The following is a 56,535-nucleotide window of genomic DNA, read 5'->3' as shown; positions in this document are numbered from 1 at the left end:
CTCGGACCTCATCGATGAGTGCGTTAACTTGTGGAGCAAGCCCCGGCTGCTCCTGGTAAGGCGCTTGCTTACCCCACCGCCGTTCGTACAGTTCACCCCAACGGTCGATAAGTTCAAGTACGCCGACCAGGCGTTCATGCGCGAGAGCATCGTTCATGGTCGCGAGCCTACAGCGGCGGTATGACATACAGAGGGCTTCAGGCCGCCCCGGCTCGATCAATCGCCGCCATCTGATGGCTCAACGAGAGCGGGGTGCTGGAGATGTGGTACGAGACGCACCTACTCGTCGGCGCTATTACGCGTCGCCCACTCTTCCAACCCCGTCAACATGGTAAGGGCTGCATCGAATAGGGTCTTTATAGCTGCGGGCCCTCGTAGATGACCGAAGATCCGTTCCAAAAACTTCTCGTAGTCGGACCCCTTCCTGTGGGCGGTAGCCTTAGAGCGCACTTCCTGCAGATTGCGCAAGAATTTAATATCCCGCTCGACATATGGATAACCTTCTTGTTCCAGCCAACGCCTCAGCTTGGAGATGCCTTTTTCGTTGGCGGTTGTGTTGATCAGCAGTTCCTCGATCTTCGCTTCGTTGATGGCATCCACCATCAGTTGAGTCAAGATACGGATGCTTGCCTCGAACTCGGCCTGAGAGTCATTCAAGGGGAGGCGAAGTCGCTGAAGTAGACCGGCGTCGGCCTCTTCTGGCTTGCGGAACAAGTGCCAACCGTAGCTCTCGTGCCAACTCCTTCGGAGCGAGATATACCTGGATCGGACTTGTAGATCCCGTGCGGAGGGCTCGACAAACTGTCCCAGGAAAGCGCGACGAATAAACGTCTCGCTAGCGGGGGAGTCTGGCGTCACATTATAGCTTCGCCAGTAGTCCCTTTCCTGTTTAGGTAGGTCACGTCCGAGGTCGCCCAGGAAAACGACAACGCTGGTTTCGGCGCTGTTGTCCAGTCGCAAGCTCCATAGCGAAGCGCATGTAAGGTTTCCATCAGCTACCGTGTACAACTCCGGCTGCTCATAGTACTTCTGGAGCAGCTCGCGCCTGAAGTGAACTGGAGTGAGGTAATTCGGGGAGTCGGGATTGGCGCCGAAGTAATTGGCTAGAGCGTCAGGATTACATGTGTATTGAATGTCATCCCCTACCTCATTTACCCCGATGATGAACTCTGGGTAGTAATCGTCTGCTTCTTCGTAAGGCCAGATTCCCGCCTTTTCGATGGGAGGCGAAGGAAGGACGCGTGTACCGAGGTAGCGAGTGAAGACGCGGCCGGCGAGACCATTGTCTGCAAACCTGGTCGCTCGCAATACGTCCGATGTCCAGTCCTGCTGCTTCGGAGATTTCTCATTCTCAACCCCAAAGCGTACGGAGTCTACGAATAAGAGCATATCTAGCTGGCGGGCGGCCTGATACTGTCGGAGCAGTTTAGTTCGGACCTCTACCTTGCGATTTCCGTCTAGTTTGATTGCGACGGAGGACGTGCCGTCATCGTGGGGTTGCATAAACTGCGAGGTCAGCTCGTCCCAATATAGATTGTGGTAGAGTCGGAACTGTTCGGCCACTTCAAGTGTCGAAGGTACGACGCCGTAGTACTCCCGCACCAGGATTAGTGGTTCGAAGTCGCCCGCCATGCTGCCGGGAAAATAGGTGGTTTTCCATTCGTCTCCTTCGTAATATTGGGAGAATCCAGGACGAAAGTCGCCTTTGGTGATGTTCCAACCGGGCTCGCTGACGACTAGTGGTCGTTTCGATGGTGGAGCGAAAGCGCAATAGATTCCTCCGTTGGAGTCTTCGGATCGCCAGTTTTCGTATACTGTCGTCCAGGCTCCATGATCGAGGGCTATAAACCGCGCGTGTATGTCCTCTTGCTCCAAGGTCATGCTCTTATCGTCCCTCTCCGCATGGCTACTGCTGCAGTCACCCGCTCAGCCGCTGTCATGGGCGGTTCGTGCTCCCAAACCCGAATAACCAGCCAGCCTGCTTCGGTGAGTACACGATCGGTGTCTCGGTCGCGGGCTTGGTTATCGGCGATCTTTCTGTTCCAGAATTCGCTGTTCCGTTGGGATGCCCTATGGTGCTCGGGGCATCCGTGCCAGAAGCAGCCGTCGGAGAAGACCGCTATCTTGGCACCTCTGAACACTATGTCCGCGCGTCGCCTGAACCCATCGATAGGCGCGACATCGACGCGGTAGCGCAAGCCGAGACTGTGGATGGCCTTGCGCAGGGCGACTTCCGGCTTGGTATCCTTTCCGCGGTTTCCTCGCATTGAGGCGCGGATGGCGGGCGAGCTCGCCCAGGATTCGGCTGGCATCGAATCATCTGGCGTATGCACGAATCCTTTGGAAATGGCGATCTCCCAAGCTACGGCGAGATTGTGCGCTCTGGTCGCTTCTTCCACCTCGCCGAGATATTCCACCTGGGTCTTGCCGGCGTTCGACCATCGCAGGTACGCACGGATGCGGCGTGTACGCCGTCGGAGCTTCAGCTCGACCGATGCCCTGGCGGTTCTGCCGTCACCGAGATCGACCACGCGCCGGTTCGGGCCGCCTGCCGCACGGTCCTGCTCCTTGGTGCGTGCGGATCGGGGCAAGTCAGGCTTACAGCGCCAGGCGCTGTCGGGCGGGCATTCCTTCTTCCAACGACCTAATTCCTGTCCTTTGGCCGGGCTCATGTCGGCTTCTCTGCCTCGTCGAGGATCTTCGCGACAGCCTCAGCGAAGGCATGTCCAAGTAGCACAGGGACGGCGTTGCCGAGTTGCCGCATCTTCTCTCCGCGGGACCCGGCGAGGGTCCAGGCGTCGGGGAAGGTCATCACCCGGGCGGTTTCGCGCACGGACATGTAACGATGGGACCCGTCGTCGAGCGCTACCACCGACTCCCCACCTGGCACTCCGTGAACGCCTGCCTTCACCGTCTTCGCGGGGCGGTCCAGTTCGTTAGGGGTGTGGCCTTTGTAGATCCGAGCGTCCGGCCAGCCGACATGATCGGTGAACCCGCCGAGGAATCGCTCCTTGCGGTCGAGGTACTCGATCGGAATGGGTGGGAGCGTTCTCTGCCCGTCGATGCCTTTGACGGCGTCCCTGAGCGTCCGCCAAGCCGGTTTCTGGTCCACCACCGAAGGGAGTGTCTGTTGCGGAAGTCTCTCCATGACCCTCTCCCGGACCTTCCGAGGGACTTCTGGATGCCTGTCCCAGTATGTTCCGTCGGCCATGGACGCGTACAAACTGGCTTCGGAGAACTTTGGCTTCACCAATTCTTCGAATCTCTTCATGTCCACGCCCAAGTCTCGACGGAATGCGACGAGGATGACTCGATTTCTGACTTGAGGGACTCCGTAGTCGGCCGCGTTGACCGCGAAGTGCTGAACGTCGTACCGCTCGTCCGCCAGGCCGCCGTCCTTGTCAATCAGCTCACGCAGTCGCGTGTCGTGCTCATGCCACGAACTGCCTTCCCGGCGCTGTTCGAACGGCAGCGTGAGCTCTCTCTTGATGTACTCGAAGTAAGGTACGAACGATTGGCGTAGGAGTCCCCTCACGTTTTCGCAGATGACGACCTTGGGCCTCATTTCCCGTACGGCCCTGAACATATGAGGGAAGCCGTTGCGGTGATCCTCGTCCCCGCGGCCGGTTCCGCCCAGGCTGAACGGCTGGCAGGGCGGACCTCCCGCGAGTACGTCGACCAGGCCGACGAGATGGTCGAATTCGGCTTTCGCCACGTCGCCGCGTAGAAGCGGCGGCCTCTCCCCGGGGGTGGGGATGGGAGGCCGCTCTCCTTCGATGTCATACGGTTTGGCGCCGTTGGCGACGAGGGTCTCGCACGCCCACTTGGCGAACTCGTTCAAGAGCAAGGGTCTGAAGCCGGCGCGTGCGACGGCCATCGCCAGCCCTCCGCCGCCCGCGAACAGTTCGACGCTCGTTCTGTCCTGATTGGCGGAATCCAGCAGCTCAGACATTGCCAAAGTGTACCGCGGAGTTGATGATCCAAGCCACCTCCCGCCGAGTGGAAATCGAAAACGGTGTCGAACCTGGGGTGTGGCGGAGGACGCCGATGGCCCGGCACCGGCTCGCGCGTCCCTCGAGGTCAGGTGGTGGGACAGGCTCCTGGGGCGCAGACGTGCCGGATGGTCATAGCGCCATGCTGAAGTCGCAGGACTACCGCCAATTCGCAGCCCAGGATCATGCCCTGTTCACCGACCTCGAGTCGTAGGCTGGACATCTGCGCGGCGGATGTGACCCTTCTGAAGACGATCTGTCGGCCGCTGCCTTGGAGCGTGAAGCTCTTCTCCATCGGTGCCTGGCGTAGTCCCAGTTGCCAGGTGATCCATGGGCTGATGATTATCCCGCTTCCCCTCACCACGTCTTTGTCCACGGTGAGGCGGAATGCCAGCAGGCCCAGTTCCTCGTCGTGGACGGCGTTGTCGGGGCGCCGCGGTTCCTTCTCCTCCGTGCTGAGCGCGCCATGTTCGACGAGGCCGATCCGTCCGTCGGGGGTGAGGCCGATTCGGGAGCTGATCAGGCATTGCTGGACTCGGGAGTAGCTGACGGGGTAGCGGCGGCGTACTTCGTTCGTCAGCTCGCGGCGCGGTAAGGGGCCCAGGTCGGCCAAGACCTGGATCATCACGTCTAGGGCGTTGGTGTGCTCGCTGACGCCATCGAGAGGCCAGTCCGTGAGCGCCCACGTGCCTTCGGGGCGGACCTGACGGAACCGGTTATCCCGCCGAAGCGCTTCGGCCGTCGCGTGCGAATTCAGCGCGATGGCTTCGGCGATCGCCTCCGCTCGTCTCGGTTCGCCCTGGTCCGCAAGCCAGAGGTAAGCGGCGTCCCTCTTCTTGGCGGTCCTCCGGACCCAGGCACCTGACTCGTCCAGTACCAGCGGGCTCTTGCCGGCGGACATGATCGAGTCGACGTCGAGGGACTCGGGGAGTCCGATGTTCGCCGCGTGGTCACGCAGCTCGTCCTTCCTGCACGGGGCTTCTTCCGCCAGCTCACGCAGGAGACCGTCCAATGCCTCAGGGCTGAGCGACCAGTGGTCGGTGAGTTCCTCCGACCACGCCTTGGGATGGCATAGGCCTTCCGCCATCAGTAATGACGCGCGTACGAGCCCGCTGTCGTCGCGGAGGGTCTCTGACAGGTAGTCGTCGGAGACAGCGGCCCGTGTCTCCAGGAGTTCGAAGATTTCCGTGGCCCACTCAGGTGCCGCGCACCGCGCCTTCTCGGACAGCTGACACTGGGCGTTCTTGATGACCTGCCGGGCTCTCTCGCAGCTGACACCGTACGCGCGACCGATGGAGTCGAGCGTACGGTTCTTCGCTCGCATCGTGAGCATGTCCCGTGAGCGCTGGTCGAGCGTTCGCCAAACGTCAACCAGCCAGTCGCCTTCCAGCGATTCGTCGCCTGTCTTCTCCATCAGAGATCGTCCACGTGAACGATCTCCAGGTGGCAGCGCGCGCCGATACGGCGGTCCGCCGCCCGCTCGTCGGCCGGAATGGGCTTCTCGAAAGAACCCACCACGCACAGCACCCATGGCCTGGCATCCCCGGATGCCTCAGCCTTTATCGCGACCCAGACGAGGTGCTTGAGCTGTCCGGAAGGCGCCCACGCGAAGTGGCGCTCATCCTCTCCGCGCCGGATGAGCACGCGCAGCGGCTTGATCTTTCGGCTCTCCGGAACGACCTCCCAGTTGGGCCCCAAGGCCCGTGCCACAAGATCTCTCGCCCCCGCAGCCGGGTTCTCGACGTATTGAGCGTACTTGCCGACTCCGTACCGGGCGCGAGCGTATTCCTTCATGGGCCCGTCCTTGATCCAGACGCGGGCCTTCTCGTTGCTCAGGAACTCGCGGAGGCGACCGCCCACCTCCGGGTCGTCCATCCACTGGCTGTAGGCCGCGCTGCGCTGGTCTCCGGTCAGGTATGACCAGCCGAGCGCCTCGGCGTCGGCGAACAGCTTCTTAGCGATCTTGTCTTCGAGGTCTTTGCTCATGGCCATGTTGGGGGGTCCTATCATTCGGGAAATTGGAGGCGTACTTCGTCGGCGGCGGTCTCGAGGCTGGCCGCGTCCTGGATCCAGTGGTCAAGCAATGTGCCCGCGGTCTCGTCGCTGAACTCGATCCGGGATCCATGGGGGAGGCGCATCCGAAGGTCTTCGTGTTCGATGGCCTCCAGCGTGCGCCGCAGGTCCAAAGTTGCCGCGACACGGCGGATATCGGTCACGAAGTCCAGAACCTTGAGGGCTCTCTTGCCTGGGCTGAGCCGCAGCCCACGGCCGAGTTGCTGGACGAAGATCCGTCGGCTGTGTGTCACCCGGAGGAATGCGATCAGATTGACGTCCGGAACGTCGACGCCCTCGTTGAACACGTCGACGCAGGTGATGATCGGAACCCGTCCGAGCCGGAACTCGTTCAGGAGGATCTGACGGCGCTGGCGGGCAAGGCCGCTGTGGAGGTATGAAGCCCGCCGCCAGGCCCCGTCGGCGGTGGCCAGTATGGTGGCCATCCGCTCCGCGTGCTCGATCGTCTGGCAGAACAGGATCGCCCGAGGGTCGGGGGTCTCCCGCCAAGCCTCCCGTAGCTGCTCGATGATCTCCTCGTCCCGCTGGGGGAGGAACAGCGTCTTGTTCAGCTCCTTGATCGAATAACCATGCTTGCTGCTGTCACGGACGGCCTCCCAGTCGAGGTTGTCCACGAACAGCCGGTAGTCGACCGCGGAAAGGTAGCCAGCGGCCATTCCCTCCGCGATCCCCATCGTGAAGCTCGGCCGACCGAACCTCGCGGTGATGTCGAACTTGTCCCCTCTCCAAGGCGTCGCCGTCACCCCGAACTGGCCGGCCTCGCCGCACAGGTCGAGCAACTCGGCGAAACGCCCGTTCTCGCCCACATGATGCGTCTCGTCGATCATCACGAGACCCGGAGACCATCCGGCGCGGACCGCGCCGAGCACCGACTCCACGGTGCCGACCAGGACGCCGTCCAACGACGCCGGCTTCGTGTCTCCCGTCAGTAGGCGCGTGGGAACCTTCTTGTCGAGGTGGCGCCATAGTGCTCGTTCGAGCTGCTCCACCAATTCCTTCATGTGCGCGGCTACCAGCACGCGGGTGCCGGGCTTGGCTTCCAGGAGGCGGCGGATCACTTCCCCGCCCACCACTGTCTTACCGAGGCCGGTGGCGAGCACGAGCAGCGCGCGGCCGGTATTCGACAGGTCCGCCCACACGGCGTCCGCCGCCTTGAGCTGGTAGTCCCGAAGGGCGTATTCCGTTGGGACCCGGTCGGGCATCCTTTCCCAGATCGCGGCCAGAGTGGGACCGTCCCACACCGTGATCTTGATACCGACCGATTCGAGGGCGCGCCGTCGCTCCTCCGCGGAGCGGTTCAGTCCGAGATTTGTCACAAGGACCGCGCGATCAGCCTTATAGCGAGTCCGGGCACGCTCGATGTCGTCGACTCCGCTGCGATCGATCGCTTTCCTGCTCGACCACTTGCATTGGAAGACCCACTGCTCCCGGTCCCTCACAGCCAGGAGATCAGCGCCTTGGTCGTTCGCGCCGTCCACCACGCGGACGTCCACGAATCCCAGGTGCCACAGTGCCCTTTCCATGGCGTGGGGGAGCCCGCTGGGTCCGCCATCGAGGAGTGTCCGCGCTGACAGAAAACCGCCGCTCATGTCTCGCTGGCGATCTCGTCGGAGAGCAGCTTGATGCTCAAGCGGGTCCGTAGCAACTGCTGAGGACCAGGATCGGCGGCGTTGAAGCTGACCAGGGTGGCGATGTCGGTCAGGTACCCGACCACCTTGGCGAGGCTGAGCCGGCGCGCCGACATCGACGACACCGAGGCGTATGGCCCGACGAACACGTTGCCGTCCATGAACGCTTCCGGCCACGACTCCAGAAGTTTCACCGTGAACAAGGGCGGGGCGTACAGGAGGAACTCGCTGGTCTCGCCCAGCTTCCCGGTCAGACCGACCTGGCCGTTGGCGATCATCTCGTTCTCGGTCGCGGTGAGTTCGTCCGGGGATAGGTATTGGTAAGCGCGCGCCGGATCGACGTCGACTCTGCTGGCCATCCGGACCCGCAAGTCAGTCAGCAGCTCTCTCGCCTGGCCAGCGACGACGTCGGCCTTCAGTGCGTGATCAGGAAGGCATCCCGCACGAAGATCGGCGACCAACTGGGCGTGTGTCAGCCCGGTCTCCGCCTTCACCTTCAGGATCGTGGCTAGCTCGACGAGCAACAGGTCGACTGGCTCGACTCCGAGCTTGGCGAAGATCTCGTGGTTGCCGTCGATGAAGGCGGTCGCCTTGCCGCCCGCGCCCTGGACCACGAGCACCGGGGTGGGGGATCCCTGGTCGTCGACCAGCAGACCGGTTTCCAAAAGCTTGGTCTCGACGTGCAGGAAGCCCACCCTTGGAGATCCGAAGTCCCGGGACAACTCGGGCATAGGCCGGGAGTCCGCCCGATACCGTGCCAAGCGATCCTGCGTGGTCTCCTTCTCGGTCGCGGGAGGGTTCCCGTCGCGCGAACCGCTCACGTCGCCGTCTTCGGGCTTGGAGGCGGGAGGCTGCGCGCCGTTCGGGGTGACGCCGAGCGCGTCGAGCACGGCCGCCTCATCCGCTTGGATGGGGGAGTTGTTCTGAGCGATGTCGAGCTTGGCCTTCTTCCCCTGCGCGTCGTGCGCGACCACAGCGTCCCACCAGAGCTGATCACTCTGGTACTCGGCGTCCCCCCGGTGGAACAAGTCCGCCCAACGCCGAGTGGTGTCATGGATCGGCCGGGTACCGTCACCGGGAACCAAGCAACGACGTCCCGCGTCATTGCGCCGGTAGCCCTTGAACAGCTTGGCGAGCGGGCTCGGGTTCTCAAGATATCCCAGGCGCTTGGCCTTATCGGGCTGAAGAGGACCCGGACCCCTGAGGTAGTCCACGGCGGCCCTCCAGCTGCGGTCCCCGTACTCGAACGCGTTCTTCTGGTAGGTGACCGGAACGTGGTCGAGGTGGATCTCCCCGATGATTCGACCACCCTGATGTGCCATCTCGACCGGGTACTCGATGTCGACCAGCCCCTGCGGATCGTTGGGGTTGGACCATTCGAACAATCGCTTGTCCCACTGAAGAATCTTGCGGCCGTTCCTCAAGAAGTCGATGCCGTACTCGCGCTTGTGGAGGTGCCGCTGGATGCCCAGCCATCCGTGGATACGGCGCTCGCGCAGCGTCAGTCGCTCGCCATCGCACTGCTCGCACTTGCCCTTGTTCGGGACCTGCCAGTTCCCGCAGTCAGCGCAGGCTTCTGCGGGCTCGAACCGCTCATCGATCTCGATGTATGCCGGGATCTTCTCCGAAGACGCCCCGCTCCCGTAGATCACGTATCGGTCGTCGCCCCAGCGGCAGTGCCGCCGCGGCTTGACCTTCTGCCCGCCCACCCACAGCTCGTAGCCCTTGTTCTCCAGGATGTAGGAGTACGTGCGACCGAGCGTGGTGCGCAGATTGGCCGCGTTCCTGCGCAGCCAGTCCGCCCTCTCGGCGTGGAGCCGCGAAATCTCGATTTTGGTTCCGTGCTCGTTCGGGTCGGCCTTGGGCTCGATGATGTCTTCGGCCTCGAAATCATCCTTGATCCGATCGAGGTCGATCTCGACCCCGATCCAATGAGGGTCGCCCGCCCGTGTCGTGAGAACCCTGGTACGTCGGCCCAAACGCGCGGTGCTGACGTTGAACCCCATCCCGAACAGGCCCAGCTTGTCGAACCGGTCGTTGTTCGACCAGCCAGCCCGAACGGCCAGCTCCAGTTCCTCATAGCTCATCCCGCGACCGGTGTCCTGGATGACCACCTTCGCCTCGTGGGACTTCGCGCCAAGGGACGGCAAGCTCACGCTCACCTTGAAACCGCCAGCCCATGGCACCCCGGACTTCCTGATTTCCGTGAAGTCATCGAAAGCGTTGTCCACGAGCTCGGCGATGCACTGCCACTCATCGAACTCGATCTCGCCCAGCATCTTCAAGATGCGCGACGAAGGAGTGATCTTCAATATTCCTCCGTACCCGAATCCGCCAGCAGACGCGTCGAACTGGACGAGGCACCAACCTCGCCGCAGCATGATGGCGCGCCCCTTGACGCACTGTTGATCACTTAACGACCCAGGGTACGTCGGGATGACGTCTCGATGGCCTGAAACTTGCATATCTGTTCGATATGTGTTATGAGCGAGGTTCGAGGATGCTGACAGGTGTGACTCCCGCGGGAGAAGCCCGGCTTGCGGATCATCTAAGGGCCTCCCGTCGAGTATCAGTTGGGGGACTGGTGCGCCGGCTACCGTGTGCGGCACGACGGTCGGTACGGAGGGCGTGAATGTGTCGACGACGGGTGAAAACAAGTTTTCACCCGTCGTCAGCCGTGGTATCGCAGGCTGGGTGCTCGTCTACCGCAGAACGGGGAGCAGGAGAGCCGGGGGCGGGTTGGACTGATCACCGGGCGGGTGAGGGGTTGGGCGCAGACCCGGCAGCACCCCTCCGGGATGACTGGCGTGAGCTCGGCCAGGAGGTCGTCGACGGCGGGCAGTTGGTCGGGCAGAGGGGTCGTCGTCGGCCCGGCATCCGGGATGGCCAGCAGCTTCTCGAACGCCGCGCGCAGCTCGGCGAGGTCTCGCCGGCAGGCGCCGAGGAGCGCGAGGTAATCCTCGATCGGCCAGGGGATCAGGGCCCCGACGCGGGTCATGTACACCCCGACCCGGTCGATGCGGTACCGGTCGCTGTAGTCCATCAGGGTGTAGCCGAGAAGCTGCAGGATCATCGGTAGCGGGAACTGGTGGATCCTGCGGGTGTTCTTGAACTCCAGCAGCAGGCCGTCGACGATCAGGTCGGCATCCGCGGCGATGTGGGCGCTGCCGTCAAACGTGGCCCCCGGCAGGCGTTCGAGAACATCCGGGCTGGCAAGGGCGGGGTGCATGTACTGCGCGAGAACCCGGCGCGGGCTGGATCTCGCACGGCCCGTCCCGCTGGGCGTGATCTCGCATCCCGAGGGCGGCCGCGTCATGATCGGGATCAACCTCGGCCGCATGCCCGGCTGGGTCGGTCTGGTGACGATTGACTGTACGGGAGGGTTGGCCCGGAGGATCTTGAGGACCCTGCTCGACCACCTCCACGATCGCGGCATCCAACCGGTCCGGCTGGTGTCGGGAACATCTCCCCTAGCTGGGACCCTGACGTTCTCCCAAGACGAAATGCTGGCCCACGACGTCGCCGACCTGGTGAAACGGATCGCGACTGAGCTCGAGAACATCGGTGGCGAGCCCGGAGAAGACTTCGCGTGACGGCCGTTGACACCCTGACGCTGCTGCTCGGCCTGGCCGTCGGAGCGATCATCGCTCTCCTCGCCGGTATCGTCACCTGGTGGCAGAACCATCGCTGCCCGGGCCATCCTCGGCGGTGGACTCGCGTTCGCTGGGACCTTCACCCTGTGGCTTATCGCTGTCCAGACCTACACCTGATCACCCCGGGCGGCTGAGACGGCCTGTCAGCGGACTGGCGACCGGCTCACGCGAATGTGATCGCTCAGCGACCCCCTGAAGCGGTTCCTGCACTGATCGGCCGATGCCGGGACTGTACAAATAACGACAGACCCGCCCAGCGCCTCCGCGCCACTCGGGTGGCGTCGTCACGGGGTGTGTCCGCTCCTCATTTCGTGTACACGGGGAGGTTGCAGGAGTCCCAGCCGATTTCGCTGATGATCCGGTGTCCGACGCACAGCTTGAATACCTTGATCCAGCTGACGTATGTCCGGTCGCTGCTGCATCCCCCTTGTGGGGCTACCACGGTGTAGATGGTGGGACCGACCAGTTTGTCCGTCGCGAAGTCGACCTTGAACCGTAGAGTGTCGTGGTTGTCGAGATCGCAAACGGTGATGCTTCTGCGGTCGGCGGCAACCGTGGCCTTGCCGGCGTTGCCGTAGTGGTCGCTCCATGGGCCGGTTGCTGCCAGGGCCGGGGCGGCAGCCAAGGTGACGAGGGCGACAGTGACGACCACTGCGGTGGTCCGGCGAAACATGGAGACCTCCTCAACGATGGGGAGCACGGCACCACGTCCGGCGACTTTCAGTAATATAACGCACACGCTAAGTGAAGAAGTAGATAGTCGACTCGCAGCTGTAGCCATCGCTTCACTGTGTGAGCGAATCAGGGAGCATTCCATGAGGATCCGCCCAACCCCTGCTCCTCAACGCCCAAGCCCCGCGGGTGCCGTGGAGGACGGGGCCGGCTTTCTGTCCGAGCCGGCTGCGCGCAGGCTGCCCATGCCGGTTCGCCAGCGCCGGCCGGCCCTCGCCGGGCTCGCTGTTTTGCTCATATTGGGTGGCGCGCTGGCCACTACCTTGCTCGTCGTACGTAGCGGCAACCGGGTCGCCGCAATCCGGCTGAGCCAGCAGATCGGTGCGGGGCAGCCGCTCAGTCTGGCCGCGATGGAGGAAGTGCAGCTCGCCGATACCGGGATCGATTACCTGCCTTGGTCGCAGCGGGAGCACTATGCCCAGTACTTCGCCCCGGTCAGCCTCCTGCCAGGAACGGTGCTGACCGAGTCGATGGCCATCGCGTCCAGCCCGGAGCTCGGGGCGGGCACGGCCCGTGTCGGCTTGGCGCTCAAGCCCGGCCAGTTCCCCAGCGACTTGAAGGCTGGCTACCGGGTGCAGGTCATCCACGCACCGGTTCAGGGCTCCTCCGAAGGGCGATACCGGGTACTGGCACCCAGTGCACGGATCGACAGCGTCGAAGCCCCGACCGCAGGCGGGCCGTCCGGCATGGTCACGGTGATCGTGGACAGCACCGTCTCCCCGGCCGTCGCCGCCTACGCCTCCGTCGGCGAGATCGTCCTGGCGGAACTCCCTGCGGCGCGCTGAACCCGGCGCCCATCAGGGGCCATCGCCGCCCGCTTCCCGTCGTCGGCGCCTGGGCCGGCTCGCCACAAGCGCATTTGCAAGCATGGGACGATATGCCCGAATAATTACGCTAGGGCGAGATAAATTGCTTGTGTCTTAATGGCCGGGGCCTGCGCCTCATTGTGGCCCATTTGAGGTAAAGAGGGTACATGTAATCAGTCTCCGGAGCTGGCTCGCAAGAGTCGGAATCTGCTACTAGACCTCCGCGACGCTCCGTATTAATCTGACTACTCCACGCAGTTATTTCCTCTCGACCTGCGAGGAATCTCATGTGGCGACGGTATGCGTCCTGTGGCTCCCGGACAGTTGCAGCTGTGCTGCTCGTTACGATCGCCGCATGCCAGTCCGGCTCAGAGAATGCCGATCCGCCATCTAGTCCGGCGCCTTCGCCCAATTCCGAGGCCCCGTCGGGTGACCCTCGGGAGTCGGTGAAGGAAGCCGTTATGACTGCCTATCGGGGCATGTGGCGAGACTTCGTCTCGGCAGCGCAGGCCGCGGACTGGGATGCTGCTCAGCTCGAGGAGCACGCGACCGGGGACGCCCTGATCATTCTGCGGCACGGCCTGTGGCTTGCCGACCAGAAAAGGCAGGTGATCAAAGGTGAACCCATTCTCGATCCCCAGATCACCTCTCTTGTACCCGAGTCGAAACCGACCAAGGCCAAGATCACCGATTGCGTGGATGACACCAGGTTCGTGGTGCACACGAGATCAGGGGAACCCGCGAGGGGGGCAGCGCCTGCCGGTCGGCACAAGACCACTGCGGAACTCACCCTGCGTAAGGACGTCTGGTACGTCACCGGCTTCGTGCTGAGGGAGGCGGGGACATGCTGACGCGCAACTTTGTCCTTGTCGCGGCAGCCTGTGCCGCTCTAGCGACCTTTCCAGATAGCGCCGCATTAGCGGATGGTGATGACGGGGGTACCAGCGCGTTCATCACCTGCGGTTCCAAAGGCGGACCAGGCTGCGCGACCGAGGCTCGACGCTGGTGGAAGGCACCTCCCACGCTCGGAGGACCCCGCGGCGGCGGCCGGGGTGGTGGCGGCGGTTTACGGGCCGGATCAGCGCCGCACTGCACGTCGGCACCTGCGAATCCCCCTGCAGGAGCGATGGACAGCGGACGTTGGATGATGATCACGTGCCCTGGCCAGCCCGGAATGGTGGTTCACGACGCCGGTCCGGCGGACACCCCCGGACAGGGAAGGCGCCGACGAGCCGTTCATCACTCCTCTGGCGGTGGCCTTGATGGCGAGAAGTCGCTTCGTCCTTCCGGCCCTTAAGATCAACTCATCGCCCCGGCCGGTAGACCCACAACTGGTCCGGCTGCCCATCTGGTTGGCGATCTCGCCCGCTACCTGGCACGCCTACACGTCCACCGCCTCGGCCGGTGGGATCACCGCGACCGCCACCGCGACGCCGCTGCGCGTCACCTGGATCATGGGGGACGGGACGACGGTTACCTGCAGGGGACCCGGTACGACCTACCGGGACGGCAAGAATGATCCACGGCGACCGTCTCCCACATGCGGCCACACCTATATGGAATCGAGCGCGCAGGCGCCCAACGCCAGATACCGGGTGACGGCGACGATCACGTGGAGCATCACCTGGACCGCTCTGGGGCAGAGCGGCGCCCTTCCGTCCCTGACCACCTCCGCGGCCGCGAGCTTCCGCGTTGCCGAGTCGCAAGCGATCGTCACGTCTTGAACAGGGGAACCAGTGGCCACGACAACGGTCAAGCCGGTGCGTCCGGCAACCGGAACACCAAAGAGGCGGCGTAGTACGGGACGAGTGCTTTTCGGCGGCCTCCTGGTAATGGCGTGCGCGTTCGGCTCCGCGGCGATCACCTTACGGACCGAGAGTCCCGAAGGGGCGTTAGCCGTGCAGACGGATCTGCCTGTCGGCCATACACTCACGGCTGCGGACCTGCGTCCCGTCAAGGGATCCGTGGATGCGAAGGTCATTCCACCCGGTCGCGCCAAGACCGTGATCGGCAGGACGCTCAGGGTTCCGGTGGTCGCGGGCACATTGCTTACGGAGGGGAACGTCGGCGATCCGGCCTACCCTCAGCCGGGCCAGGCTGTGATCGGAGTCGCGGTCAAGCCGGGCCAGTACCCACCCGACCTCGCCTCTGGCGATCGCGTCGCTGTAGCCGTCGTCCCGGGTGAACCGGTCGCGGACGTCAAGGTCAACACGGTGATCGTGGTCGCGGTGGTGACCCGGGTCCGCCATTCGGAGCAGCCGCAGAATCCGGCCGTCGTGACGCTCCTGCTCGCCAAGAGCGACGCCGAGAAGATCACTGGGCCAGCCGCGCAGGGCCTCGTCAGCGTGATGCAGATCTCCCCGGAGGAGCCATGACCGTGATCGGCGTGGCCTCGATGAAGAACTCGCCGGGCGTGACCACGTTCGCGCTCGCGCTTGCCGCCACCTGGCCGGCCGGCGAGGTGGTCCTTGCGGAACTGGACGCCTCTGGCGGCGACCTGGCAGGGCACTTCCGGCTCCAACCCGACCCCGGCATCGCGTCACTGGCCACCGAGCTCCGCCGCAACCAGGAGCCGGACGTGCTGTTCAAACACACACAGGCTCTGCCCAGGGGCCTTCGCGTCATCACCGCTCCGGTCAGGCAGGACCAGGCGCACGCGGCTCTGTCGGCATTGACGGTCACGCTTCCGGATGTCCTCAAGAAGCTGTCTCCCGACATCACCATCATCGCCGACCTGGGCCGGCTCACGGGTACTTCGAAGCAGCTCGCCGCGAGCGCGGACCGAGTCCTCGTCCTGGCGCGTCCCAGGCTGACCGAGCTCGCGCACCTCCAGGACCTGGGGGACGCCGTCCCGCACGCTGAGGTCGTCCTGGTCGGCCGCGGCACCTATCCCCCTCGGGAGGTCACCCAGGCCATCGGGCTCGGTATCCGGGCTCACATCGCCCATGACCCGGCGGCCCACGCGTTCCTCGAAGGACGGCGGCAACGGACCCGCGTGGTCAGGGCCGCCCGCCGGATCGGCCTGGCCCTGTCGGAGGTCGCTCCGCTGGAGGCGTCCCTATGAACGAGATCATCAGGCAACTACGTGCCGAGGTCGCCGACCAGCTCGCCGCGCGCAGCCAGGCGGACGAGGAGAGCGGCCGCCCGCCGATGACCCCCCAGGACCGTAAGGAGTACGGCAGAGAGCTGCTCACTGACGCTCTGGACGCCTACACCCGCCAGGCCATCGAAACAGGCCGTCCACCGCTGGACCCCGGCACCGAGGCGCTTGTCGCACGAGCTGTGGAGAACGCGCTGTTCGGCTTGGGCGGATTCCAGCCGTTGCTCGATGACCCTGAGATCGAGAACATCAACGCCAACGCGTTTAACGACGTGCACGTCACCTACTCCGACGGCAGAGAGGAACAGGTCCACCCTGTCGCCGACTCGGACGAGGATCTGGCCGAACTCATCCGTACGGCCGCTGCTCTACTCGGGGTGGGGGAGAGGCGGTTCGACCCCGGCTCTCCCATCCTTTCCATGGAGTTGCCCGACGGCTCGCGCCTGTTCGCCGTGATGTCGGTCTCTCGACAGCCGGCGGTGTCGATCCGCCGCCACAGGCACCCTCGCGCGACGCTGCCAGAGTTGCGCAAGAACGGCAGCTTCGACGAGCGCATCGAAGACCTTCTTCGTGCCATCGTGCGTGCCCGCAAGAACATCGTCATCGTGGGAGCCACCGGCAGCGGGAAGACCACGCTGCTGCGCGGCCTGGCCTCGGAGATCCCGCGAGCCGAGCGGCTGGTCACCATCGAGGAGCACTTCGAACTCGGCCTCGACCGTGACAAGGACGCGCATGGCAACGTCCTCGCCCTGCAGGCCAGGCATGCAAACGTCGAGGGCCAAGGCCAGGTCACCCTCGCAGCCCTGGTACGGACGGCCCTCGGTATGTCCCCCGGGCGAGTGATCGTCGGCGAGGTTCGTGGCGATGAGGTCATCCCGATGCTCAACGCGATGAGCCAGGGCAACGACGGCTCCATGTGCACCCTGCACGCCAGCTCCAGCAAAGGCGCGTTCTCAAAACTCGCCTCCTACGCCGCCCAGTCCCCCGAGCGACTGCCGATGGAAGCCAGCGCCGTACTCGTCTCCGAGGCCGTGCACTTCGTGGTCCACATGGCCTTCGCTCCCGATGGCACGCGCGTGCTCTCAAGCATCCGGGAAGTCGTCGGCTGCGAGGGCATCTCCGTGACGTCCAACGAGATCTGCCGGCCGGGGCCCGAGCGTCGCGCGATGCGAGCCCACCCGCTACGGACGGAGACGGTCGACGAGCTCGAAGCCGCGGGTCTCAACGTCGAGGAGTGGTTCGCGTCATGACAGAGAAGGCGCTCCTCACGGCACTGATCGGAGTCGTAGCCGGCATTGGCATCCTCGTCGTCGCCTCGGGCCTCAAGCGGCGTGAGGTCGAAGCGAAGCGCCGCTTCCGTGCCAGTCCCCAGACGCTCGTACGGCTTGCCGCATGTGTCGGCGTCGCGATCCTGGCAGGCGCGATCACGCGATGGCCCGTCGGCGCGGCCCTGTCCGGCCTCGCCACCTGGTTCCTGCCGAAACTGCTGGGCCCCGACCGAGAGCACACACGCACCGTGGCGCGCATCGAGGCCATCGCCGCCTGGACCGAGATGCTCCGCGACATCCTCGCCGCCTCGGCAGGACTCCACCAGGCGATCAGCGCCACCGCACCGATCGCCCCCGAGGCCATCCGGCCCCAGGTCGCCGAGCTCGCCGCGCGAGTGGACCAGGGCGAGCGGCTATCGTCGGCGTTGAAGCAGCTTTCCGACGAGCTCGCCGATCCGACCGGTGACCTGGTGTGCGCCGCGCTGATCCTGGCCGCCAAACGCCAGGCCGGCCAACTCGGCGAGCTACTCGGCACCCTCGCGTCCGCCGCTCGGGCCCAGGCCGTGATGCGACTACGCGTGGCCGCCGCGCGCGCCCAGACCAGGTCGTCGGTGAGGACGATCGTCGCCGCCACCGTCGCCATGGTCGGCGGATTGATGCTGTTCAACCGCCACTTCCTCGTTCCCTACGACACCGCTCTTGGACAGGTCGTTCTGCTCGCCGCGGGACTCATCTTCGCGGGGTCGTTCTTCATGCTCCACAGGCTCAGCCAGGTGGGTGAACCGGCACGAATTCTGACGACCCTGCACGGGGGCGATGATTGATGGCGCTCGCATTGCTGCTCGGAGCGGGCATCGGCCTGGGCCTGCTCTCCATCGCTTTCGGTCTCCGGCCTGGTCGTCTCACCCTCGCTCAGGAGCTCCAGCGACTGCGGCACGGCACTCCGCCCAGGCCTACCGCCGATCCGGACGCGGGCTGGAGCGGGCGTCTGGGCGGCCCGTTCATCAAGCCGTTGGCAGCGCGTGGCCTGCCCGGTGCCCGCACTCGTCGCGATCTTGCCATCTGCGGTAAGTCCGTGGAGCGCTACCTCGGTGAGAAGGCCACTTCCGCGCTGATCTTCGCCTTGCTCGGTCCCTCGGCGTGCGCCGTAGTCCTCTTGAGCGGTATCCCCGTGCCGTGGCAGATCCCCGTCTGGTCCGTCGCCCTGCTAGGGATACTCGGCTTCTTCGTGCCCGATCTGGCGGTGAAGTCCCAGGCCGACGAGCGGCGAGCCGAGTTCCGTCACGCGCTGTCCGCCTTCCTAGACCTGGTCGTCATCTCACTCGCAGGTGGCCGCGGAGTCGATGGCGCGCTGGCCGACGCTTCCCAAGGCGGCGACGGATGGGCGTTCGTCCGTCTCCGCGGCGCTCTGCAAGCCGCGCACGCCGCGCGCCGTACGCCGTGGGCGGCGCTCGGACGGATGGGCGAGGAGTACGGCATACGGGAGCTGTCCGAACTGGCCGCCGCAGTCGGCCTTGCGGGGACCGAAGGCGCCCGGGTGCGCGAGTCACTCGCGGCCAAGGCGGCGTCCATCCGGGCCCACCAGCTGACGGAGATCGAGACCGTCGCCCAGAGGGCCACGGAACGAATGAGCCTGCCCGTGGTCGGCCTCTTCTTCGGCTTCCTGCTCTTCATCGGCTATCCGGCCGTCGCATCCGTGCTCGCCGGATTCTGAACCAAAGGAGGTAACGGTGATCCGACTCATCATCCTCTCCAACGCGATGAAGGAGTGGCTGCAGCAGTGCCGACACATCGCCCAGCAAAAGCCGGATCGGGGCAGTTTCACCACCGAGAGCGTGATCGTCACCGCGATCCTCGTAGGCATCGCGATCGCGGTCGGCGCCGTCCTGCTGGCCAAGGTCCTGGCGAAGGCGAAGTCCATCAACCTTGGATAGACCGCGGGGCCGTGACCACCGAGACGACCCTGGCGTTCCCGTTCGTCCTGCTGCTCATCTTGCTCGTCGCCCAGTTCGGCATCTGGCAGCATGCCACGCACGTGGCCCAGGTGACGGCCATGGAGGCCCTGGCGTCCACCCGTGTGTACGGAGCCGGCACCGGTGACGGCCAGGCGAAAGCGACGATGATGCTTGGCCGGCTCGGACGTTCGGTACTGCATGATGCCCACGTCTCGGTGTCTCGCACCACTGACGCCGCCCGCGTCGAAGTCCGCGGAGTCGCCGAAACCGTCGTACCGTTCCTGCGCCTTCCGGTGAGCTCGGTGGCCTACGGCCCGGTGGAGAAATTCAGAGGCGCTGGAGAGGGCCGATGAGCTCTGCGCGAGAAGACCGAGGAGCGTCAGCCGTCGAGCTGGTGCTTCTCACGCCGCTGTTGATCCTGCTGGCTCTCCTGACCGTCGCCACCGGGCGTCTGGTCGCGGCGCGGCTGGAGGTGAACAACGCCGCCCACCAGGCCGCGCGCGCAGCCTCGATCGCGCGCACTCCGGCCTCGGCTGCGGCGGCCGCTCGCTCGGCGGCCGAGGCGGCACTCAAAGGCAGGCGGGTCACATGCGTCGGACGCAGCGTGAACGTGGAACTCGGCTCCTTCCGCCCGGGCGGCAAGGTCACGGTGGCCGTCACGTGCCGGGTACGGCTGGCCGACGTGGCGATGGTCTGTGTCCCCGGCGGCACTGCTCTCACATCGAGGTTCGTCGTGCCGATCGACTACTGGAGGTCTCGGTGAGCGGATTCGTGGCTGGCATCGTCGGCGCGCTCCTCTTGCTCGCCGGCATCGTCGTGGATGGCGGCCTGGCGCTCGGAGCGCGGGTACGTGCTCTCAATGAAGCGCAGGAGGCGGCGCGGTCGGGAGCGCAGCAACTCGACCTCGCGGCGTACCGGCGCAACGGCACGGTGCGGTTGGACCGGGGACGCGCCCGTACCGCGGCGCTTCGATACATCGCCGCGACCTCTGACACCGCCACAGTGGAGGTCTCTGGCGACACGGTGACGGTCGTTGTCCACGCTGTCCAGCCTGCTCAGATTCTCCGCCTTGCCGGAGTGGGCGCCTTTCGGGTGTCCGGGCGAGCCACCGCGGCGGCGCAGCGTGGTGTGACGGGGGTGTTGAGATGAAGAACGTGCTGGATGCCTTCGGCCGAGCGATCAGAATGCTTGCCGTGGTGGCCGTGCTCGTGCTGACCGAGTTCGGCCTCCCCGCGATGCTGGTGCGGTTCGCTGGCTGGCCGCTTCCGGAGCATGTTCCCTCGTGGGACGGCATCGAGCACATGCTGGTGAATCCGATACCGGACGGTGCGCTGCTCAAGATCCTCGCCTGCCCGCTGTGGCTGCTCTGGGCGGCGTTCACGGTCGCATTGCTGGTCGAGATCGTGGCCGCCGTTCGAGGCGTGGAAATCCACGTTCCGATGCTCGGTCCGATGCAGGCCATGGCGGCAGGGCTGATTGGCTCGCTTGCTATCGCGGTCCTGCCGATCGGGGGAGGAGTTCTGTCCAGCCAGACACGGCCCTCTACGGCTCCGGTAGCCCTCGCCGTCGAGGAGATGGCGCAGGTATTTCCGCTCAGGGAGGCGTTGCCGGAGGCGTCGCGTCAGTCCGCGACCACAGAGCTTGTTCACATCGTCCAGCGGGGTGACACCCTGTCGAAGATCGCAGCGCACAAGCTTGGAAGCTCGCGCAGATGGGGCCGGATCTGGAGGCTCAACGCTCACAAGGTGCAGTCCGATGGGCAGGTCTTCACCGATCCCAACCGCATCATCCCCGGCTGGCGCCTCCGCCTGCCGACTACCTCGCCCCGTAGTGACGAGCCGACGACTAGCAAACGGTCACCCGGCGACACGCCGCCCCCACAGGAACGGCCATCGCCTGGCCCACCGTCGACGCCTGCCACTCCTGCCACTGTTAGCGCGCCGACGTCCGACACCTCATCGAACGCACAGACCTCCGCGCCAGAGGCGGCCTCGCAGGTGGTGGTCACCGTGGAACTCCCCTCCGGAGGACTGGTGTCCATGGCGTTCGCTGCGGGAATCAGCACCGCCTACGCGGCCTCGCGCTTCCATCGTCGCCGTCGAAGGATTTCACCTCCCGCATCGGCCGAGACGCCCGTCGAGCCAGAAGCAGGTCTCGAACCCGCCCCGACAGTCAAAGCTCTACGCCGTGCCCACCTGTGCACGTACGCAGACAAAGACCAGGAACCGCCGACCGACACCGACCTCATGCGAGCCGCTTTCTCCATCGACGTCCCGGACAAGTTGGTCATCGGACATCGTGAGGACCGGACCGGCGTCGAAATCCGTCCGGCCGGCCTGAGCATGGGGCTCACAGGCGCAGGGGCCAGGGACGCAGCTCGCGTGATCATCCTGGACGTGCTGCGCCAGGCTGACCGATTCCGATGCGAGGTCATCGTTAGCGCCCATGACGCCCAGGAACTCTTCGCAGCCTCCGCAGCAGAACTGGAGGCCGCAGCGAAGGCGGTACCAGGGCTGACGATCATCGAAACGGTCGGTATGGCCATCGACCGCTTCACCGAAACCCACTTCACCCGGAGCCGCATGCTGATCGAGCGCGGTGCGGACGACATCGAGACCGCTCGCCAGAACGATCCCGGCGAGGTCCTCCCCGCCGTCCTGCTCGTCGCCGAGATGACCGATGAGCTTTTCGACCGCGGCGTAGGCGCCATCCTGATGTCCGCCGACCGTAGCGGCATCGGAGCTCTCCTCCTCGGCGACTGGCCTTCGGGAACCACCTGCGAGGTGGACGAGGACGGCACCGTTCTCAGGGCCGAAGGTCCGATGGCGTCCGACCTCATCGGCGCACGCTTCTTCCACCTTCCCCTGGCGGACGGAGTCGACTGCCTTCGCCAACTCGCCGACGCGGGCGTGGAAGACAGTGCCGACAGTCAGCCGACCACTGATGACTCACCGAGCGACCGCGGGCCGATCACCTGGGACGGACCTACGCTGATCCGGGTATCGGTCCTGGGGCGACCTTTAATCCAAGCGAAGGGCCGTCGAGGGACGGTGCCAATGAGCGGGCTACAACTCCAGCTACTGGTCTTTCTCACCCTGCACCCCGAGGGTGCGACCCGCGACGAGATCTGTGCGGCCCTATGGCCAGACAAGGCCGTGGACGTAGGCGTCCACAACCCGCTCCGCCACCTGCGCGACACTCTCAGATCGGCCAGTGGATACGTGGACAAGGGACGCCGCGACGCGCCGTTCGTCAGCGCACACGGACGGACCTACCGCATCGACCCCGCTATGGTGAGCGTCGACCTATGGGACTTCGAGGCCGCCGTCAGTGAAGCCCGCACCGCCGGCGATCTTCCCTCTCGGCTCTCAGGTCTCACACGTGCCGCCAACCTTTGCCACGGTGTCCTGGCCGAAGGCCTCACCTGCGAGTGGATCGACGAGAAGCGCAATTTCCAGACCCGCACCCAGGTCGACGTACTGAGCCGGCTCGCCGAGCTCCGCGAGGAACAGGATCCTGAAGCGGCCCTAGAGATTCTCGAACGCATTCTCATCCTCGACCCGGATCCAGAGGAGACGTGGCGCCGCATCATCCGTCTACAGCTCCGCCTGGACCGCCGTGGCCAGGCCCGTAACACGGCGGCGTTGCTACAGAAACGCCTGCAGGAGATAGGTGTGAGCCCCACCCGTGAGACGGAGAGGCTGCTGTCCGAGTTTTGAGTCGCGGCATCCACCAACCCGCGCCCCTCAAGATGACAATGCGGCTGGATCAGAGCAGCTCAAGCAGGCGTTCTGCCTGGCGCTTCAATGTGCCATGGGGGTTACGCGAGGAGAAGGGGCCGTCAGGGCCGAGCATGCACATCCATGAGAAGGCGAACAGTCGCCGGAATTCCAGCACCCGGGTGCCCTCGCCGGTGGTCAGATCGATATGGGACAGCAAAGCCGGGCCGTCGAATGTCCCGTCGACCCGAGAGAGGTGCTCAATGACCTCCGCCAACTCGAAGGCACGGTCGCTGCGCCCGGAGTCCTCCCAGTCGACCAGCCGGACACGCTTTCCATCCCACAGGTAGTTCGCCAAATTCCCGTCGGACAACCCCAGGGTGGGGCTCACTGTTGCTCCGGCCAGATCCTCCAAACGAGAGGCCGTAATCCACTCCACTCCCGCCGCGTAGGCCTGGACCACTACCGGATCGGAGCCGAGATCAGGCCGCTCAGCTCGCATCCGCAATGCCTTTGCGACGGCCACCCGCGGATTCCACGGAGAAGGCGCCACGTCGGCCAGCACCGTCGATGGAACCGCCTCGTGCAGCGTCGTGATCGCCTCGGCCATCGCCGCTATCTGTTCCGATGTGATGGCGTGCCCACGAAGCGGAACGCCATCCAGGCGCGACATCACCACGACGGGCGGTTCCACGTCCAGATGGGCCTCGAGCGGCAACGGTGCCAGATCCGGCGCGTACTCCGCGAGCAGGGTAAGTGCGCGCCACTCCCGCTGATGCTCCCCCCTGCTCCACGATGTGTAGGTCTTGACGACCCGCTCGGGGTACATCTCGATGCCATGAGTGCTCGACTGGCCGGCCACCTTTACCTCCTGCTGACGCTTGCCCGGCGCCCTGTGATGGTGCCCGACGTTATCCCAGTCAGGGGTCGCGCAGAGCTGCATCGGCGTTCTTGCCTCTCCTGGCGTCCGAACAAGCTGCCTACTGCCGACTCGGATCAGTACTAGCACTTGTGGTTCGTGGTACGTGCACCTGATGGATACAAGTAGGCAGAAATGCCTGTAAGGACCCCTCTATAGCATTAGCGTAAATCCCATGGCTGATCTGCTGTCTATACCTAACTTGATCAAGTACGTCGGTGTTCTTGTCTCGATCGCTGGCATCTTCATCGCTACCCCAGCCGGGACCATCGTCATGTGGATTCGTGGACAGCGATGGACGAAGCAGCGCATTGGTGAGATTAAAAGCCTTACCGCGTGGATATTTCCTCGCAAGGGGACCAGCGCGACTATCCGTCAGAGCAGCGCCGCAGCCATCCTCATGCTGGGCGGACGCGGATCGGTCATTGCTGCAGGCAGCGCTTGGTCCTCGTCGGCACCTGTCAGCGAACGGGTCGAGAAGCTACATGAGTTCGTTACGGATCTTCAGCGTGGCCATAGTGATCTCAAGAAGGCGCTGCGGGACGAAGAGTCGAAGCGACGCGAGGACATCCGAAAGGTGAACGAGGCGCTTGCCGCGACCGCAGGTGATCTGCGCGAGCTCATAGCCCGCAATGAGAGAGATGCGGCGCGCATCGATGGGCGAGGCCTTCCTGTTCTCGGGCTGGGCATTTTGCTGACGAATCTCACCGAATTTCTTGGAGCGAACCTCCCCATCGCTTGCGGAACGACTCTCCTCAGTTGTTCCATCACTACATACGTGCTGCATCGCTCTGTGTGGATGGAAAGAGAAAAGGTGGCAACAGCGTAGGTTTGCGCCGCCCGTCCTGGTTACCAGGCTTGAGTCCTTGGTGTCGGGCCTTCTGCCTGTGCCAGCTCCTCATATAGCTCTTGGTAGCAGTTCGCCGCGGTAGTCCAGCTGTACGAGCGATGAGCGTGCCGGACGGCATTGGCGGCTCGTTGTGCCTGTTCTTCAGGATCGGTCAGGATCGTCGAAAGGGTTGCTGCGAGGTCTCGCTCGTCGTCGGGATTGACCGTCCATCCGTTGGCGCTTTCGCCTTGGCTGGTGATGATGCTAGCTGGGCCGCCGGTGTTGGTGGCGATCGGCGGGGTGCCGCAGGCTTGGGCCTCGATGTAGACCATGCCGAAGCTTTCGTTGACCGCTGGGGCCACCATGATGTCGGCGCAGTTGAGGCCTTGAGGTAGTTCGTCGTGGCCGCGCCAGCCGATGAAGTAGACGTGACGGTCGATGCCTAGGCGTTGGGCGGTGGTCTGAGGGTGCTCGCCTTCGGCCTCGCCCGGGTAGCCGCCCCAGAGGAGTAGGGCCGGCGTGGGGTTGGCCGTCTTCAGGACGGCGGCGAATGCCCGGAGCAAGATGTCGAGACGCTTCACCTTCTGGAAGCGGCCGACCCAGAGCAGTAGGGGGCGGAGTCGGCCGCTGTCGTCCGTCAGTCGCGCCAGGTCGGCCTCGGTGTAGCTGATGCTGCCCGGATCCTGATCCGGAGCCCACCCGCGAGGGTTCTCGACGAGCCAACGGCGCAGGTGAGCCATCCGCTGCTCGTCGGTGAGGTTCAGGGGGACGAAGCGGGTGGTGTCGACGCCGTTGGGGACCATGGTTACGTCGTCGCCCGCGATTCCCAGCAGACGGTCGACCTCGGTTCGGTCGCTCTCCGAGACCACGACGATGTGGCCCGCCTGCCGGGCGTACCGCTTCATCTGAACGCTCCAGAGGTCGGCGTACGGCCACAGCCGCCAGTCGGTCGCGTGAGCGAGTGCACGCTCCTCATCGGTGAGGTCGTCGAGGTCGCGCAGGAAGCGGTCGAGGATGGCCTGCTTGTGCTCGGGGACCGCGCAGGCCGCGCTGAGGGTGGTGAGCGGTGTGCCGAGGCGCGCCGCGAAGCGGCTGATGTGCTGGGCTTGGTCGAGCAGCTTGAGGTCTGTGCCATGGAGCGTGGTGATGACACGATGGCCTGGATAGGCGCGCCGGACCGAGGATTGCAGGTGACTCAGGTGGTGAACGTGCACCACATCCGGCCGAGGGCTGCGGTGCCGGCTCAGGTGCTCGTGCCACGCAAGGATCAGGTGCTGGATCGTCTCGGGAGCCACGGCGGTGAACATGCGATCCGGCGCTGTGGGGCCACGGTCTTCGTACGAGGGGTGGAACGGCGAATCCTGCCCGTCCATGCCGCTCGCGCCGCTCGCGTAGGCGGCCGCTGCGGCGTTGTAGTCCATGGCCGCGACGTCGAGGCCCGCGTAGAAGGTCGGGGCGTGGCCGAAGCCCCCGCTCTCACCGAGGGACCCGCACATGATGCGGGTGGTATGTCCTCGATCAGTGAGCTCTCGGTTGAGGTAGCGGATGACCTGGGCCGACCCGCCCCGTGGGAAGAACTGCACGACTGTGTCCACAGTGAGCATGAAGTGTCCTGAGGTATGTAGGCCGTCACCTACTGGTGACGGCGTGTGCGAAGGTCACGCTGGTGCCCGTACGTGCTGCCGTGAGGATCGCTTCTGTGGCTTCCACGGCGGCGACGCCCTGGCGGAGGGTGACGATGTCGTTGGGCAGGCCGAGCAGCGCGTCGCGGAACGCTTCGTGCTGGACGCGAAAGGGCTCCGCATACGGGACTTCGTAGGTTGTCCGTCGGCCGGGGACGTCTGAAAGGGAGCCGCTTGCCGCCGCGTCGCCGTCGATTTCGCCGTGTGCGTGGTAAGTGATCGTGCGGCTCAGTGCGTCGGCCGTTACGCAGCCCATGGCCGTGTGGACGATGACGATCCGCTCTTTGGACGGCGATACGCGGCTGACCTGGATGTCGGCGATCACGTCGTCGCCAAGACGGAGGACGGCTGTGGCAAGGTCCTCATGCGGGCCGCCCGTGACGTGGACGACCTGGGCGGCGACGGAGGTGATGTGGCGGCCGGTGAGCCAGGTCGCCAGGTCGACGTCGTGAATGGCCACGTCGGTCACCACGCCGACGTCCCGGATGCGGGCCGGGTAAGGGCTGTTGCGCCGGGTCGCCACCTGGTAGACGGACCCGTAGTCGCCGTTGCGGAGGCGTGCGCCGAGCTCTTGTACCGCCGCGTTGCGCCGCTCTGTGTGGCCGACCGCCGCGACAAGGCCGGCGCGGTCGAATGCTTCGGCGAGTCGTGTCGCCTCGGCCGAGGTCGAGGCAAGGGGTTTCTCGATTAAGGCGTGGACGCCCGCCGCCGCGAGCTCCAGGCTAATGCGCTCGTGCTCGGTGGTCGGCGTCGCCACAACGCAGTAGTCGACGCCGATCCGCACCAGTTCGCCGACGTCGGCGGCCGTCCGGAGGCCGTCGAAGGCGACGCGGCGCTCCGGATCGGTGTCGGCGACCGCGACCAGGTCCACACCGTCGAGCGAACTCAGGACCTTGACATGGACGCCGCCGGCCCAGCCCAAACCGATGACCGCGGCCCTGAGAGCTTTTGACATGGCTGCACCGCCCGTGTGAGTGACGAAAAAACTTCCGATGAGGTGGGGGGCACGTCAGGGACGCGTGACGGCGCCGTCGTTCCAGCTCGAGATCCGGTCGTCTTCGGCGTGCAGCCAGCCGGGGATGACCTCCGGATCGGCGCGCAGCCACTCGACGTAGCGGGCGATTCCACCCTCTGCCGTGATCGCGGGCTTCCACGCCAGCAACTCGGACATGCGGGTGATGTCCGCGCACCCGCCGAGAGGATCCTGGGCGGGACGTGGGGCATCGAGCAGTTTCACCTCCGGGAAGTGCGTCCGGACCAGCTCCGCGACGCGGCGCACGGAGGTCGTCCGGCCGGTCCCGAGGTTGACCGCCGCCTTGCTCGCTGCCTTGGCGATCAGTGCGAGGCAGATGCCGGTTGCGGCGTCGTCCACATGGAGGAAGTCCCGCACCTGGCGGCCGCCGTTGTTGAGGGGCAGCGGATCACCGATCATGGCGTACATCGCGAACTGGGCGATGACCCAGGAGTAGGCGCCCGGCTTGGGGATCTGACGTTCGCCGTAGACGCTGAAGGGCCGCACCACGGTGAAATCGACGCCGATCGCGTCCAGCAGGAAGCGGGTCTGCCACTCGCCCCAGGCCTTCGCCGCCGCGTACACATTGAGCGGGCTCATTGGCTGGTCCTCGGTGAAGGTCTGGATCGCGTCGCTCCCGGCCGTCCCGTGCCCATAGACCTGAGCGGAGGAAATGAACACGAGACGCCGTGCGTCACCGCCCTCGGCCACCGCCCGCAGGACCGTCTCGGTACCGGCGATGTTGGAGTGGAAGGCCGTTCCCGGGTCGCGCGTGCATCCGGCCACGGTCGAGTACGCGGCGGCGTGGATAACGTAGTCGCTGTCGCGCACGAGATCGCGGACGAGGTCTTCGTCGCAGACGTCGCCGACGCGCAGACATGGGTCGGCCTCGTCCACCCCCAGCACGTCACGCGTGGCACGGTCGTAGCCGCTGAGATCGTCGAGGACCGTGACGTACGCTCCGGCCGCGTCGAGCGTCCGCCGGAGCGCGGTGCCGATCAGCCCGGCACCGCCCGTGATCAGTACATGCCGGTCGGCAAGGGCGGAGAGCCGGTCGTCCATGGGTGACCTCCTTGGTTGTGAGTGAAGGGCATGACGCGCGAGGGACGCCGCGCGCCGATCGTCGAGGACGAGCTCAGGAGCAGATGAAGGACCCGGTGAACTTCGTGAGCGCGAAGTAGCCCTCGCGTGCGATGACGGCCTGCACTCGGGTTTGGGCCCGCTCGCGCAGCTCGCGGAAGAAGTCCTCGCCGAGATCACCCGGGTGGGAGGCCGCGCAGCAGTAGTTGTGTGCGGAGTAGAAGGCCAGGAACGCGTCCGCGTCCGCGAAGCGCAGTTGGTCTTGCCAGGTGCGCAGTTCGACGCCCGCGAAGTGCGAGTCCACGTACTCGTGGCCGTTGAGGATCGAGATCCGCGCCTTCGGCGTCGCCTTGAACAGACGCTCCGGCGCGCGCATCTCACGCAGGATCGCGAAGTGCAGGTCGTACATCTCCACCATCGAGTCCGGGCGGTCGGTGGTGAGCACGAACTTCCCGTCCGGGCGCAGCACACGGCGCACCTCCGCCAGGCAGCGATCGATGTCCGGGACGTAGTGCATCATGTACGTCGCGATCACTCGGTCGAAGGAGTCGTCGGCGAAGCAGGACAGGTCGTCGGCGCTGCCTTCGACCCACCGGCAGGGGGTGGCAACGCCCTTCAGACGCGCTTCGGCGGCCCGCAGCACGCCGGGCGCGATGTCCAGGCCGACGATGCTTCCCCCGGCGAGGTGGGGCCGCAGGTGTTCGAGGACGAAGCCGTTGCCGCAGCCGAGGTCGAGCAGCGCTTCCGTGCCGGACAACTCCAACTGCTCGGCGAGGTGGTCGACCAGCGAGCGAGGGTTCGTACGGAAGCGGTTGTGCGCGAGCTGCTTGCCGTCGAGCATGCGCGTGTCGGCGAAGAACACCTCGCGGGCGTCCTGCGCGGACAGCTCGAAGAACTCGTCGGGAATGACCTCGGCAGCAAGCCTGTCCACCTCGGGGGTACGGAAGTCCATGACTCTCCTTTCAAGAGGGGGCTGACGTGGGCGGAGATTGCGCGACGTCGGCCGACCATTTGGTGCCGACGTACTTGTGGGGCAGCAGCGTGGAGAGAGGAACGCGTCGGGCGATGCCGTCCATGGAGATGACCGCTGCCAGGTCCGGTGCATGGTCGAGCAGAAGCTCACGGCATAGGCCGCACGGAGGCACGATGCGCGCCGGCTCGTCCTCGGTGGGCTTGGGGAAGCGCACCGCGGCTACCGCCACCAGCGGAGCACGGGTGATCATGCGGGCGACCCCCAGCGCGACGGCCTCCGCGCAGACGGCCGCCCGGCCGACCATGGCGTCCAGGTGCAGGCCCAGATGGGTGGCCCCGTCCGCGTCCAGGAGCGCGGCACCGATCTGGTGACGGGCGAGGACGTAGCGTTCGGCGATCATCTCGTAGGCGGCGGCCACCAGCCGGCGGCTGCTCTCGTCCCGGCACAGGGCGCTTGGGTTGAAGTGCTTCTCAGCGTTCACGTCGGGCTGTCCACAGGAGCGAGAAAGTCTCGGTGGATCTGCGACTCCTGCGGGCCTCGCGACCCCTGATACTTGCCGGAATAGAGGACGACGTCACCTTGGGGTGTCCAGAAGGTGACCTGGCCGATCAGCAGGCCCGGGTAGATGCGGACCGGTTGGACGGCGTGGAGCTGGAGCGTCCATTGGTTGACCGAGCCGATGTCGATCAGGTCGGCGGTCACGTGCACGAATAGGCCGAGACGCGCGATACCGGAGCGGGCCCTGATGATGGGGACGTAGTGGTCGCTGCCCATGACCTCGGCCGTGTTCCCGAGGTAGATGCGGCCAGGCTCCAGAACCATCCCGTTCCTGGGGATGGTGAGCTCGCGAACGGGGTTGGGCCTGCGGACATCGAGCACCGACTCGGTGTAGACCTTCAGGGTGGCGCCGAGCCGGAAGTTGTAGCTGTTGGGGTTGACCTGCTCTGCGGAGAACGGCTTCAGGGTGATGCGGCCCGCCTCGCACTGCCGGACGATCTCCGGCCCGGTCAGAATCATTGCCGAGCTCCTTGAAAAGAGGGCCGGGAGCCCATGGTCAGCAGATCGGGGTAAGGGGTGACGGCCTCGGAGAATCGCCCGAAGTGGCCGTCGTACGGGCGCCGTTCGCCAGATGGCGCCCAGAAGGACACCTGGCCGACCACCATGCCGGCGTAGACACGGATGGGCTGGCAGACGACGAGCTCCAGCGTCCACCGGTGAATCGCGCCGAGGTTGCCGAGGTCGGCGGAGACCTGCAAGTAGACGCCGAGCCGTCCGAGAGAGGACCGGCCTATGAGGGACGGTACGTAGTGCTCACTGCCGATGCGCTCGACGGTCGTACCCAGATACACACGGCCTGGACGTAGAACGAATCCGTGGCCGGGAATCGCGACCTCGCGCGTCGAGTGATCGCCAAGTACATCGATCACCAGCCCGCGGTGAGTGCGTAGTGTCGGCCCCAGACGGTAGTTGTAGCTGTTGGGGTTGACCTGCTCGGCGGAGAAGGGCTCCAGGGTGATGCGGCCCGCTTCGCGCTGCCGGACGATCTCGGATCCTGTCAGGATCATGCCAGGACCTTCCGCGCGAACTCGGCCGCGCGGAGTCGTAGGTGCTCCAGGCTGTCGTCGTTCACGATCCGGTGAGATGGATCGCAGGTCGGCGCCACCTCCGTTGGGTGGTCCTCCGCGCCTGGCGACAGATCTCCGCGGATCTGCTTGCGGGCACGCCGGACGTCTTCCGGTGCCCACACCTCGACGAGTGTGAAACCCATGTCGAGCAGGGCGTCGACGTCGGGACCGCGCATGTCGTCGCACACCACCATGCCGTTGGGATGTTGCTCGGCCACCTGGGCGACGCGTCGGGCGAACGGGTCGGTCAACGCCCCCGGGTTGATGCGGCGCATGTGGTGCCCCAGGTCGTTGAGCAGCAGTCCGTCCTGTGCGCCGGGATCGGGGAGAGAACATCCCGCGAGCACGTGGATGAGGCCCTGTAGTGCGTACAGCGGAGCGGCCAGCTTGATAGGGACGACAGGCACGCCGGTGGCCGCGATTTCCCGGTACAGCAGCTCGCTGAACGTGGATTTGCCGGCTCCCGGTCGCCCGTACAGCGCGATTTTGATCATGATGCGGACCTCCTCTTCGGATCGGAACCGATCGGGGATGGGTGCGGATTGATGGAGCGAATCGGCGGGGCGGCGATGGGCTACCGGCCGATCTCGGCGAGAACGCGCTCGATGCGGTCGGCTGCGGCCATGACGTCGCTGACAGGGGCGATCCGTCCCGGCCAGGGAAAGTAGAAGCAACACTCTCCGGCCGCGTCGGTCGCCACGTAGACCGTCTCCGAGAGGACGGTGGCGGCCAGGTTGATCACGGTAAGGAACGGCGGCCTGCCGTCCCGGACGCGCAACTGCGCCGAGAAACGGCGGCTTTCGAGTTCGGTGGCAAGCTCCTGCAGCCAGGCCCCGGGCTTTTCCCCGTCGATCGTCACAACATTCCCCTCACTGGATCGGCGGGGGCTCGGGAAGGGGTGACACATCGGGATCGCGAACCAGACGGCCTTGCCATCCAGGCCCTCCTGAGTTGTGAAGGCGGTGACGCGGAAACCGCACCGCCCTTTCGTCAGCTCGGAGACGATGGCCAGCCCGCGTCCGTGTTCCGCTTCCGCGTCGGGCGCACGCATGACCGGGCTGACGAGGCTGCTGTCGACGACCTCGATGTAGAGCTCGTCCTGCCCGGAACGCACGACCAGCTCGAAGGGCCCGCGGCCGTGCGTCACCGCGTTTCCGGCCAGCTCGCTCACCATGAGGACCGCGTCCTCCACCAGATTCGGCAGTATGCGAAGACCGGTAAGCGTGCCACTGATCAGCCGTCTGGCCTGGGCCGCGGCGCGCGGGTCATCGCACAAGGGCCAGGCGGCGATGATCGTCGACTCCTGCCGGAGAAGGATTGCCACGACGCCTCCTTCGATGGTCTTGTCTCGGGGGCCTCAACCATCGCCGAATCGACGCACCGGTAGTAGCGAGAGCTCTCCGCCTACTGGTGCGGCGGATTCACATGTCAGGTGCGGCGAATCCACACTGGTGACGGCACACCTTGGCGGGGTTCGCTGTTTTACCGTCGGTATATGCCTGGTCACGATCTGGGTTGCGCCAGGAGGATCCGCGCGGAGCGGCCTGGCGTGCCCGTCAGTGTGCTCGCAGAGGCGATACGTTCCTGCTGCGGTCACTCACCTCTCAAGGCGTACCGCCTGGCCAGAGGGTGGACCATTGAGAAAGCCGTGGAGTCCTTCCATGAGATGTGCGCGCGCGAAGGGCTGGGCCCGCGCGGGCTGACCGACCGGTCGTGGATCGAGTGGGAGCAGGCACACCCGCCCAGCGCTGACTACCAGGACCTCCTGTGCCGCCTGTTCCTCACCGGGCCGGTGCGGCTCGGGTTCGCGCGCTCTTACTGCCCACCTGGCGAGCCCGATTCGCCACGGATCGACCAGCGAGCCCTAGTCACGGATGTGGCGCGCGAGTCCTTGGCGCACGCCGCCACCACCCAGCTCACGGACGTGAGCGCGGTGACCCTGGAGCACGCCCACCACGAGATCCGCCGCCTGGCGGCCGAGTACGTCTACGCCGACCCACTGCCGCTGTTTCACCGGATGCTCCAGCTACGTGGACAGATCTTCGCGCTCCTGGACGGTCGGACACGTCCTGGGGAGGCCGCTCAGCTCATGCTCTTCGCCGGCCAGCTCTGCGGTCTGCTCGCCAACGCGAGCCTTGACCTGGGTAACCCGGCGGCGGCGAAGACTCAGGCGAAAGCGGCATGGACCTATGCCTCCATCATCGACCACCATGCGTTGCGAGCGTGGGTGCGGGGCCTGCAGGCGATGATCGCTTATTGGGTCGGCTCTACCAGGGAGGCGCTGGATCTTGTGCGGGACGGTCAGCGGTACGCGCCTGGTGCCACCGCGTCCGCCCGCCTCGCCAGCATCGAAGCGCTCGTTTCGGCGGCGGCCGGGGCGGAGCCGGAGGCGCTGCGGGCGCTCAGCCGTGCCTGGGACCAGAAAGATGTCCGGGACGAGATCCATGACGACGTTGGCGGCGAGTTCGGCTTTGGCCGGGCCAAGCATTCCTATCTCGCCGCCAGCGCCTACATCCACCTGGGTGATCCTGCCCGTGCGATCGTGCTTGCGGAGCAGGCCATCAGGCTCTACCAATCGGGACCGCCGCACCTGCGCGCCTACGGAAACGAGGCGATCGCGTACTCGGACCTGGCCGTGGGGCATCTGCTCAACGGCGATCTGGACGCCGCCGCGATCGTGTTGACGACCATCTTGGAACTGCCCGAACACCACCGTATCGACGGCCTCGCTCAGCGGCTCGACGGCGTGCGCCGCCAGGTGAACGGCCAGTTGCGGTTCCGTGGTTGCACGCAAGCGCGTGCTCTTGTGGAGCGCATCGAGCAGTTCCACGTACCCTCACTCCCTCGCGAGCTGCCACGATGAAGGTTGTGTTAGCCGGGGAATCCACTTTGCACCGCCTCTGTCAGGCAGCCGGGCTTGACGGCCGAGACGCCCGGTTGATCCGGGTGTGCGCGAACGTCGTCTTCCACCTTCCGCACGCTGGTGCGGTGGCCCGTGTCTCCTCCGCGGAGACCCAGGCCCGAGCTCGGCGGACGGTCCGAGTGGCGCGCTGGCTCGACAGCATCGGGTTCCCCGCCGTACGACTCCATCCCGACGTTCCGGAGGCGATCGTCGCAGAGGGGCAGGTCGCCACCTTCTGGGAGTACTATCCTCAGCCGCCGCAATCGCCTGAAGCCATACGACTCGTGCCTCTCCTGCGACTCCTACACAGTGAGGCGCCGCCCTTCCCCCTGCCGGCCTGGGATCCGGTAGCCGACGCCCGCAACAGCCTGCAGGCGGCCAGCGCAGTGTTGCGCGGAGAGGACCGTCGCTTCCTGCTGGACTGGTGTGACCGGCTGGAGCAGGAACTGCCGTCGAACCAGTACGCCTTGCCGTACGGGCTCATCCACGGGGACGCCTGGGTCGGCAACCTTCTCTGGCGCGGTGAGGAGGTCGTCCTGTCCGACCTCGATCAGGTGTGCCACGGACCGCGCGAGTGGGATCTGGTCCCCACCGCGGTGAACACGCTGCGCTTCGGCCACCCGTCCACCGAGGAATTCCTGGCGGCCTATGGCTTCGACGTGACCGCCGCAGAGGCGTTCCTGGTGCTTCGCCAGGCTCGCGAATTGGTAATGCTGACCGGCGTCCTGCCCGCGCTGGCGAGCCGGCCATCCATCGCGCGGGAGTTCGGGCGCAGGATCGCCAACCTACGCGGGTTCGGTGACGATCGGTGGAGCCCTTACGAATAGCTGCGGGCTTACCTTGCGTGACGTAGCGTTGAAGTCGATCCCGTTTGGAGCCCCGACATGGCCAAGCCTGGACACGACGCCGAGTGCGCACAGCGCATCCGCATGCTCCGCCTGGCCCGTGCAGCGAATCCTCCGCCGATCACACTGCTTCACGCGATTGCGGCCGAGATCAGCCAGTGCTGTGGTCACCATTCGCTGAAGTGCTTCCGGCTGGCCAGCGGGTGGAGCAGCGCGGAAAAGGCCGTCCAAGCGATGCGCCGAATGTGCGACGAGCAAGGGCTCGGCTCCCGAGGACTGACCAAGCGATCGTGGCTCGACTGGGAGAGCGGGCATCGCCCTGGTGCGGACTACCTGGATCTGCTGTGCCGACTCTTCCGGACCGGCCCAGTGGAGCTGGGGTTCGCCACCGACTACACGCCAGGCCTGCGGACCACAGCCCCCGCGTTGGAACGAGAGCTGATCATGAGTGCTGCCAGCGAGTCGAGTGACCACGCCGCCGAAACCGAAGCCGCCGCCATCGGCCCGAACGCCCTGGAACAGCTCAGCGAAGACGTCACCCGGCTGGCTCGGGCCTACGTTCACGCGCCGCCGCTACCTCTCTTCGGAGAACTCACCCGGGTCCGGAACCGCGTGTACCGCCTGATCGACCGCACACGCCGCCCCGCACAGCAACGCGATCTGTACCTGGTGGCCGGCCAGGTATGCGGCCTATTGGGAAGCGCGAGCTTCGACCTGGGCTATGCGTACGCGGCGTCGGAGCAGGCCCGGGCAGCACGTGTATACGGCGAGGTCATCGGCCACAACGAACTCACCGCATGGGCGGACGGGTTGCTGGCCTGCGTGGAATTCTGGGCAGGCCGCCCCGCCCAGGCGCTGCAACTGGTCGAGCGCGGCCTCACGATCGCCCCCGAAGGCACGACCCGTGTCCGACTACTCAGCATCGCCGCACGGGCCTCCGCTCTGCTGGGAGACGTCGATGGCACCCGCCAGGCAATCCTTGATGCTCAGGATGCCCGGGGACCCCAAACTGAACTGCACGACGGCGTGGGCGGGGAGTTCGGCTTCGATGGGGCGCGACAGTCCTTCTGCGCCGGTTCCTCCTACTTGAGCGTGGGACTGGGTATGGAAGCAGCGGCAGAGTGCGAACGAGCACTAGCTCTATATCGTAGTGCCCCCGCCGAGCACCGCTGGTACGCCGCCGAGGCGAGCACGTCAGTCGATCTCGCTGCTGCCCGACTACTCGCCGGAGACATCGACGGAGTGACCGAGGCTCTGACGCCAGTGTTCCCCCTCTCACCGGACAGGCGTGTGGAAGGCATCCTGAAGCGGGTAAAAGCGATCCGCAATTCGCTCGCCACCATCTCGGCCCAGGATACGACCGCACTGATGGACATGATCGAAGGCTTCACCATCGAAACCGCCGCGTACGGTCTGCCCATATCTCTTTGAGAGCAAGGGCTGCTGCTGCCTGAAACGCCCTGGCCGCCGTCGACCGCCACCTCAACCGGTGGAAGCTGTCCGCCAACACCGTCAAGGCCTACAAGCGGCAGGCCACCGCCTACATCACTTGGCTGACCGGCCGCGCCGCCGAGCACGACGACGCCTACGCCGACGTGGTCGGCGCCGAGGCCGCTGTCGCCGCCTGGCGGCGCCACCTGATGACCGCCAAGGCCGCCCCGCCTCCATCAACCAGGCGCTGGCCGCCACGCTCATGTGCGCCCAGATCGGGCGGCACATCGACGTCAAACGCGCCCGGGTGCCCAAGCCCGGTGAGCCCGACACCCTCACCCGCACCGAGCAGGGCCGGGTGGAACGCGCCGCCGCCCGCCGCGGTGTGCGGGACCGCGCCATCGTGACCGTCCTGCTGTACATCGGCGCCCGTGTCGAGGAGTGCGCACCGCTCGAGGCCGAAGACGTCACTCTTGCCGCCCGCACCGGATACATCCGCCTGCACGGCAAAGGCGGCGAAGTCCGTACCATCCCACTGCCATCGCTCGCCGCGAGCAACTCGCTGCCTGGCTCGATGAGCGCGGCACCCACACCGGCCCGCTTGTGGACCGGACAGCGCGGCCGGCTGCCCTGTACCTCCGTTCTGGAGCCGCCGAGAACGTCGCCGTCGTCGAGCAGGTCTTGACCGCTGACCCCGCTCGGAGCCGGCCAACCCATCCGATGACGTCACCGCCAGCCGCGTCGAAGATCTCCGCCCCTCCCATGGTTCGCCGTGACGATGAGCTAGACGCGCAGAAAACTAAAGTGATATCTATTGATTGCCGCTCAAATCCTAAGCGGCGGGCGACTGGACGGAGCTGGCGTGACTGCACCAGATGGGCCATCTGCATGGGCGCAGGAGCGGTTTGGTGACGCCGCCGGCATCCTTCGGCGAGAGATCCCCGCAGCCTTATGGGGCGCGCACAGGCGGGCACTCGAGGGTCATCTCGGGCTCGGGCTCAAGACGAACGAGGCATACGGGTTGATCTGGCTGGCTCAGCACGAGGAACTGGTCGCTCGTCTGCGAGGGCTCGATGGGGCACGGGTCTTCAAGCCGAAAGGTGCCCGCTACGAGCTGGCGATGATCGGCAACGTCGTGCTCTACCCCTGGCGGTACTCCGATGGAACCCGAGTCCCGCTGGAGTACGCGCGGATGGAGTTGTCCGACGTGCGGCGCGCCCTGCTCGCCCTCGCCGAGCCCCCGGACGAGGAGCAGCTCACACTGGACTCGTTCTTTGCCGCCGACGATGAACTCGAAGCCGACGAAGAGCAGTCCAGGGAAGACTTTCGCCGGCTCGCGGAGGTCGTACGGGTGGTCTTTGTCGCCTATGCGAGCAACCCACGTTCAGGCATCCTGAGCGCTGAGTGGGGCGACGCTGCACAGGCTGATGAGGACGGCCATCTCAAGTGGACGCACCACGAACCTCTCCCCATGGCGGCCCCCGGCGAGGCCGGGGGAGACGCGGGCAGTGGGCAGCCATCTCCACTTCGTCCTGTCGCGCCGACCGGTGGAAGCAGTTCGTCCGCTCGCCGGTTCGACGATGCCCCTATGCCCGAGCCAGTCCTGATGCCCAAGTCCCCGCTGACCGGCGTGGACAGCGAACAGCAGGAAACGACCATAGAGACTGGAACCGATGAGGAGCACTGAACAGCTCCGACTTCTGCTCGCTAGCGAGGGTCCAAGCCCGACATCGACGGACGTTGTGGCGGCGTTCGACCCGGTACGCCTAACGCAGGCGCGACACCTGGCGGGTCTCACGAAGTCGGCACTGGCCCAGCAGATTGGGATCAGCGCCGCTGCTGTAGGGCAGTGGGAAGCGAGCACCACGCCCCCCCGTCCAGACCATTTGCAACGCGCTGCGGAAGTGCTGGACGTCCCGATCGACTTCTTTGCCCTCGGACGACCGTATGCTCAGGTGGATGCTTCAGCTGCACACTTCCGAAGTCTGCGATCCACTCGCGTGGCTCAGCGCGCGAAGGCTATAGCGTTCGTTGAGCAGACGTGGGAACTGGCCTACGCCTTGGAGAAACGAGTCCAGTTCCCTCCGGTAGACCTCCCCGGGTTCAGTGGAGGCGAGATTCAACACGACGGCTTTCCGAGCGATCCCATCGAAGCTGCCCGAGCGCTTCGCTCTCACTGGGGCCTTGGCGAAGATCCCATTCCGCACCTGGTACGGGCCCTGGAGAATCACGGCCTGATCGTCACCCTCGTACCCTTCGCTGGCGCCGACACCCCGCGTATCGATGCCTTCTCCACCTCGAGACTCCCCAGGCCCCTGGTGGTACTCACTCCTGACAGGGCTGACGACGTCTACCGGCACCGATTCACAGCCGCCCACGAACTCGGCCACCTGCTGATGCACGGCGACACTGCACCCGGTGACCATCAGCAGGAGCGAGAAGCCGATCTGTTCGCCGCCGAGCTTTTGACCCCCCGCCATATCATCCGCCCGCTCTTGCCGACGAAACTCGACTTCATCGCGCTCAGTGAAGTCAGCAGGACCTGGGGGGTATCGGTCATGTCGCTGATCTACCGCTCCAGAGAACTGGGTCTGCTGTCCGACGCCACCGCACGCCGCGCCTACCAGCGCATCAATCAGATGGAAAAGCTCGGTCTCATAGTTCCCGAACCAGTCGCCAACTATCCGGGCGAGACCCCCTGCCTGCTCTCCAAAGCCTTTGCGCTGGCTGAGACCCACGGGCTCAGCTATAGCCTGCTAGCTCGCGAACTCAGATGGCGGATCCCTCGATTGAGGCTGCTACTCGGTGAGGCCGACACCCGGCCCACCCTGCGGCTCGTCTAAGAACGCACGATCTGGTGTTCGAACGAGGCGTCCCGGTCCCTGCGCACCCAATCTCCAGTGGCCCGATGCAGCAACAGGTAAGCCAACAGCACTTGGTAGTGAGCAGGAGCCGGAAGTTGCGATTCAAACGACAGACCGTGATGCAGATCGCTGACATGATCTGCGGGAACTTCCCTCAGAAGTCGACGTTTTCCTCTACCGCAGCAGCTCGTTCCTCACCGAGTTCTTCAGCGATGTAGACATTGACTACACGCACGACGGGTCGACTCGCCAGATCTGGGTCGCGGATAGGCTGGAGGAGATCCTCCAGGAACCTCACGCTGGCCCCGCGAAGGTTCCGCCGAGTTGTTGTCTCGGATCGCTCACCAGCAGATGGTGATCGGCTATGCGCAGTGTCGATGACGTCGTCGGGCACGGCATAGCCTCTGAAGCCCCTGCCTAGGCCGGGATGATCAACGCCGCCCGCGAGTTGTCGACGCTGCCGGTGAGCAGTGTGAAGTCGTAGTCCTCGTCGCCGTCGGGCGTCATCGCGTAGCCGGAGTACGCGCCGGTGAGGACGGGCGGGGTGGTCGCTGTGGTGTGGCGCGTCATGTATGTCCAGGCGTTGTCGACCAAGCGGACGCAAGCGATGCCGTGGGCTCCAGCGAATTCGAGGGCACCGCTCTGGAAGCCGGTGGCGGCCACCACGACGCCCTTCTGGGCGCCCGTGGACTGGAGCTTGGTGTGCAGCACCTGGACGTCGGAGCGTTTGACGGGGTCTTTGTGGCGCTTGCACTCGAACAGGATGAGGAAGTCCATGCCCGCCAACTGGAAGCGCGCCGTGACATCCATGACGTAGGTCCCGTCCAGGCCTTCGATCGGATCGAGGTGTTTGACCTCCCAGCCGATAAGGTCGAGGTTCATCGACTTGGCGATCGCGGCGACCGCTTCCTCGTATGCCTTCGGCGTGATGTCGAACGATGGCCAATGATCTTCCTCGTCCGCTGCGGCAGTCGCGGTCGGGGAATCGTCGCTCATGGTGAGGTGCTCGCTTTCGGTGAGGAGTTAGTCGGTGGAGGCGGGCAGCAGGTCGACGAAGTCGGTGCTGTCGTCGCCGTCACGGGCAGTCCGCGCGGCCTCCCGCAGCACGCGGAGCTTGCTGCGATTGCCGTTGAGGCACGGCAGCAGGACGTCGTCGTCGGCATCGAGGATCGCGGCAGGGTCGGTGAGCGACTCGGACGCGAGCCGTAGGTAGTCCGTCCGGTCGAGCGCGGCACCGGCACGCTGAGCCAGCGGTACCAATTCGGCCGGGATGCCGAATTCGAGCTGGACGGGCAGGAGGCGAGCGAGGTCGTCGAGGCAGGCCTCGGGATGCAGGCAACGGGCGATGTCGATGACGGTGCCGACGACGCTTTGCGTGCGGTCGGCAGACGCCCGGGTCACGCCGGCGGCGTCCTTCCTCGGCATGTGCACCATGAGCTGCCGCTCAATGTGGCCGATCGGGACGCCGCCCATCCACATCATGCAGGCCACAGCCCGTTTGGCCCGTTCGGCGGCCGTCTTGCGCTCCTGGCCGGGCATAGCTGCGAGCACGGGTCCGGCGATACCGTGGCGCTGCAACTCGCCGAGATAGGTCGTCTGCTCCTTCTGCCATCCCTTTGTATTGACCGGAGGCCGAGCAGTAGTTACCTCGTCGGTCAGCTGGGCCGCAGCGATGATGGTGACGCGATTCAGTGCGCTCGGGTGCACAGCACGCAGGGTACGGGCGACCCGCGCGGCGGACACGACACGCAGACCGCTCTGGGACACGTAGGTCCCAAGTTCGGTCAGCTCGATCCCGGACGGACCGGTTGACAGCAGTCCGGCCTCGACAAGTTCGTCAAGAACAGCGGAGACGGTTGCCGTGGGGAACGGATCCGGTGCGCCCGCAAGCCGCTGCTGGTGCGCGGCGAAGCTGTTGGACAAGAACGCGATGACGTCGGCTTCGCTCAGGCCCGCCACGCCTTCGCGTCGCGAGGCGACCGCTACGACGCGCAACAACAACGTCGCGACATCCTGCTCGGGGTCCAGCAGCTGAGACCGCAGATCCTCCGGCTTGCCCAGCACATAGTCGCGCCATCGGCGGTCGCCGTCGATGCCGCCGCCAACGATCAATACGGCGCGGCCCCCATCGGTCAGCCCCAGCCGGCCGGCCCGCCCGGCGATGTTCTTGTACTCGGCAACCGAATACGGAGCTGTCTGGGTCGGCCCGGTCGGGTGATCCAGCTCTACGATGATCACGGTCTCGGCGGGAAGATTGACGCCCTGGGCCAGCGTCGTGGTGGACACCAGCACCCGGATGCCGCTGTCCGGGGCACGGAACTGGTCCTCGATGGCGATCTTCTCATCCCGAGCCAAGTCGGAGATGTGGAAGGCGACCCCACCGGTCAGGCACTGGCGCAGGTCAGCCAACACGGCACTGGGGTCGCCGCCCGCCAGGCCCTCCAGCGCCGCCTTCGCTTCCGGCAGGCTCAGACTCTGCGCAAGATAGCGAGCGCAGCCGCGGGCCGCCCCCCGAGTGCTCCGAAAGACGATGACCTGCTGACCCGCGCCCACCAGTTTGCGCACCAGCGGGATGATCAATTCCTGGTTGCGCTGCGTCCACCCGGTCGGCGCGATGAGCTGCTCGGATGCCTCCTCGCCATCGGCATCGACGTACCGGTAGATCCCATCGGGACCGAGTACCCCTTCGAGCAGCGGCACCGGCCGCTCGGTCCGGGCGATGACGTTCGCGTCGAGCCAGCTCTCGAGACCACCGAGGTCGCCGAGCACCGCGGACAGCGCGACGACCTGCGGTGCGACACCTTCAGGACGGCGCGCCTTGAGCACAGTGAGGAGGAACTCAAGATAGGCGCCACGGCCAGAGTCGACGATCGTCTGAACCTCGTCGATGACGATGACGGAGAGCAGCTTGAGCAGGTGCGGGTTACCCAGGGCCAGACCAGTGAACTTCTCGTAGGTCAGCACAGCCAGGTCGAACTGCCCCTGCAGCAGCGCTGGCACATCGTCGGCGGTTTCCCCCGTGGCCCGGATGGTCTGCAACCCGATCGGCTCGTACGTGCGCGAGAACCTCGCGTACTGCTCGTTGACCAACGCGCGGGTCGGCAGCAGGAACACCGATCGCCCGCCCACCTGGGCAGTGCGGATAGCGGCGAGCTCCCCGATCATGGTCTTGCCGGAGGACGTAGGAGCCGCCACCAGGACGTTCGCTCCGGCGAGCACCCGCCCCTGGTTGATCGTGTCGACCTGAAGATCATTGAGCTTCTCGATGCGCGCCGCCCAGATGTCCAGAACTACCTGCGGGATGCCGTGACTGCGCAGGCTCGCGAGGTCACGGGTGACCGGAGCGAGCACGGGCGAAGGGAACTGCGCCGAATAGAGCGGGCCGCTATCGGTAAACGCCGGCCACAGCAACTCCCCGTCCATCTGACCGCGCAGGCTCGGATCCTGCTCGGCGGCCACCGTGCCGGATGCCTTCGCCTTGACCTCACGGGTCACGAACGCCAGCAGGTCGTAGAGGCGAACCTGCCCGCCGTCCCCGGCCGCCGCGCCCAGCAAGGCCCGCAAAAGGTGATAGGTAAGCAGCCCGTGCCCCAAGTGAGGGTCCTCCCACGCCTCCTGCTCGCCGGTCGCCGCGGCCAGGATTAGCCGCCCGGTCCCCGCCATCCGCTCCAACCGTGCGTCCGTGGACTCCGGCAAGCCGTGCAGGCCACCGCGGGGCACCAGCGGGGCGTTCAGAACCTTCGCGCCCGCACCTCCGGCGAAGCAGCAATCCAAGACCACGACCAGTTGCCGGGCCGGAATCGCGCTCACCAACTCCGTGAACTGGTCAAGCGGCAACGACGTCGAGGGCAGGTCGTTCGGGTCGGCGTCGTAGGTGACCAACTCGTGAGTCGTGCTGCCATGCCCGGAGAACGAGATGACCACGACATCCTCGGACGTGCTGCGGGTCTGGAGCTCCACGAGAGCAGCCACGACAGCGTCGCGGGTGGCGTCCCGGTCCACCAGCAACGCGGTGTCGGTGTCGCCAAGATTGTCGGAGAAAAGGGCGTGCAGCGCCTTCGCGTCACGTGACGCCGATGCGAGCCGCCGCACCGACTTGGAGCGGTACCGGTTGATACCTACGAAAAGACCATGGAACTGCCGCGCCGAAGCCGCGGCCGGGCTACCCGGCATTCACGCCTCACGATGTGAAAGTAATTCGTACCGTTTCCGGCGAAAGCTGTGCTCGGCCGCGCTCCCGACGTGCCGACCTACCACCAGTCAGGCGGCACTCGGATCGAGCGACAGTGGCCAACGATATCAGTGAACGAAATCAATGAGGCATTATCATGCTGATGGTGCAGGGCAGGATGGCTGCGAGAAGGTGAAACTCCCGTAAGACAGCAGTTACCAAGATCCGATGCCCCAACCAGGAGTCTCGTTGCTGTCCTACCCTGTCGTGATCCCGCTGTCGAACCGCACCCTGGTCCGCCTGGCGACCTCATCCGCGCGCACCGGACCGAACGCCGAAGCTGATGACGGCGTGCCCCCGGAAGGTGCGAGAAGACGGCCGGATCGTTAATGTGCACGTGCAGGTCGCCACTGCGGTAACACAATGGCAACCGGGAGATCCTCGGGCTGGAGGCGTCCTCGGCCGAGGACGGCGCCAGCTGGCTGACCTTCCTACACGGCACACGATCTGACCGCTGCCCGAACTCCTCTCCTTATCGACGCCTTGGCAAACGGGATCGTGATGACGTTCGCGGACAAGGGCGGCTGGCACCATTCGGACCCCGTTCAAACGCCACCGGCATCGGCCGCGGCTGTCACGCGCTCAGAAGGACGTCAACCGAGCGCACGCGAGCATCCGCGCTCTAGGCGAACGCGCCATCGCGACCTTGAAGGCGTGGAAGGTTTTAACCAGCTCCGCTGCTGCCCTCGCCTGGCCACCACGATCGTGCAGGCCATCCCGTCCTGCACGCCCTAGAAGCTGACCCCTACTCATGATGAAAAAGGCTCCATGATCTGGCAGACCTGCATTTACTAGAAGCTTCTTCTATGCACAGCCAAACCATCCACCCGCAACTAGTCCGTGACCTGCCGGCTCAGGGTGAAAAGGACTCAATGTCGCTGACTGTTATGTTGCCATTCCTTTATGAGTTCCTTCTCTCTATCTGGGGAAATCCCATGATGCGACTGCCGTTCATGCGCAACGGTATTTCCGCTCTTGGATAGCCATTGATAGGTGTCCTGTACGGTCTCCCTGGTTGGTCTCGAAGTGAGTCCCGCCGCCAATGTTCTGGTCGTATCTACCGACCACGTGCCGAGCGCGGTCCGCCAGAGGGGGAGCTCCGTCCACTGCCGTACGTTGTGTGATACCAGGAAGTCGGCGTCGATCCACACGAGTTCGGCATCGGAGCTTGTTACGGTCAGGCATGCTGCAAGCATCTGACCAAAGGTGGTGTGCCCTTCGGGGGCCGTGACGTTGAAGGTGCCTTTGGTCTCGGTTTCCAGGCAGGCGAGCGTAAAGGCGGCCAGGTCGCGGACGTCGATGGGTTGGATTGACTTTGCTGGGTCGCCGGGGGCGAGGACCTTGCCGCCTCGTTTGATGCGTTTGAGCCACCAGGTCAGTCGGCCGACGTTCTCCTGTGGGCCTAGGATCACGCCAGGGCGCAGGATCGTGACGTGGCCGTTGAATGCCTCCAGTACCGCGCGCTCGCAGCCGGCCTTGTACGTGCCGTACTGCGCGGCGGTCCAGTGCGCCTCGTCCGCGGCCGTGCCCGGCATATCGGGTGAGCAATCGTAGATGGCGCTGTCCTCGCTGACCGGTTCTGCCGGCCAGCTTGGATAAACCGAGACCGTGGAAAGGAAGACATAGGCGTTCGCCTTGCCGGACAGGAGGCGAGCTGAGTTTCCCACCACTTTGGGTACGTAGCCGCTGGTGTCGATGACCCAGTCCCATTCGCGGCCAGCCGTTACAGTGTGAAGTTCGGTCTCATTTTCCCTGTCGGCTCGCAAAACTTCTGCCCCGGGCACGTCGTGACCGGTAAGGCCACGGTTGATTGTCGTTACCTGATGGCCGACTGCGAGGGCTTGTTCCACTAGGGTCCTGCCTACGAACCGCGTGCCGCCGAGCACTAGGACTCTCATAGCACGATGATGCATCACATGGGATGGTGTGGTCGATGCCTTTGATGATCACACCTGCCACCACCCTTCCTGTTGGCTCCCCTGCTGTCCTCGCGACTACCCCTCCCGTTTAATCAGGCCCTCATGGCGGAGCGGACCCGCAGGCAGGAGGGAAAAGGCGGGACCGGAGCGTACCCCGACTCGCTAGTGGAGTAACCGCTCACTAAGAAGGGTCGGGATTTATGGAGTCCGTTTGTGTGTGACTCTAAGCAATATATATGCTCGCCGCTGTTGTTTTGTCGCTCACGTCCAATGGCTAGCATTCTCGCCAATAATTGACGATTCTTCATTTCTGGATATGTGCTGTTGCCTCGTGTGGGTACCCTGATCCTCTTTGTGTGCCGCCTCTGACCTGGTAAAACTCTCCGTGAATACGTGCAAGCCTATTGATTGGATCTCTGTTTCGCGGTTCAATTGAATTGACCAGGAAAACGGGGACACGCAAATCGGTAGCGTGTCGCGAGCGATCGGAGAAAGCTCATGACGGGCTGGATCTTCGGAAAATACGTTCCTTCGAACGTCCCCGGCGCGAACCTCACCCCTGAGGACATGGCACGCGTCACGGCGGATGACTGGGAGGACATCCGCAAACTGGCACGCGGTTACTGCCGCACGGTCGATTCCACCCGTTCCCGCAAGCGGATGGACGGGAGCGCCACCATTGTCAAAGAGGGGCACGCCCCCTACGGCACCGATGACGTCTCAGACGACGTCACTCAAGATGCCGTCCTCCTCTTCGCGCAGCGTCTGCGCGATGTCCTCGCCTCCTGTGCTTCGGCCCCCGAGAGCGGTTCCACCCGCGACGACCAAGCGTGGGTCTACGTTCGTCGGGACGGCACGGAGATGACCATCACGCGCGTGACTCTCCAGAGATGGGCGGTGCGCGACGCTGCGGCGCGCAACGGCTACCGGCTCGACGTCCCGCCCGATGAGATCGACGTCATTCCGGGGGCGCAGCTCATGCGTGGACTGCCGCATGTGGAGAACGCCACACGCGCAGCTCTCGCGTTCTGCGCTTCACAGCACAGCGCCGAAATCTTCCGCACCGCGTTCGCGGACGGTCAGGACTTCCCGGTTCTGCGGGACGCTCTCACCATCGCCACCCAGGCTGAGGACCTCGGGCGGGCGGGCATCCTGGCCCGTACGGCTCAGGCGCAGCACGGAGGGGCGTACGGCTCCCGACGTGCCGTCATCCGCACACGTGACGCCGCGCGCGCCGAATGGCGAGAGCTCTCAGAGCGTCTAGATGAAGCGAGGGACGCGATGGTCTACGGGGGTACTCTCAGCGCCGAAACCGACTGACGGACCTCCCAGAGAGCGCCTCAGAGCTACTCAGCTCTGAGGCGCTTCGTTATTTGTCGCAGGTCGGCGGGAAAGAATCTTGAAGTGCCAGCCCAAGGTCTACGCTCCCGTATTTATGTGAGAGCGAAATCGCTGTACGGCACGCGCCGCACGGCTAGCTCTGCCGCGCGGTATCGCGCAGCAACGCACGCTCGCACGAGAGCATAGGTGAGTGAGCGACGGGAGATCGGGGTGGAGCGGTCGTCACGCGTGAACGGCTAGCGAGAATCGTGCCGGTCGCGGACGGTTGGGCCGTTCCGGCTCCCGTATTTATGTGAGAGCGAAGTCGCCGCGCGGTCATTGCCGTACGGCTCGCTCGGTCCTGCCGGATTGCACGGTGTGGCAACTCGCGCTCGGCATCTACGCCAACGAGCGAGCCACGGGAAATCGAAGCGGAGCGATCGACGCGCGTGAACGGTGAGGGAAAAACCTTGCCACGCACGGACGGGTTGGGCCGTATCGGCTCCCGTATTTAAGTGAGGGCAAGAAACCGCGCGGTTTACGCCTTAACCGCTGTCCCACGGTTCTTCACGCCGTGAGTGAATCGTCGGCGGAGATTCTCTGTCCCGGTCTCCGTATCCGGAACGACGCGACGGGATGGCTTCATATCCGTGGCCGGAAGGCTCGCCGGCTGGACCCGTGGACGGCAACTGGACACGCCGCCTCGCTGTGGCCTGGGCATGGGGCACAGGCCATGCCGTACACGGGAGTGCTCATGGACATCGGCCAAAAGCTAGTGCACATGATCACGTCGGAGCTGCTGCCCAAAGACTTCTCTACGGGGTCCAAGGGCTTCTACGCGTCGGCGAAGATCACCGCCGGTGGGGTCCGTTACCAGTGCCAGGCTCAGGCGGTGCTGGTCGGCTCCAAGAACGACGCGACCGCCGTGGTGGATGCCACAGCTGAGGAGATGGGTGCCGCGCTCGCGGGCGTACTGGGGGCTCTCAAGCCGCGCACCTTCAAGAGCGGTCGGACGGGGTATCGGGCCGCCGCGAAAGTGGAGGTGCGGGGACAGCTCTTCCAGTCCAGCATTCAGGCGGTCCGGTTGGTCTGATCCACGCGGCGCGCCGGGATCTCGCGTGTCTCCCGGCGCGCCCGCTGGACGGCAGCCGTGTCCACGATCCGCGACTCCTGTCCGGGCCCATTAACCGCGTGCAGCGCCGGATTGGGCGGGGCGTGGAATCCGTGCGGTTTTCCAATAAACCATCTCTGGCCGACGGAAGCCGCTGCGTATTCCTACAGATGTTCAGGAGGACGCCAATGGTAGTTCTCGATCACGTCGTTCTACCCCCAGGTTGGGGGATCTCCTCCAGGCTGCTTGCGTACTGGCCGATCGACGACGCCCACAAACTGGAACTCTGGCCGTCCGGTCGCACGCATGATAACCGGTTGCAGTGGTACTACCGGCTGTCCAGGCGCAGCCGAACCATCTTCGCCGCCTCCGACATCAACTCTGCCGTTGGCGCACGCCTGACCGCCGACGAACTTGTCCGTGCCGCTCGTACGGTACTGGCGTTTCTCACGCTTCAGCCTGGCGGCACCGATGCGGAGTACTTCGACGGCTACACCAAAACCCAGTTGGCCTGGCGCGACGCGTATGCCGAGGAGCTGTCGATCTACGCACTGGAGTACGTCTGTGGCTACTGCGGCGACGTAAATCATCTCTCGCCTGGCTGCCCCGCCCGTTGATCGCCGTGGTCTTCCGAGAGCTGAGCCGGGTGAGGCCGTGAGGTGCTCACTTTCCTGATTCCTACGGCGGGCGTCGCTTCGAGGTGAATCGAGCCACGCGATATTCGACCGTCCTGTTCTGCGCGGTCTCTCTGTCCCCGCCCCCGGCATCGCCGGGGGCTTTCGCGTTCCTGGAGGTGTTTCATGACCGAACCCATTCGCCTGTCCAGCCCCACCGACGTGGTCGCAGTGGTTCCCTACATGCTGGGCTTCCACCCCGCCCTGTCCATGGTCGTGCTCATGTTGCAGCCCAACTCCAAGACGGTGCTGGGCGCGATCCGATTCGACCTGCCCGAGCAGGGCGTCCCATCAATGGCCCAGCAGCTGGCCTGCATGCTCACCCGCAACGACGTCACCCACGTCATGCTTTCCGGTTACGGTCCAGGCTCCCGGGTGACGCCGGTCATGGACATCGTTCGGCAGACCCTTCCCGGCCACGGAATCGAGGTGCTTGAGGCACTGCGGGTGGAGGACGGTCGCTGCTGGTCGTACGTGTGCACTGATCCGGCCTGCTGCCCGCCCGAGGGACTGCCGGTCGACACCACCAGCAGGGTCGCCGCCAACGCGGTCGTGGCCGGGCTGGTCGCCCTCCCGGACCGTGCGACCGTAGAGGCCGCGCTCGCCCCCGTCGGCGGTGCTCGCCGCGCCGCGATGCGCAAGGCGACGCTGGAGGCCCACGACCGGGCGAGGGCGCTGCTCGCGTCCACGACGTCGACCGGCGCCTTCTGGTACGCCGAGGGCCTTTCGCGCGTCAGGGAGGCCCTCAAGCAGGTGGACCAGGATGGGGAGCTTTCCGACGAGCAGGTGGCGTGGCTCGGCATTCTGCTGACGATCATCCCGGTTCGGGACGGGGCGCAGATCTTCCCGGACTACTCGGACGAGACGCAGCTGAGGCTGTGGTCGGAGATCACCCGCCGGGTGGAGCAGGCGTACGTCCCCGCGCCCGCCTGCCTGGTCGCGGTGACGGCGCTGACCACGGGTGACGGTGTCCTCGCGCGCATCGCCGCCGAACGTGCACTCTCGGCGGATCCGGAATACCGGTTCGCTCTGCTGCTTCTCCAGGCGCTGAGCATCGGCCTCCCGCCGAGTATCGTCACCGAATTCCGGACCCCGGAGATGGCGAGGAACATCGCGGCCACCGTGACCGACAATCCCGATGTCGTCCGCCCGATCCTTCGCGACATCGCACCCGAGGGCCGGTGAGGGGCATGGCGGACGCCCGTGTCCACGCCGCCATCGTGATCGGCGTGACCGGCCACTTGATCCAGGTCGAGGCGGATGTGACAGACGGCCTGCCGGCGCTTCTCCTGGCGGGCCTGCCAGAGAGGGGTACCTGGGAGACCCGCGACCGCGTACGGGCGGCGTTCCTCAACAGCGGGCTGGCCTGGCCGGAGTCGCGCGCCACGGTGAACGTGCTTCCGGCCGAACTTCCCAAGGGGGGCACCGCCGCTGACCTCGCGATCGCTGTGGCGCTGCTCGCTGCGGCCGGCGCCATCCCTGACTCTGGCCTCGGCCGCTGGGTCTTCCTCGGGGAACTGGGGTTGGACGGTGCGGTTCGGCCGGTCCAGGGCGTGCTGCCGATGATCCACGCAGCGGTGGCCGCTGGCATTCCCCGCGCCGTGATCCCGGCGGCCAACGCCGGTGAGGCGTCCCAGATCCCCGGTGCCATGGTGGTTCCGGTCCGGGACCTGGCCCAGCTGGCCGGATGGCTCCGTAATGGAGAGCTGGAGGAGCGGGGCCGTTCGTCCCCTCTGGTCGGGCGGTGTTCGCCGGCCAGCCCGGTCGATCTCGCTGATGTGATCGGCAATGCGGCGGCGCGGCGGGCGCTGGAGGTCGCCGCGGCCGGTGGGCATCATCTGTTCCTGCAGGGGCCGTCCGGAAGCCCGGCCACGATGCTCGCCGAGCGATTGCCCACGATTCTGCCGCCGCTGAACGACGAGGCGTCCCGCGAGGTCAGCGAGATCTACTCCGCAGCGGGGGACCTGTACGCCGACCGGTTTGTCCCCGGCCGCCCGCCACTGGTCAGCCCGCACCACACCAGCACCCAGGCGGCCATTTTCGGTGCACGTCGTCCGGGGGCCGTCTCGCTGGCGCACCGCGGGGTGTTGTACCTGGACGACGCCGCCGAGTTCCCCGCCGTGATCCTGCACGGCCTGCGTCGTCCTCTGGAGGCCGGCGAAGTGGTCGTCGCCCGGGGCGATTGGACGATCCGTTACCCGGCCCGGTTCACTCTCGTTCTCGCCTCACCGCCGTGCCCGTGCGGGGCGGTCGCGTGCGTGTGTACCCCCTTGGCCAGGCGCCGCCATCTCGCCCGGCTGGCCGGATTGCTGGACCGGGTCGAAATCCGTACCCGTGTGGTCCGGCTGAACAGGCCGGGGCTGCTCGGTGACTCGCCGGGGGAGTCCAGTGCGGCCGTCGCCGAACGTGTCGCGGCAGCGCGAGAACGCGCCTCCGCCCGCCTGACCGGTACGCCCTGGCGGACCAACGCCGAAGTTCCGCTTCTGGAACTGCGGACCGTCTTCCGGACCGTTGCGGGCGCGCTGGACCCGCTGGACCGCGCGCTGAACACCGGGGCGCTGACCGTCCGGTCCTACGCCCAGGTGCTGCGGGTGGCGTGGACGATCGCCGACCTGGGCGCCACTGACACGCCCGGCCGCGACGAGATTCAGGAGGCACTCGCTCTGTGGAAGGGCGAATCCCCGGGACCCGACGGCCTGCCTGCTCGCTGACGCCTCATGGCGACAGCTGTACTCAACCGATGTGGGGCACCGGGCGGACCGGTGCCCCTTCTTCATGTCTGGAGGACAGACGCATGTCGAAGGAAACTTTGGCCTGGCTGAACGCCAACACCTTGATCGGCTTCACCGACAAGCGGGGGACGGCCTGGCACTATCGGGCCGGTCTGCAAGGTGAGCAGCAGAACCACTACCCGGACCGATACCGGTGGAGGACGTCAAGCGGCGCCTCTTCGGCTGGGAGGCCCTGGCCCAGCCGATCTACGTGGAGAACCCCGTCACCGGCGGCCTCACCGAGATCCCTGAGCGGCAGGCGATCCTGCGCAGCGACAACGGTCACGTCATGGGCATCTTCTCCGATGGCTACCAGCCGCATCCGTACGTCGAGTGGCTCATCGACACCATCGGCCGCCTGCTCGACGATGACCTGTCGATCGGCTCGGCGGGCCTTCTGCGCGGCGGCGCGGTCGCCTGGGTCTCCGTCGAGGTCCCCGAGAACATCCGGACCCCGGAGGGCGTCGAGTTCCGGCCGCACCTGTTCGGCGCGACCTCGTTCGACGGATCGCTGGCGACCACCTTCAAGCGGGCCGTCACCAACGTGGTCTGCGACAACACGATGGCGGCCGGCTTGGCCGAGCTCGGCCAGCAGGTGAAGATCAAGCACTCACGGCACTCGAAGCTCCGGCTCGCCAAGGCCCGTGACGCGCTGAGCATCGTCCACCAGGTGGCCGGCGACTTCGCCGAGCAGGTCCGACGGCTCTGCGAAACCGACGTCAGCGATCAGCAGTGGCGGGCTTTCTTGGACGCGTACGCACCCCTGCCCGAAGACCGAGGCCGCTCCCGGACACTGGCGGAGAACAAGCGCCAGACCCTCAACCAGCTCTGGCGCCACGACAATCGGGTCGCGCCGTGGGCGGGCTCCGGCTGGGGAGTCCTCCAGGCAGCGAACACTTACACCCACCACGGGCAGTCCGTACGCGGCGCCTGTCGCGCCGAGCGCAACCTGCTCCGCGCCGTGACCGGCGGTGTGGACGACCTGGACCGAGAGACGCTCCGCATGCTGGAGAAGGCCCTCAACCGGCCAGTCCTGGCCTCTGCCGCATGAGGTGACGCCGTAGGGCGTTGCTCGGAAGATGCCTTCGGGAGATCGCAATCTGATGAGGCTGCCATTCGAGGTGCCTGGTGCTACGGCCCTGAGCCCACCGAATGGTGGTTCGATATCAGGGCGGTGCGTTTTCGAGGGCGGAGTGACGGCATGAACGACGTGACAGCGGCCTTGCTCTTCGACGCGGTCGCGCGGCTGGAGAAGAGCATCGTCGCCCGCGACTGCCCGGCCGTGGTGGTCCTGGACGGAGAGCGCAGGCTAGTGCTGAGCGACTACGACTACCTGCGCGACGAATCGGCCGCCGTCACGTTCGAGGCGCGGGCCGCCGTCAAGGCACGCGAGATCGGTGCCGTGCGGTGGGCCTTGGCCGTGCCGCAGGTATGGGTCTTCAGGCCACCGGATACGGTCGCCCTGCGTGCCGTGTCGAATCATCCTCTACGCGAAGGGGAGCAGGAGGCGATCACCTGGATGACCTGCGACCGCGACGACGGAGTCGACTACGGTCGCGTCGCGTACGCTCGGCGTCCCAGCGGTGAGCCCGTTTTCGAGGAACCGGAAGTGTTCACCGTGGGCGTCCGCCCGCGCGAGAGCATGCCGGGGTTCACCCTGCTCCAGGCTTATCTGGCAGAAGAGCCAAACGGTTGAACCGATACGACGAGGGTCGGCTCGCGGACGAACCGACCCTCTGACCTACTCCATCGAAATCGACCAAGAAAACGGTAAGAGCGGTCAGCAATCAGCCTACGCGTCTGGCCAGGCGGCGGCTGCTCGTCTTGCTACCCGGCCGCGCAGCCTCTATTCGGTCTGGCGAGTCGTTGATCAACTCGCCTACCCGTGCTTGTCAGCGTGACGGTTGGGGTCATCCTCGTGGTGTTCCTGGGCTGTCTTGTGTTCCTGCCCACCTGGCTTGTCGAGCACGCCCTTGGGGAGCGCACCGCATCGGCTCTCACCGCGGCTGATTGGCTCGGGGCGGTGAACGATGCGCGCTCGACGCTGTTGCTGGGGCTTGGAGGGCTGCTGGCGCTCGGCGGCATCGCGCTGGGTGCGGTGGTGACGCTGCGGCAGGTCCACATCAGCAGAGAAGGGCAATTCATCGACTTGTTTACCAAAGCCATCAAGCAGTTGGCCGGCGACAAGCTGCCGGTGCGGCTTGGCGGGGGCTATGCGATGGAGCAGATCGCCGAGGCCGCGCCGCACTACCTTGGACACGTGCGGCGCTGTTGGCCTCCTTCATCCGGAAGCAGGTGCCATGGGCACCGCCCCGGCCCAGGCGGGCGGATGCCGGTCAGGCTGCCCATCATGGCGAGTTCCGTGACGATGTGGCCGGTGCCATCGCGGTCCTGGCCCGTCGCACCATGGTGCTACCTGGAACGGCATCGAATTGGAGAAGGTGGACCTGCGCGGTGCCGAACTGACCTGATTCGACTCAAACACTCACTTAAGTCCTAAATGTCAGTGCTGACAGGTAGGTTGCCGCCATGCTCCTCCAGGCTCCTACGCCGTCACCCGTGCCCACCGTGACCATCACGCAGACGGTGACCGTCCCGACCTCCGTGCCGACACCCGTCATTACCATCGCGCCCCCTTCGGAGGGGATCGACTGGTGGAAGGACGTCGTTTGGGGCGACTTCGGCGGCGGTGTGCTCGGCGTTCTTGGAGGGCTTCTCGCTGCCTGGCTGGTTATCAGAGCCGAACGTGGATCGCGGAAGGAAGAGATCCGTCGAACCCTGGCACTGGACTACGCTAACGCAGCACGGCGGCTCTCAAAGCAGCTGGGCCTACCTATTCAAGAGGGTTTTGAAGACGCTCTAGAGAGCTTTGAGCTACTTACCGGTCGAATCGTGCGACTCTACTCCAAGCGCTCAGGCTTCCTCCGACCTATCCGCTGGATCATGGCCCGATTCCATAGGCATGTAGGCCACAGCGACTTCGCCATCTGGGTCATGCTCAAGGGCAGTCCTATCGGTACCAGGTTCGAGCCGCTCAGGTGGGCCATCAACGACCTTGAAGGGCAAGTAGCCGAAATGAACCGCTCGGGAAGCCTTGGGCGCGATAAACCCGAAAACGTTGTCGAGAGCATACGGCAAATCCAGGGGAAGATCTCAGAAATCTCGACGGATCTGAGAGTTATTGAGCACACCACACTGGAATGGATGAGGTCGCCTCGGGACTGGGAGCCGGACCTGAGAGCCCGCGAATCCCTCGAGCGGGTGAAGAAGCTGATATCGGGTCCGGGTGTCACTCCGCAGGAGGAGCCCACGCCTCACGACGCCAGCCAGGCCGACGACGCTAGCCACGCGCCTTGATCCGGAGTTTACGCTCCACGCCGCGAGCATCTGCCTGATCGCCGCGATGTTGGATCGGGTGATGACGTGGGGGAGTCCGCAGGGTGGGGCGGTGAACAGCCCGCTGTCCGTCGTCGCCTGGCACATGACCTCGAATTGGGGTGTGAGTTCTGCGTGCCAGCGGTGCTTCTCAATCGTCGTCAGAGCTGCTGCGGCGTCGCCAGCTTTGTCTTGAGTCAGCTGGTTAATGCTGGTCGGGACGGATGGCTCCGACATAACCGGGTCGCTGTATGGGAGCGATCTGGATGACGGTTCCGGTGCGGGGCGCGTGCACCATCTTTGTAGCGGAGATCGCGATTCCGACGTGGTCCGGGCCGGGGATCCGGGGATTAGTCTCATAGAACAGCAGATCACCAGGCTGGATGGGGCCGCGGACGTGAGAGCCGTATGTCCACTGGGCGTAGGTGACACGAGGAATGGAGACGCCGGCCCTGGCCCAGGCGTACTGGGTCAGGCCTGAGCAGTCGAAGCCTTTGGTGCTCGCTCCTCTGCCCGTGCCGAAGCTGGGGCCGGCCGCTCCTCCTCCGCCCCAGGAGTACGGCATGCCGAGCGTCGTCAGGGCGGCGCGGACGGCGGTCATGGCGCGTACGGAAGGACTTGTCACGCCTGGGGCGATGCCGTCCGCCTGGCCGACGGCTGTGGTGGCGCCATCTCGCAGTTCTCGGCAGAGCTGGGCTGCGACGCTGGTGACCATCTCCTCTGCCCGTTTACGTGCCCTCTCCGGATTGACGGCCGGCAGCTCGGCCCTTTCGCGATCCTGCAGAACGCGGGAGACCTCGGCCACCACTGAATCGCGGTCGATGCCGAGAGATCCCGCGACCTTGACGCTGAACCGTACGGCTGAAAGGTCTGCCGGAGTGATCCCGAGTTCCTCGGTGAGGGACTCCTTGGTCGGCGGACCGGGAACGGGTTGCGTATGGCCATTGGAAGGCCAGAGCGCCGCGACTATCTTCACCGCTCGGCCTTCGTGGCGGGCGTAGGCATTCGGGTACGCGGATTTCTGAACCTTCTGCGCCGCCACGGTCAGCGGGCTGCTCTGCCAACCCTTGACCTTCACCAGCGCCGAGAAGAACTTACGGGCGGCGTAGTGTGGGTTGGTCACCTGCGCCTTGGTCCCCCAGCCGTTCACGGGGGTCTGCTGGAAGATGCCGAAAGACGTGCCGCGGCCGCCTACCGCATTGTTCTTCAAATCGGATTCTTGAAGTGCCGTGGCGATGGCGATCACGGCGGCACGCTGAGGCAGGCCTGAGGCTCTGGCCGTTTTCACAATGATGCGGGCGTGGGCAGACTGCTCGCGGTCGAGGGGCGGCACGACGGCAGTGGCTCTGGCCGAACGCGCGGTGCGCCGATGAGAACGGGGCGTCCTCTCCGAGACAGGTTGGCCGATGTACGAGCACACCGCGGTGGTGAGCTGGGCGGGATCGGCGGAGGTCTCGGCGAGCCTTGCCCCGCCAATCGTCCCCGCGAGAAGGGCGATGCCCGAGACGATGCCTCCCCCGGCGATCAGAGCTTTGACGCCCAGCCCGGCCTCGACGATCACTCCTCGTCCTCCGGGGGCAGGATGGCTCGCCGGGCGGCGGGCTCACGCGATCCGAGTCCGGGCCAATACAAAGCGAGTTCGGCAAGGCGGAGGCGCGGGCCGTCGGTGTCCGAGGGCAGCCATTTCTCTCCCGCCGGACCATCGTCCACAGGGCCTACGACGGCCGATGGGTTGCCGGTCGCGATTGGGACGAACAGGTGGCCCGGGTGGTGGATCAGCTTGCGTCGGAGATTGGCCTCACGCCGCTCGCCTTGGACCCAGAACAGGACGGGGGTGACGACCTGCGTGGCCTGGGTGAGGATGGCGTAGCCGTCGAGTTTGCGCACGACCCGGTCCAGTGACTCGCTGCCGGTGTCGTACTCCAGGAAGAAGTCGACGGTGTGCTCGTCCCGGAACCTGTCAAACGTGTTGAGACATCAGGCTACTTGTGTGGTTTGTGGTGAAGCGCCGTCGTCTTGAGACGTGAGTGGTTTGTTGATCCACAC

At 65.5% G+C, this 56,535-nt stretch carries 53 protein-coding genes and 5 pseudogenes (1 of these 58 only partly in view); 33 read left to right on the top strand and 25 right to left on the bottom strand.

The window, feature by feature from the left end; all coding sequences use genetic code 11:
• From ACGFIV_RS31360 to ACGFIV_RS31320, 9 genes are all read right to left on the bottom strand, one after another.
• A protein-coding gene (locus tag ACGFIV_RS31360) for a TIGR02391 family protein (protein WP_392838462.1) crosses the window boundary here: on the bottom strand, window positions 1-157 show its start. 608 nt of this gene lie to the left of the window's left edge; 157 of the gene's 765 nt are visible here — the first part of the coding sequence; it begins with the start codon at window positions 155-157; the stop codon falls past the left edge of the window.
• Between the two features lie 122 nt (window positions 158-279).
• The gene (locus ACGFIV_RS31355; RefSeq protein WP_392838461.1) at window positions 280-1,881 is read right to left on the bottom strand and encodes a hypothetical protein; all 1,602 of its coding nucleotides are present in this window, start codon (window positions 1,879-1,881) and stop codon (window positions 280-282) included.
• The gene (locus ACGFIV_RS31350; protein WP_392838460.1) at window positions 1,878-2,672 is read right to left on the bottom strand and encodes a very short patch repair endonuclease; all 795 of its coding nucleotides are present in this window, start codon (window positions 2,670-2,672) and stop codon (window positions 1,878-1,880) included. The genes ACGFIV_RS31355 and ACGFIV_RS31350 overlap by 4 nt, the downstream gene beginning before the upstream one ends.
• The gene (locus ACGFIV_RS31345; protein ID WP_392838459.1) at window positions 2,669-3,952 is read right to left on the bottom strand and encodes a DNA cytosine methyltransferase; all 1,284 of its coding nucleotides are present in this window, start codon (window positions 3,950-3,952) and stop codon (window positions 2,669-2,671) included. Before ACGFIV_RS31345 ends, ACGFIV_RS31350 begins: the two co-directional genes overlap by 4 nt.
• Before the next feature lie 128 nt (window positions 3,953-4,080).
• Window positions 4,081-5,406, bottom strand: coding sequence for a hypothetical protein (locus ACGFIV_RS31340; protein WP_392838458.1), 1,326 nt, complete (start codon window positions 5,404-5,406; stop codon window positions 4,081-4,083).
• Complete coding sequence (locus tag ACGFIV_RS31335) at window positions 5,406-5,984, bottom strand: hypothetical protein (protein ID WP_392838457.1); 579 nt, start codon at window positions 5,982-5,984, stop codon at window positions 5,406-5,408. Before ACGFIV_RS31335 ends, ACGFIV_RS31340 begins: the two co-directional genes overlap by 1 nt.
• A gap of 14 nt (window positions 5,985-5,998) precedes the next feature.
• Window positions 5,999-7,654: a DEAD/DEAH box helicase family protein gene (locus tag ACGFIV_RS31330; RefSeq protein ID WP_392838456.1), complete on the bottom strand. Its 1,656-nt coding sequence runs from the start codon at window positions 7,652-7,654 to the stop codon at window positions 5,999-6,001.
• Window positions 7,651-10,005: an ATP-binding protein gene (locus ACGFIV_RS31325; RefSeq protein ID WP_392838455.1), complete on the bottom strand. Its 2,355-nt coding sequence runs from the start codon at window positions 10,003-10,005 to the stop codon at window positions 7,651-7,653. Before ACGFIV_RS31325 ends, ACGFIV_RS31330 begins: the two co-directional genes overlap by 4 nt.
• 359 nt (window positions 10,006-10,364) lie before the next feature.
• Entirely contained in the window at window positions 10,365-11,009 is a 645-nt protein-coding gene (locus tag ACGFIV_RS31320) for a hypothetical protein (protein ID WP_392838454.1), read from the bottom strand.
• Here ACGFIV_RS31320 and ACGFIV_RS31315 point away from each other — a divergent pair.
• The gene (locus tag ACGFIV_RS31315; RefSeq protein WP_392838453.1) at window positions 11,008-11,286 is read left to right on the top strand and encodes a hypothetical protein; all 279 of its coding nucleotides are present in this window, start codon (window positions 11,008-11,010) and stop codon (window positions 11,284-11,286) included. The two genes, ACGFIV_RS31320 and ACGFIV_RS31315, sit on opposite strands and share 2 nt — an antisense overlap.
• Before the next feature lie 364 nt (window positions 11,287-11,650).
• Here the strand turns inward: ACGFIV_RS31315 and ACGFIV_RS31310 are convergent, their stop codons facing one another.
• Window positions 11,651-12,019 carry a hypothetical protein gene (locus ACGFIV_RS31310; protein ID WP_392838452.1) on the bottom strand — a complete coding sequence of 123 codons (369 nt, stop codon included), beginning with the start codon at window positions 12,017-12,019 and terminating at the stop codon, window positions 11,651-11,653.
• 193 nt (window positions 12,020-12,212) lie between these two features.
• On the opposite strand from ACGFIV_RS31310, the gene ACGFIV_RS31305 reads away from it, so the two are divergent.
• From ACGFIV_RS31305 to ACGFIV_RS31245, 13 genes are all read left to right on the top strand, one after another.
• Window positions 12,213-12,863, top strand: coding sequence for a hypothetical protein (locus ACGFIV_RS31305; protein WP_392838451.1), 651 nt, complete (start codon window positions 12,213-12,215; stop codon window positions 12,861-12,863).
• A 482-nt stretch (window positions 12,864-13,345) separates the two neighbouring features.
• Complete coding sequence (locus ACGFIV_RS31300; protein ID WP_392838450.1) at window positions 13,346-13,735, top strand: hypothetical protein; 390 nt, start codon at window positions 13,346-13,348, stop codon at window positions 13,733-13,735.
• Window positions 13,736-14,137: 402 nt separating this feature from the next.
• The gene (locus tag ACGFIV_RS31295; protein ID WP_392838449.1) at window positions 14,138-14,608 is read left to right on the top strand and encodes a hypothetical protein; all 471 of its coding nucleotides are present in this window, start codon (window positions 14,138-14,140) and stop codon (window positions 14,606-14,608) included.
• A 174-nt stretch (window positions 14,609-14,782) separates the two neighbouring features.
• Window positions 14,783-15,259, top strand: coding sequence for an SAF domain-containing protein (locus tag ACGFIV_RS31290; protein ID WP_392838448.1), 477 nt, complete (start codon window positions 14,783-14,785; stop codon window positions 15,257-15,259).
• A complete protein-coding gene (locus tag ACGFIV_RS31285; protein WP_392838447.1) occupies window positions 15,256-15,948 on the top strand; it encodes a hypothetical protein in 693 nt (230 codons plus the stop codon). Before ACGFIV_RS31290 ends, ACGFIV_RS31285 begins: the two co-directional genes overlap by 4 nt.
• Complete coding sequence (locus tag ACGFIV_RS31280) at window positions 15,945-17,234, top strand: CpaF family protein (RefSeq protein ID WP_392838446.1); 1,290 nt, start codon at window positions 15,945-15,947, stop codon at window positions 17,232-17,234. Before ACGFIV_RS31285 ends, ACGFIV_RS31280 begins: the two co-directional genes overlap by 4 nt.
• Window positions 17,231-18,076 carry a type II secretion system F family protein gene (locus tag ACGFIV_RS31275; RefSeq protein WP_392838445.1) on the top strand — a complete coding sequence of 282 codons (846 nt, stop codon included), beginning with the start codon at window positions 17,231-17,233 and terminating at the stop codon, window positions 18,074-18,076. The genes ACGFIV_RS31280 and ACGFIV_RS31275 overlap by 4 nt, the downstream gene beginning before the upstream one ends.
• Entirely contained in the window at window positions 18,076-18,966 is an 891-nt protein-coding gene (locus ACGFIV_RS31270) for a type II secretion system F family protein (protein WP_392838444.1), read from the top strand. Before ACGFIV_RS31275 ends, ACGFIV_RS31270 begins: the two co-directional genes overlap by 1 nt.
• 16 nt (window positions 18,967-18,982) lie before the next feature.
• Window positions 18,983-19,186, top strand: coding sequence for a hypothetical protein (locus ACGFIV_RS31265; protein WP_392838443.1), 204 nt, complete (start codon window positions 18,983-18,985; stop codon window positions 19,184-19,186).
• An 11-nt stretch (window positions 19,187-19,197) separates the two neighbouring features.
• Entirely contained in the window at window positions 19,198-19,560 is a 363-nt protein-coding gene (locus ACGFIV_RS31260; protein ID WP_392838442.1) for a TadE/TadG family type IV pilus assembly protein, read from the top strand.
• The gene (locus ACGFIV_RS31255) at window positions 19,557-19,970 is read left to right on the top strand and encodes a TadE/TadG family type IV pilus assembly protein (RefSeq protein WP_392838441.1); all 414 of its coding nucleotides are present in this window, start codon (window positions 19,557-19,559) and stop codon (window positions 19,968-19,970) included. Before ACGFIV_RS31260 ends, ACGFIV_RS31255 begins: the two co-directional genes overlap by 4 nt.
• Window positions 19,967-20,356: a pilus assembly protein TadG-related protein gene (locus ACGFIV_RS31250; protein WP_392838440.1), complete on the top strand. Its 390-nt coding sequence runs from the start codon at window positions 19,967-19,969 to the stop codon at window positions 20,354-20,356. The genes ACGFIV_RS31255 and ACGFIV_RS31250 overlap by 4 nt, the downstream gene beginning before the upstream one ends.
• Window positions 20,353-22,926, top strand: coding sequence for a BTAD domain-containing putative transcriptional regulator (locus ACGFIV_RS31245; protein ID WP_392838439.1), 2,574 nt, complete (start codon window positions 20,353-20,355; stop codon window positions 22,924-22,926). The genes ACGFIV_RS31250 and ACGFIV_RS31245 overlap by 4 nt, the downstream gene beginning before the upstream one ends.
• A gap of 49 nt (window positions 22,927-22,975) precedes the next feature.
• Here the strand turns inward: ACGFIV_RS31245 and ACGFIV_RS31240 are convergent, their stop codons facing one another.
• Entirely contained in the window at window positions 22,976-23,788 is an 813-nt protein-coding gene (locus ACGFIV_RS31240; protein WP_392838438.1) for a phosphotransferase family protein, read from the bottom strand.
• A gap of 232 nt (window positions 23,789-24,020) precedes the next feature.
• Between ACGFIV_RS31240 and ACGFIV_RS31235 the strand changes: the two genes are divergently transcribed.
• The gene (locus ACGFIV_RS31235; protein WP_392838437.1) at window positions 24,021-24,674 is read left to right on the top strand and encodes a hypothetical protein; all 654 of its coding nucleotides are present in this window, start codon (window positions 24,021-24,023) and stop codon (window positions 24,672-24,674) included.
• Window positions 24,675-24,694: 20 nt separating this feature from the next.
• On the opposite strand, the gene ACGFIV_RS31230 is transcribed toward ACGFIV_RS31235, so the two are convergent.
• The 9 genes from ACGFIV_RS31230 to ACGFIV_RS31190 form a co-directional block, all read right to left on the bottom strand.
• On the bottom strand, window positions 24,695-26,095 hold the full coding sequence (locus ACGFIV_RS31230) for a glycosyltransferase family 4 protein (RefSeq protein WP_392838436.1): 1,401 nt from the start codon (window positions 26,093-26,095) through the stop codon (window positions 24,695-24,697).
• A gap of 208 nt (window positions 26,096-26,303) precedes the next feature.
• Complete coding sequence (locus tag ACGFIV_RS31225; RefSeq protein ID WP_392838435.1) at window positions 26,304-27,311, bottom strand: Gfo/Idh/MocA family protein; 1,008 nt, start codon at window positions 27,309-27,311, stop codon at window positions 26,304-26,306.
• Between the two features lie 54 nt (window positions 27,312-27,365).
• On the bottom strand, window positions 27,366-28,430 hold the full coding sequence (locus ACGFIV_RS31220; RefSeq protein WP_392838434.1) for an NAD-dependent epimerase/dehydratase family protein: 1,065 nt from the start codon (window positions 28,428-28,430) through the stop codon (window positions 27,366-27,368).
• A gap of 73 nt (window positions 28,431-28,503) precedes the next feature.
• On the bottom strand, window positions 28,504-29,400 hold the full coding sequence (locus ACGFIV_RS31215; RefSeq protein ID WP_392838433.1) for a class I SAM-dependent methyltransferase: 897 nt from the start codon (window positions 29,398-29,400) through the stop codon (window positions 28,504-28,506).
• Window positions 29,401-29,410: 10 nt separating this feature from the next.
• Complete coding sequence (locus ACGFIV_RS31210; RefSeq protein ID WP_392838432.1) at window positions 29,411-29,902, bottom strand: hypothetical protein; 492 nt, start codon at window positions 29,900-29,902, stop codon at window positions 29,411-29,413.
• Window positions 29,899-30,438 (bottom strand): hypothetical protein, encoded by a 540-nt coding sequence (locus ACGFIV_RS31205; protein WP_392838431.1) that lies wholly within the window; start codon window positions 30,436-30,438, stop codon window positions 29,899-29,901. The genes ACGFIV_RS31210 and ACGFIV_RS31205 overlap by 4 nt, the downstream gene beginning before the upstream one ends.
• Window positions 30,435-30,986, bottom strand: a complete 552-nt coding sequence (locus ACGFIV_RS31200) for a hypothetical protein (protein WP_392838430.1) — start codon at window positions 30,984-30,986, stop codon at window positions 30,435-30,437. The genes ACGFIV_RS31205 and ACGFIV_RS31200 overlap by 4 nt, the downstream gene beginning before the upstream one ends.
• Window positions 30,983-31,540 carry a hypothetical protein gene (locus tag ACGFIV_RS31195; protein ID WP_392838429.1) on the bottom strand — a complete coding sequence of 186 codons (558 nt, stop codon included), beginning with the start codon at window positions 31,538-31,540 and terminating at the stop codon, window positions 30,983-30,985. Before ACGFIV_RS31195 ends, ACGFIV_RS31200 begins: the two co-directional genes overlap by 4 nt.
• Window positions 31,541-31,620: 80 nt before the next feature.
• On the bottom strand, window positions 31,621-32,370 hold the full coding sequence (locus ACGFIV_RS31190) for an ATP-binding protein (RefSeq protein WP_392838428.1): 750 nt from the start codon (window positions 32,368-32,370) through the stop codon (window positions 31,621-31,623).
• A gap of 324 nt (window positions 32,371-32,694) precedes the next feature.
• On the opposite strand from ACGFIV_RS31190, the gene ACGFIV_RS31185 reads away from it, so the two are divergent.
• The 7 genes and pseudogenes from ACGFIV_RS31185 (at window position 32,695) to ACGFIV_RS31155 (ending at window position 39,067) form a co-directional block, all read left to right on the top strand.
• The gene (locus ACGFIV_RS31185; RefSeq protein ID WP_392838427.1) at window positions 32,695-33,909 is read left to right on the top strand and encodes an XRE family transcriptional regulator; all 1,215 of its coding nucleotides are present in this window, start codon (window positions 32,695-32,697) and stop codon (window positions 33,907-33,909) included.
• A complete protein-coding gene (locus tag ACGFIV_RS31180; RefSeq protein ID WP_392838426.1) occupies window positions 33,906-34,775 on the top strand; it encodes a phosphotransferase enzyme family protein in 870 nt (289 codons plus the stop codon). Before ACGFIV_RS31185 ends, ACGFIV_RS31180 begins: the two co-directional genes overlap by 4 nt.
• Before the next feature lie 57 nt (window positions 34,776-34,832).
• The gene (locus ACGFIV_RS31175) at window positions 34,833-36,224 is read left to right on the top strand and encodes an XRE family transcriptional regulator (protein ID WP_392838425.1); all 1,392 of its coding nucleotides are present in this window, start codon (window positions 34,833-34,835) and stop codon (window positions 36,222-36,224) included.
• A 262-nt stretch (window positions 36,225-36,486) separates the two neighbouring features.
• On the top strand, window positions 36,487-36,909 hold the full coding sequence (locus tag ACGFIV_RS31170; RefSeq protein ID WP_392838424.1) for a tyrosine-type recombinase/integrase: 423 nt from the start codon (window positions 36,487-36,489) through the stop codon (window positions 36,907-36,909).
• A gap of 177 nt (window positions 36,910-37,086) precedes the next feature.
• Window positions 37,087-37,911, top strand: a complete 825-nt coding sequence (locus tag ACGFIV_RS31165) for a hypothetical protein (RefSeq protein WP_392838423.1) — start codon at window positions 37,087-37,089, stop codon at window positions 37,909-37,911.
• Window positions 37,898-38,143, top strand: a pseudogene (locus ACGFIV_RS31160) (helix-turn-helix domain-containing protein); the annotation flags it as partial. The gene ACGFIV_RS31165 and the pseudogene ACGFIV_RS31160, both read left to right, overlap by 14 nt.
• 81 nt (window positions 38,144-38,224) lie before the next feature.
• Window positions 38,225-39,067, top strand: a complete 843-nt coding sequence (locus ACGFIV_RS31155) for an ImmA/IrrE family metallo-endopeptidase (RefSeq protein ID WP_392838468.1) — start codon at window positions 38,225-38,227, stop codon at window positions 39,065-39,067.
• Window positions 39,068-39,505: 438 nt separating this feature from the next.
• On the opposite strand, the gene ACGFIV_RS31150 is transcribed toward ACGFIV_RS31155, so the two are convergent.
• Together ACGFIV_RS31150 and ACGFIV_RS31145 are read right to left on the bottom strand one after the other, a co-directional pair.
• Window positions 39,506-40,084, bottom strand: a complete 579-nt coding sequence (locus ACGFIV_RS31150; RefSeq protein WP_392838422.1) for a restriction endonuclease — start codon at window positions 40,082-40,084, stop codon at window positions 39,506-39,508.
• A gap of 27 nt (window positions 40,085-40,111) precedes the next feature.
• Window positions 40,112-43,261 carry a DEAD/DEAH box helicase gene (locus tag ACGFIV_RS31145; protein WP_392838421.1) on the bottom strand — a complete coding sequence of 1,050 codons (3,150 nt, stop codon included), beginning with the start codon at window positions 43,259-43,261 and terminating at the stop codon, window positions 40,112-40,114.
• Window positions 43,262-43,620: 359 nt separating this feature from the next.
• On the opposite strand from ACGFIV_RS31145, the pseudogene ACGFIV_RS31140 reads away from it, so the two are divergent.
• Together ACGFIV_RS31140 and ACGFIV_RS31135 are read left to right on the top strand one after the other, a co-directional pair.
• Window positions 43,621-43,753: pseudogene (locus tag ACGFIV_RS31140) on the top strand (transposase); the annotation flags it as partial.
• Window position 43,754: 1 nt separating this feature from the next.
• Window positions 43,755-44,074: pseudogene (locus ACGFIV_RS31135) on the top strand (transposase family protein); the annotation flags it as partial.
• Between the two features lie 114 nt (window positions 44,075-44,188).
• Here ACGFIV_RS31135 and ACGFIV_RS31130 read toward each other — a convergent pair.
• Window positions 44,189-45,217 (bottom strand): NAD-dependent epimerase/dehydratase family protein, encoded by a 1,029-nt coding sequence (locus tag ACGFIV_RS31130; protein ID WP_392838420.1) that lies wholly within the window; start codon window positions 45,215-45,217, stop codon window positions 44,189-44,191.
• 519 nt (window positions 45,218-45,736) lie between these two features.
• Between ACGFIV_RS31130 and ACGFIV_RS31125 the strand changes: the two genes are divergently transcribed.
• From ACGFIV_RS31125 to ACGFIV_RS31085, 9 genes and pseudogenes are all read left to right on the top strand, one after another.
• Window positions 45,737-46,558: a hypothetical protein gene (locus ACGFIV_RS31125; RefSeq protein ID WP_392838419.1), complete on the top strand. Its 822-nt coding sequence runs from the start codon at window positions 45,737-45,739 to the stop codon at window positions 46,556-46,558.
• Between the two features lie 754 nt (window positions 46,559-47,312).
• Entirely contained in the window at window positions 47,313-47,651 is a 339-nt protein-coding gene (locus ACGFIV_RS31120) for a hypothetical protein (RefSeq protein WP_392838418.1), read from the top strand.
• 206 nt (window positions 47,652-47,857) lie between these two features.
• On the top strand, window positions 47,858-48,286 hold the full coding sequence (locus ACGFIV_RS31115) for a hypothetical protein (RefSeq protein ID WP_392838417.1): 429 nt from the start codon (window positions 47,858-47,860) through the stop codon (window positions 48,284-48,286).
• Between the two features lie 183 nt (window positions 48,287-48,469).
• Window positions 48,470-49,528 carry a DUF4192 domain-containing protein gene (locus tag ACGFIV_RS31110; RefSeq protein ID WP_392838416.1) on the top strand — a complete coding sequence of 353 codons (1,059 nt, stop codon included), beginning with the start codon at window positions 48,470-48,472 and terminating at the stop codon, window positions 49,526-49,528.
• 5 nt (window positions 49,529-49,533) lie between these two features.
• Window positions 49,534-51,054: a YifB family Mg chelatase-like AAA ATPase gene (locus ACGFIV_RS31105; RefSeq protein WP_392838415.1), complete on the top strand. Its 1,521-nt coding sequence runs from the start codon at window positions 49,534-49,536 to the stop codon at window positions 51,052-51,054.
• Between the two features lie 202 nt (window positions 51,055-51,256).
• Window positions 51,257-52,165, top strand: a pseudogene (locus tag ACGFIV_RS31100) (DUF932 domain-containing protein); the annotation flags it as partial.
• A gap of 150 nt (window positions 52,166-52,315) precedes the next feature.
• Window positions 52,316-52,810, top strand: a complete 495-nt coding sequence (locus ACGFIV_RS31095) for a hypothetical protein (protein WP_392838414.1) — start codon at window positions 52,316-52,318, stop codon at window positions 52,808-52,810.
• Between the two features lie 201 nt (window positions 52,811-53,011).
• On the top strand, window positions 53,012-53,614 hold the full coding sequence (locus ACGFIV_RS31090) for a hypothetical protein (protein ID WP_392838413.1): 603 nt from the start codon (window positions 53,012-53,014) through the stop codon (window positions 53,612-53,614).
• Window positions 53,615-53,673: 59 nt separating this feature from the next.
• On the top strand, window positions 53,674-54,471 hold the full coding sequence (locus tag ACGFIV_RS31085) for a hypothetical protein (protein WP_392838412.1): 798 nt from the start codon (window positions 53,674-53,676) through the stop codon (window positions 54,469-54,471).
• Between the two features lie 223 nt (window positions 54,472-54,694).
• On the opposite strand, the gene ACGFIV_RS31080 is transcribed toward ACGFIV_RS31085, so the two are convergent.
• Window positions 54,695-56,050: a C40 family peptidase gene (locus tag ACGFIV_RS31080; protein ID WP_392838411.1), complete on the bottom strand. Its 1,356-nt coding sequence runs from the start codon at window positions 56,048-56,050 to the stop codon at window positions 54,695-54,697.
• Window positions 56,047-56,421, bottom strand: a pseudogene (locus tag ACGFIV_RS31075) (replication-relaxation family protein); the annotation flags it as partial. The pseudogene ACGFIV_RS31075 and the gene ACGFIV_RS31080, both read right to left, overlap by 4 nt.
• Window positions 56,422-56,535: the final 114 nt, after the last annotated feature.

Origin of the sequence: Sphaerisporangium sp. NPDC049003 (genome assembly GCF_043197795.1) — a bacterium.
GTDB lineage: Bacteria > Actinomycetota > Actinomycetes > Streptosporangiales > Streptosporangiaceae > Sphaerisporangium.
Note: the sequence above shows the minus strand (reverse complement) of the source record. Positions and strands in the feature narration are given on the sequence as shown.

Excerpts from the sequence above, each read along its gene's own strand:
- ACGFIV_RS31355 (WP_392838461.1), bottom strand. The coding sequence starts at position 1,881 with ATGACCTTGGAGCAAGAGGACATACACGCGCGGTTTATAGCCCTCGAT.
- ACGFIV_RS31350 (WP_392838460.1), bottom strand. The coding sequence starts at position 2,672 with ATGAGCCCGGCCAAAGGACAGGAATTAGGTCGTTGGAAGAAGGAATGC.
- ACGFIV_RS31345 (WP_392838459.1), bottom strand. The coding sequence starts at position 3,952 with ATGTCTGAGCTGCTGGATTCCGCCAATCAGGACAGAACGAGCGTCGAA.
- ACGFIV_RS31340 (WP_392838458.1), bottom strand. The coding sequence starts at position 5,406 with ATGGAGAAGACAGGCGACGAATCGCTGGAAGGCGACTGGCTGGTTGAC.
- ACGFIV_RS31335 (WP_392838457.1), bottom strand. The coding sequence starts at position 5,984 with ATGGCCATGAGCAAAGACCTCGAAGACAAGATCGCTAAGAAGCTGTTC.
- ACGFIV_RS31330 (WP_392838456.1), bottom strand. The coding sequence starts at position 7,654 with ATGAGCGGCGGTTTTCTGTCAGCGCGGACACTCCTCGATGGCGGACCC.
- ACGFIV_RS31315 (WP_392838453.1), top strand. The coding sequence starts at position 11,008 with ATGATCGGGATCAACCTCGGCCGCATGCCCGGCTGGGTCGGTCTGGTG.
- ACGFIV_RS31320 (WP_392838454.1), bottom strand. The coding sequence starts at position 11,009 with ATGACGCGGCCGCCCTCGGGATGCGAGATCACGCCCAGCGGGACGGGC.
- ACGFIV_RS31310 (WP_392838452.1), bottom strand. The coding sequence starts at position 12,019 with ATGTTTCGCCGGACCACCGCAGTGGTCGTCACTGTCGCCCTCGTCACC.
- ACGFIV_RS31300 (WP_392838450.1), top strand. The coding sequence starts at position 13,346 with ATGACTGCCTATCGGGGCATGTGGCGAGACTTCGTCTCGGCAGCGCAG.
- ACGFIV_RS31285 (WP_392838447.1), top strand. The coding sequence starts at position 15,256 with ATGACCGTGATCGGCGTGGCCTCGATGAAGAACTCGCCGGGCGTGACC.
- ACGFIV_RS31280 (WP_392838446.1), top strand. The coding sequence starts at position 15,945 with ATGAACGAGATCATCAGGCAACTACGTGCCGAGGTCGCCGACCAGCTC.
- ACGFIV_RS31275 (WP_392838445.1), top strand. The coding sequence starts at position 17,231 with ATGACAGAGAAGGCGCTCCTCACGGCACTGATCGGAGTCGTAGCCGGC.
- ACGFIV_RS31270 (WP_392838444.1), top strand. The coding sequence starts at position 18,076 with ATGGCGCTCGCATTGCTGCTCGGAGCGGGCATCGGCCTGGGCCTGCTC.
- ACGFIV_RS31255 (WP_392838441.1), top strand. The coding sequence starts at position 19,557 with ATGAGCTCTGCGCGAGAAGACCGAGGAGCGTCAGCCGTCGAGCTGGTG.
- ACGFIV_RS31245 (WP_392838439.1), top strand. The coding sequence starts at position 20,353 with ATGAAGAACGTGCTGGATGCCTTCGGCCGAGCGATCAGAATGCTTGCC.
- ACGFIV_RS31235 (WP_392838437.1), top strand. The coding sequence starts at position 24,021 with ATGGCTGATCTGCTGTCTATACCTAACTTGATCAAGTACGTCGGTGTT.
- ACGFIV_RS31230 (WP_392838436.1), bottom strand. The coding sequence starts at position 26,095 with ATGGACTACAACGCCGCAGCGGCCGCCTACGCGAGCGGCGCGAGCGGC.
- ACGFIV_RS31225 (WP_392838435.1), bottom strand. The coding sequence starts at position 27,311 with ATGTCAAAAGCTCTCAGGGCCGCGGTCATCGGTTTGGGCTGGGCCGGC.
- ACGFIV_RS31220 (WP_392838434.1), bottom strand. The coding sequence starts at position 28,430 with ATGGACGACCGGCTCTCCGCCCTTGCCGACCGGCATGTACTGATCACG.
- ACGFIV_RS31215 (WP_392838433.1), bottom strand. The coding sequence starts at position 29,400 with ATGGACTTCCGTACCCCCGAGGTGGACAGGCTTGCTGCCGAGGTCATT.
- ACGFIV_RS31205 (WP_392838431.1), bottom strand. The coding sequence starts at position 30,438 with ATGATTCTGACCGGGCCGGAGATCGTCCGGCAGTGCGAGGCGGGCCGC.
- ACGFIV_RS31200 (WP_392838430.1), bottom strand. The coding sequence starts at position 30,986 with ATGATCCTGACAGGATCCGAGATCGTCCGGCAGCGCGAAGCGGGCCGC.
- ACGFIV_RS31195 (WP_392838429.1), bottom strand. The coding sequence starts at position 31,540 with ATGATCAAAATCGCGCTGTACGGGCGACCGGGAGCCGGCAAATCCACG.
- ACGFIV_RS31180 (WP_392838426.1), top strand. The coding sequence starts at position 33,906 with ATGAAGGTTGTGTTAGCCGGGGAATCCACTTTGCACCGCCTCTGTCAG.
- ACGFIV_RS31175 (WP_392838425.1), top strand. The coding sequence starts at position 34,833 with ATGGCCAAGCCTGGACACGACGCCGAGTGCGCACAGCGCATCCGCATG.
- ACGFIV_RS31170 (WP_392838424.1), top strand. The coding sequence starts at position 36,487 with ATGTGCGCCCAGATCGGGCGGCACATCGACGTCAAACGCGCCCGGGTG.
- ACGFIV_RS31150 (WP_392838422.1), bottom strand. The coding sequence starts at position 40,084 with ATGAGCGACGATTCCCCGACCGCGACTGCCGCAGCGGACGAGGAAGAT.
- ACGFIV_RS31145 (WP_392838421.1), bottom strand. The coding sequence starts at position 43,261 with ATGCCGGGTAGCCCGGCCGCGGCTTCGGCGCGGCAGTTCCATGGTCTT.
- ACGFIV_RS31130 (WP_392838420.1), bottom strand. The coding sequence starts at position 45,217 with ATGAGAGTCCTAGTGCTCGGCGGCACGCGGTTCGTAGGCAGGACCCTA.
- ACGFIV_RS31125 (WP_392838419.1), top strand. The coding sequence starts at position 45,737 with ATGACGGGCTGGATCTTCGGAAAATACGTTCCTTCGAACGTCCCCGGC.
- ACGFIV_RS31120 (WP_392838418.1), top strand. The coding sequence starts at position 47,313 with ATGGACATCGGCCAAAAGCTAGTGCACATGATCACGTCGGAGCTGCTG.
- ACGFIV_RS31115 (WP_392838417.1), top strand. The coding sequence starts at position 47,858 with ATGGTAGTTCTCGATCACGTCGTTCTACCCCCAGGTTGGGGGATCTCC.
- ACGFIV_RS31110 (WP_392838416.1), top strand. The coding sequence starts at position 48,470 with ATGACCGAACCCATTCGCCTGTCCAGCCCCACCGACGTGGTCGCAGTG.
- ACGFIV_RS31105 (WP_392838415.1), top strand. The coding sequence starts at position 49,534 with ATGGCGGACGCCCGTGTCCACGCCGCCATCGTGATCGGCGTGACCGGC.
- ACGFIV_RS31095 (WP_392838414.1), top strand. The coding sequence starts at position 52,316 with ATGAACGACGTGACAGCGGCCTTGCTCTTCGACGCGGTCGCGCGGCTG.